General features: G+C 73.2%; 39 protein-coding genes. 23 read left to right on the top strand and 16 right to left on the bottom strand.

Annotated features, from left to right (window positions below; all coding sequences use genetic code 11):
- Positions 1 to 74 precede the first annotated feature (74 nt).
- Positions 75 to 497, bottom strand: coding sequence for a DUF1801 domain-containing protein (locus H9640_RS13035; RefSeq protein WP_191791149.1), 423 nt, complete (start codon positions 495 to 497; stop codon positions 75 to 77).
- Between the two features lie 145 nt (positions 498 to 642).
- Here H9640_RS13035 and H9640_RS13030 point away from each other — a divergent pair, with 145 nt between their 5' ends.
- The 15 genes from H9640_RS13030 to H9640_RS12960 all read left to right on the top strand — a co-directional run bounded on the left by H9640_RS13030 (position 643) and on the right by H9640_RS12960 (position 19168).
- On the top strand, positions 643 to 1293 hold the full coding sequence (locus H9640_RS13030; RefSeq protein WP_191791148.1) for a GntR family transcriptional regulator: 651 nt from the start codon (positions 643 to 645) through the stop codon (positions 1291 to 1293).
- Between the two features lie 120 nt (positions 1294 to 1413).
- Positions 1414 to 2610, top strand: coding sequence for an MFS transporter (locus H9640_RS13025; protein WP_191791147.1), 1197 nt, complete (start codon positions 1414 to 1416; stop codon positions 2608 to 2610).
- 157 nt (positions 2611 to 2767) lie between these two features.
- Complete coding sequence (locus tag H9640_RS13020) at positions 2768 to 4828, top strand: hypothetical protein (RefSeq protein WP_191791146.1); 2061 nt, start codon at positions 2768 to 2770, stop codon at positions 4826 to 4828.
- A gap of 107 nt (positions 4829 to 4935) precedes the next feature.
- The gene (locus H9640_RS13015) at positions 4936 to 6042 is read left to right on the top strand and encodes a sensor histidine kinase (protein WP_191791145.1); all 1107 of its coding nucleotides are present in this window, start codon (positions 4936 to 4938) and stop codon (positions 6040 to 6042) included.
- Positions 6039 to 6701 (top strand): response regulator, encoded by a 663-nt coding sequence (locus H9640_RS13010; protein WP_191791144.1) that lies wholly within the window; start codon positions 6039 to 6041, stop codon positions 6699 to 6701. The genes H9640_RS13015 and H9640_RS13010 overlap by 4 nt, the downstream gene beginning before the upstream one ends.
- Positions 6702 to 6821: 120 nt before the next feature.
- Positions 6822 to 7931 (top strand): LacI family DNA-binding transcriptional regulator, encoded by a 1110-nt coding sequence (locus tag H9640_RS13005; RefSeq protein WP_191791143.1) that lies wholly within the window; start codon positions 6822 to 6824, stop codon positions 7929 to 7931.
- Between the two features lie 192 nt (positions 7932 to 8123).
- Positions 8124 to 9779, top strand: coding sequence for an ABC transporter substrate-binding protein (locus H9640_RS13000; RefSeq protein ID WP_225227179.1), 1656 nt, complete (start codon positions 8124 to 8126; stop codon positions 9777 to 9779).
- Positions 9780 to 9913: 134 nt separating this feature from the next.
- Positions 9914 to 10894, top strand: a complete 981-nt coding sequence (locus H9640_RS12995; protein WP_191791141.1) for an ABC transporter permease — start codon at positions 9914 to 9916, stop codon at positions 10892 to 10894.
- Between the two features lie 5 nt (positions 10895 to 10899).
- Positions 10900 to 11868: an ABC transporter permease gene (locus H9640_RS12990; RefSeq protein ID WP_191791140.1), complete on the top strand. Its 969-nt coding sequence runs from the start codon at positions 10900 to 10902 to the stop codon at positions 11866 to 11868.
- Entirely contained in the window at positions 11865 to 13634 is a 1770-nt protein-coding gene (locus H9640_RS12985) for an ABC transporter ATP-binding protein (protein ID WP_191791139.1), read from the top strand. The genes H9640_RS12990 and H9640_RS12985 overlap by 4 nt, the downstream gene beginning before the upstream one ends.
- Positions 13631 to 14581 (top strand): alpha/beta fold hydrolase, encoded by a 951-nt coding sequence (locus H9640_RS12980; RefSeq protein ID WP_191791138.1) that lies wholly within the window; start codon positions 13631 to 13633, stop codon positions 14579 to 14581. The genes H9640_RS12985 and H9640_RS12980 overlap by 4 nt, the downstream gene beginning before the upstream one ends.
- A 63-nt stretch (positions 14582 to 14644) precedes the next feature.
- On the top strand, positions 14645 to 15820 hold the full coding sequence (locus H9640_RS12975) for a glycoside hydrolase family 1 protein (RefSeq protein WP_191791137.1): 1176 nt from the start codon (positions 14645 to 14647) through the stop codon (positions 15818 to 15820).
- A gap of 112 nt (positions 15821 to 15932) precedes the next feature.
- On the top strand, positions 15933 to 18257 hold the full coding sequence (locus H9640_RS12970) for a glycoside hydrolase family 3 N-terminal domain-containing protein (RefSeq protein ID WP_191791136.1): 2325 nt from the start codon (positions 15933 to 15935) through the stop codon (positions 18255 to 18257).
- Between the two features lie 153 nt (positions 18258 to 18410).
- Positions 18411 to 18662, top strand: coding sequence for a helix-turn-helix domain-containing protein (locus H9640_RS12965; RefSeq protein WP_191791135.1), 252 nt, complete (start codon positions 18411 to 18413; stop codon positions 18660 to 18662).
- 134 nt (positions 18663 to 18796) lie between these two features.
- On the top strand, positions 18797 to 19168 hold the full coding sequence (locus tag H9640_RS12960; protein ID WP_191791134.1) for a cupin domain-containing protein: 372 nt from the start codon (positions 18797 to 18799) through the stop codon (positions 19166 to 19168).
- Between the two features lie 18 nt (positions 19169 to 19186).
- Here H9640_RS12960 and H9640_RS12955 read toward each other — a convergent pair whose 3' ends face one another.
- The 4 genes from H9640_RS12955 to H9640_RS12940 form a co-directional block, all read right to left on the bottom strand.
- Complete coding sequence (locus H9640_RS12955; protein ID WP_168210015.1) at positions 19187 to 19342, bottom strand: hypothetical protein; 156 nt, start codon at positions 19340 to 19342, stop codon at positions 19187 to 19189.
- Positions 19343 to 19533: 191 nt separating this feature from the next.
- Complete coding sequence (locus tag H9640_RS12950; protein ID WP_191791133.1) at positions 19534 to 20703, bottom strand: NAD(P)/FAD-dependent oxidoreductase; 1170 nt, start codon at positions 20701 to 20703, stop codon at positions 19534 to 19536.
- Complete coding sequence (locus H9640_RS12945) at positions 20700 to 21248, bottom strand: isoprenylcysteine carboxyl methyltransferase family protein (protein ID WP_191791132.1); 549 nt, start codon at positions 21246 to 21248, stop codon at positions 20700 to 20702. The genes H9640_RS12950 and H9640_RS12945 overlap by 4 nt, the downstream gene beginning before the upstream one ends.
- Positions 21248 to 22390, bottom strand: a complete 1143-nt coding sequence (locus tag H9640_RS12940) for a type III polyketide synthase (protein WP_191791131.1) — start codon at positions 22388 to 22390, stop codon at positions 21248 to 21250. Before H9640_RS12940 ends, H9640_RS12945 begins: the two co-directional genes overlap by 1 nt.
- 97 nt (positions 22391 to 22487) lie before the next feature.
- Here H9640_RS12940 and H9640_RS12935 point away from each other — a divergent pair, with 97 nt between their 5' ends.
- Positions 22488 to 23348: a UbiA family prenyltransferase gene (locus H9640_RS12935; RefSeq protein ID WP_318243771.1), complete on the top strand. Its 861-nt coding sequence runs from the start codon at positions 22488 to 22490 to the stop codon at positions 23346 to 23348.
- Positions 23349 to 23377: 29 nt separating this feature from the next.
- Here the strand turns inward: H9640_RS12935 and H9640_RS12930 are convergent, their stop codons facing one another.
- The 3 genes from H9640_RS12930 to H9640_RS12920 form a co-directional block, all read right to left on the bottom strand.
- Positions 23378 to 24349: an FUSC family protein gene (locus H9640_RS12930; protein ID WP_191791129.1), complete on the bottom strand. Its 972-nt coding sequence runs from the start codon at positions 24347 to 24349 to the stop codon at positions 23378 to 23380.
- 47 nt (positions 24350 to 24396) lie between these two features.
- Positions 24397 to 25584, bottom strand: a complete 1188-nt coding sequence (locus H9640_RS12925; protein WP_191791128.1) for an RDD family protein — start codon at positions 25582 to 25584, stop codon at positions 24397 to 24399.
- 73 nt (positions 25585 to 25657) lie between these two features.
- Positions 25658 to 26140, bottom strand: coding sequence for a MarR family winged helix-turn-helix transcriptional regulator (locus H9640_RS12920; RefSeq protein ID WP_191791127.1), 483 nt, complete (start codon positions 26138 to 26140; stop codon positions 25658 to 25660).
- Between the two features lie 159 nt (positions 26141 to 26299).
- On the opposite strand from H9640_RS12920, the gene H9640_RS12915 reads away from it, so the two are divergent.
- Entirely contained in the window at positions 26300 to 27502 is a 1203-nt protein-coding gene (locus tag H9640_RS12915) for an MFS transporter (protein ID WP_191791126.1), read from the top strand.
- Positions 27503 to 27528: 26 nt separating this feature from the next.
- Entirely contained in the window at positions 27529 to 28368 is an 840-nt protein-coding gene (locus H9640_RS12910) for an aldo/keto reductase (protein ID WP_191791125.1), read from the top strand.
- A gap of 109 nt (positions 28369 to 28477) precedes the next feature.
- Here the strand turns inward: H9640_RS12910 and H9640_RS12905 are convergent, their stop codons facing one another.
- The gene (locus H9640_RS12905) at positions 28478 to 28873 is read right to left on the bottom strand and encodes a hypothetical protein (protein WP_191791124.1); all 396 of its coding nucleotides are present in this window, start codon (positions 28871 to 28873) and stop codon (positions 28478 to 28480) included.
- 132 nt (positions 28874 to 29005) lie between these two features.
- Entirely contained in the window at positions 29006 to 30346 is a 1341-nt protein-coding gene (locus H9640_RS12900; RefSeq protein WP_191791123.1) for an MFS transporter, read from the bottom strand.
- Between the two features lie 66 nt (positions 30347 to 30412).
- Here H9640_RS12900 and H9640_RS12895 point away from each other — a divergent pair, with 66 nt between their 5' ends.
- The gene (locus H9640_RS12895; RefSeq protein WP_191791122.1) at positions 30413 to 30802 is read left to right on the top strand and encodes a MerR family transcriptional regulator; all 390 of its coding nucleotides are present in this window, start codon (positions 30413 to 30415) and stop codon (positions 30800 to 30802) included.
- A gap of 55 nt (positions 30803 to 30857) precedes the next feature.
- Here H9640_RS12895 and H9640_RS12890 read toward each other — a convergent pair whose 3' ends face one another.
- A complete protein-coding gene (locus H9640_RS12890; protein ID WP_191791121.1) occupies positions 30858 to 32195 on the bottom strand; it encodes an NAD(P)/FAD-dependent oxidoreductase in 1338 nt (445 codons plus the stop codon).
- Between the two features lie 190 nt (positions 32196 to 32385).
- Between H9640_RS12890 and H9640_RS12885 the strand changes: the two genes are divergently transcribed.
- Entirely contained in the window at positions 32386 to 32868 is a 483-nt protein-coding gene (locus H9640_RS12885) for an Lrp/AsnC family transcriptional regulator (RefSeq protein WP_191791120.1), read from the top strand.
- Here H9640_RS12885 and H9640_RS12880 read toward each other — a convergent pair.
- From H9640_RS12880 to H9640_RS12865, 4 genes are all read right to left on the bottom strand, one after another.
- Positions 32853 to 33464, bottom strand: a complete 612-nt coding sequence (locus tag H9640_RS12880; RefSeq protein ID WP_191791119.1) for a TetR/AcrR family transcriptional regulator — start codon at positions 33462 to 33464, stop codon at positions 32853 to 32855. The two genes, H9640_RS12885 and H9640_RS12880, sit on opposite strands and share 16 nt — an antisense overlap.
- A 51-nt stretch (positions 33465 to 33515) precedes the next feature.
- Positions 33516 to 34226, bottom strand: coding sequence for an ABC transporter ATP-binding protein (locus tag H9640_RS12875; protein WP_191791118.1), 711 nt, complete (start codon positions 34224 to 34226; stop codon positions 33516 to 33518).
- A complete protein-coding gene (locus H9640_RS12870) occupies positions 34223 to 35362 on the bottom strand; it encodes an ABC transporter permease (RefSeq protein WP_191791117.1) in 1140 nt (379 codons plus the stop codon). Before H9640_RS12870 ends, H9640_RS12875 begins: the two co-directional genes overlap by 4 nt.
- A 117-nt stretch (positions 35363 to 35479) precedes the next feature.
- A complete protein-coding gene (locus tag H9640_RS12865; RefSeq protein ID WP_191791116.1) occupies positions 35480 to 36481 on the bottom strand; it encodes an NAD-dependent epimerase/dehydratase family protein in 1002 nt (333 codons plus the stop codon).
- 158 nt (positions 36482 to 36639) lie between these two features.
- Here H9640_RS12865 and H9640_RS12860 point away from each other — a divergent pair, with 158 nt between their 5' ends.
- Positions 36640 to 37827: an SLC13 family permease gene (locus H9640_RS12860; protein WP_191791115.1), complete on the top strand. Its 1188-nt coding sequence runs from the start codon at positions 36640 to 36642 to the stop codon at positions 37825 to 37827.
- Between the two features lie 15 nt (positions 37828 to 37842).
- Here H9640_RS12860 and H9640_RS12855 read toward each other — a convergent pair whose 3' ends face one another.
- The gene (locus tag H9640_RS12855; RefSeq protein WP_191791114.1) at positions 37843 to 38535 is read right to left on the bottom strand and encodes a hypothetical protein; all 693 of its coding nucleotides are present in this window, start codon (positions 38533 to 38535) and stop codon (positions 37843 to 37845) included.
- 124 nt (positions 38536 to 38659) lie between these two features.
- On the opposite strand from H9640_RS12855, the gene H9640_RS12850 reads away from it, so the two are divergent.
- Both H9640_RS12850 and H9640_RS12845 read left to right on the top strand, forming a co-directional pair.
- The gene (locus H9640_RS12850) at positions 38660 to 38995 is read left to right on the top strand and encodes a YnfA family protein (RefSeq protein ID WP_191791113.1); all 336 of its coding nucleotides are present in this window, start codon (positions 38660 to 38662) and stop codon (positions 38993 to 38995) included.
- 188 nt (positions 38996 to 39183) lie between these two features.
- The gene (locus H9640_RS12845) at positions 39184 to 40407 is read left to right on the top strand and encodes an LLM class flavin-dependent oxidoreductase (RefSeq protein WP_191791112.1); all 1224 of its coding nucleotides are present in this window, start codon (positions 39184 to 39186) and stop codon (positions 40405 to 40407) included.
- Positions 40408 to 40469: the final 62 nt, after the last annotated feature.

Below are 40469 nucleotides of genomic sequence, written 5' to 3'. Positions count from 1 at the left end.
GTGCCCCTGGATTCGGCGATCCAGGGGCACCAACTCACTTCTCGGCGGGGTGCGGCCGGAGTGCAGGGCGCGCGCTACGCCGTCTGGTCCCGGGCGATGCGCACGAGGTGCAGCAGCGCGTCCAGGTCGATGTCGGCGAGGGCCTTGAAGCTCACGCTCGAGCTGCCGATCTTGGCACGCCCGAGGGTGTGCGCGTACTTCTGGGCGACGTACTGGTCGTCCTCGACGGCGTTGACGTACACGCTCAGGTAGTTCTGCTGGACCGCGAGGCCGACCGCGAACCACTCGACGCTCCCGCCGCGGGGACGTGCCTGGAGCAGGTCGCCGTACCCGATGATCCGCTGGTCGGTGCCGCCCCAGGAGACGCCCTCCCACAGGACCCGGGAGCGGCCCGCCATCACCTCCGAGATCTCGGCGTCGAGGCGCAGGGCGTCGTCGCGGAATCGTTCGGGAAGGGTCGTCAGGTACTCGTCGGGGTCGGTCCCGGTCTTCTGCACGGAGAGCTCCATCCGGTCGGGGCGGCTGGTCGAACGAGGCTATGCGGGGTCCCGGGGACAGGCGACCGGGCGCGCCAGAACGTGACCAGACCGTAGCCGCGCGACCCTGGGTGCCCCCTTGCATCTAAGGTGCTATGGTCGAAAGATGTCGCCTCGCAAGAAGTCCGACGACCAGGCCCCCAGCGCCGTCGAACGCGCCTTCGCCGCGGTGTCCGCGTCGATCATCACGGGCGAGACGGCCCCCGGGGCGCTCCTCACCGAGGGCGAGGTCGCCGACGAGCTCGGCATCAGCCGCACCCCCGTCCGGGAGGCGTTCCTCCAGCTCCAGACGTGCCGCCTCCTCACGCTGTTCCCCAAGCGCGGAGCGATCGTCGCCACGGTCGCGGACAAGGAGGTCGCGGACCTCCTCGCGGTCAGGATCATGCTCGAGTCGTCCGCGATCCGCGCCCTGGACGGGAACCCCCTGCCCGACGGCGTCGCGCACGACCTGGACGACCTCGTCGCCCAGCAGGTGGTCGCCGAGCAGGACGGCGACCTGCTCGCCTTCTCGCAGGCGGACTTCGCGTTCCACTCCCGGGTCATCCGCGCCGGCGACAACGACGTGATCGAAGACCTCTTCGCACAGCTCGGCCCACGCCTCGAGCTCCTGACCCACCGCGCGGTCCGTCGCGACGCGACCTCGCCCACGCGACTCCTCGCCGACCACCGCGTGCTGGCCACGCTCGCCCGCGCCGGAGACGCGCAGGCCTACGAGGCCGCGCTGCGCGCGCACGTCCAGCGGGGCAACTACGGCTGACGGGCACGCCCGCCCGGCACCGCCGTCCCCTCGACCTCCCGCTCGGCCTCCTGTCGTGGCCGTGCCCTGCCCGTCGACGAGCCGCCACCGTCTCACCGTCGTCGTCCCCCGAGAAAGAACATGAACCGCCAACGCCCCTTCCCCGGCTGGCTGCGCGTCGCCCCGGCCCTCGTCGTCATGGCTTGGGGCGGGAACCACTTCACGCCGCTGCTGCACATGTACCAGGACCTCGGCGACTACTCGGTCGTCATGGTCGACCTGTTCCTCGGCATGTACGTCCTGGGGCTCGTGCCCGGCCTGCTCGTGGCCGGCCCGCTGTCCGACAGGTACGGGCGCAAGCCGCTCGCGGTCGTCGGCGTCCTGGGCGGGATCGGGGCCAGCGCGCTGCTGGCCCTGGGGTTCGGCAGCGAGGTCGTCATCTGCCTGGGGCGCCTGCTCGCCGGACTGAGCGTGGGCGTCGCGATGTCGGTCGGCACCAGCTGGGTCAAGGAGCTCTCGAGCCCGCCGTTCGACCTGGGGACCGACCCGACCGCGGGCGCCCGCCGCCCGTCGCTGTCCCTGACGCTCGGCTTCGGGATCGGCGCAGGGGTCTCCGGGGTGCTCGCCCAGTGGGGGCCATGGCCCACGATCACGCCCTACGCCGTCCACGTCGTCCTCAGCGTGGTCGCGCTCGTCCTGCTCGCGAGCGCGACCGAGACCATCGGAGGGCACCGGTCGACGACCTCGCTCCTCGCGGACCTGCGGGTCCCCGCCGCCTCGCACCGCCGGTTCGTGCGCGTCGTGGTGCCCGCGGCACCGTGGATCTTCGGGGCCGCCGGGATCGCCTACGCCGTCATGCCGCAGCTCGTGGTCGAGCAGACCGGCGACCTGTCCCTGGCCTACGCGACCCTGCTCACGGTCCTCACGCTGGGCACGGGAGCGGCGGTCCAGGCGTTCGTCCCGGCGATCGACCGCGTCACGCGCGGACGGGCGCTCGTCGTCGGGATGGGCCTGATGCTGGTCGGCATCGTCCTCGCCACGGCCAACGCGGCCGTGCTGTCGCCACCGCTCGGGGGGCTCGCCGCGGTGACGCTCGGTTCTGCCTACGGGATCTGCGTGGTCGCGGGACTGGTCGAGGTGCAGGCCGTCGCGACGCCCACCGACCTCGCGGGACTCACGGGCGTCTACTACAGCCTGTCCTACGTGGGCTTCCTGCTGCCCGTGGTCCTGGCCGGGGCGACCGCGCTCGCCGGGTACACCGTGCTGCTCGCCGTGGTCGCGGTGGCCTGCGCGGGCTGCCTCGTCGCGGTCGCCCGAGGGCTGCGCGCCACGACGTGAGGGCACGCTGTCGCTCGCACGCCATGGCGCAGGTCGAGACGTTCGGATGAGGTCGGTCGGTCCGAAGGGGTGAGTCGGCACCCCCCTGCCGGGCGAGAACGTAGAGGGGTCAGGGCGCGACCAGCGCACACACCCATCACGTAGGAGCTCGACGATCATGAAGGTTCTTCGCACCGTCACCACCACTGCTGTCTCCGCCGCGCTCGTGCTGGGTGGTGGGGCTGCGGCGTTCGCCGCCGAGGGGACGGGAGCCCCCGAAGCCGGCGCCCCCGCCACGACCGACCCCGAGGCGCTCGCCGAGGAAGCACCTGCCGCCGAGGCGCCCGCCCCGCAGAGCACGACGCCGGTCGACCCGGTCGTCGCCCCGGCCCCCGAGGTGCCTGCTGTGCCCGAGGTGCCCGAGGTGCCCGTGGTCCCCGAGGTGCCGACCGACGAGGCAGCGCCCGCCGACCCCGCGCCGGAAGCGCCCGTCGAGGAGGGCGAACCCGTCGCCGAGACGCCTGCGGCGGACCCCGGGGACCAGGCCGCGACCGGGGCGGACGCCGTCGGGCAGGAGACGGACTCCGCCGCGACCGAGACCACGGGCACCCCGCTGGCCGCTGCGTCGGCGTTCGGCGCGCTGCAGTCGACGCCCGTCTACCCCGACGCCGACTACCACCCCCACTGGGAGGACGGTGGCGAGGACGGGTTCGGGTGCGACTACTGGTACTTCATGGAGTTCGGTGACGTGACCTCGGGCCGTGACTGGCAGGGCTGGAGCGGGAACCCGCAGCTGCACATCCTGCACCACACCCTCAAGGACGAGGACGGCACGGTCCACATGGTCTACGACCGCGACATCGCGAACTACTGGTACCACGTGTGGTCTGGCGACGAGACCGTGACGCCCGACGCCGAGGGCATCCACTGGGAGAACACCTCGGCTCAGCAGACCGTGCTCGTCAACGGGTACAAGGGTGGCGCCGACGAGGCAGCCCGGGGGATCGACGCCCAGGCGCTCTTCGCGCGGGCGGGGGTCGTGCAGAGCTCCGTCACGATCGAGCAGTACCAGTCGTACATCGACAACGGCTGGTGGACGCAGGCCCAGGCCGAGGAGTACGTCGCGTCCGAGAACGCGCGCCGTGCCGACTACACCGCGTACGAGGCGACCCAGTTCGCGGTCTGGTACTTCTCGACCGGTCACGACGTCATGGGCCTGTTCTTCGACGTCGACGACGCCGGGCACGTGACCCTGAGCCAGAAGGCGCTCGACCAGTTCACCGCCCAGGAGATCCCCGAGAACCCCGACGAGACCTTCCAGCAGGACTGGACGCGCACCTGGGACCAGAACAGCCAGAGCGACCGCATGGCCACGCTGCAGACCGCGGCCTGGCTCATCGAGCAGGGGCTCACCGCGAACGTCGTCATGCCGCAGCCAGGGTTCGTCTCGCACGGCTACGTCAGGAACACCGACGGGTCGACCGACTACGGCTTCACGGCCTCGCTCGTCGGCGGGACGGGGGACGTCCACGTCGAGCTGCGCACCGCGGACGGCCAGGCCGTGCCGGCCGGCGTGACCCTGGTCGACGCGAACGGCAACCCGATCTCGTCCGTGACGCCGGGGCAGCGCGTGTTCGTCCGCGTCCCCGCGGGCCTCGACGTCGCGAGCCTCCCGCAGTTCCAGCTGTGGGGCTCGGCGCAGGGCACCGAGCAGGGCAGCCCGCACTTCTACACCGGCAGCGACCACAACAACCACGGGACGACCGACGAGAACGGCGAGTGGATGCCTGCGACGTTCCCGCACTGGCTCATCGGGCTGGGCGAGCTCGACCGTCCGTCGACCGCCTGGGACTGGGTCGGCATCAGCCTGGCCGACGAGCCCGAGGCGCCCGTCACCCCGGAGGAGCCCACGGATCCTGAGAACCCGGTCACGCCGGAGGACCCCACGACCCCGGTCGCGCCCGAGGACCCGACGACGCCCGTCGTCACCGACGCCGTGGACCCGGTCTTCGTCGGGACCGACGGGACCGTCTGGACCGCCGCCTCGACCGACCCGACGAACCTGGGCCTGACCGACACCGTCCCGGTGGCCGCCGCGGTCCAGCGGACCGACGCCGCGAACCTCGCCTCGACCGGCGTGAACGCCGGCGTGCTCGCGGTCGCCGGAGCCTTCATCGTCCTGACCGGCACGGGCCTCGTGCTCGCGGGCCGTCGCAAGACCCACGCCACCGAGAGCTGACCGTCGCTACCGGCACAGGCCGTCCCCTCCCAGCGCGGAGGGGGCGGCCTGCTCCGGTGCGCACTCTTCGACCGCCCTCGCGCGGTGTTCCTGGCTAGCCTGGCAGCATGCGGATGCCCGCCCTGGGGTCGATCTCGCGGCGCGACGTCGCGGTCGCGTCGTTCGCCGCGCTCGCGGGCGTCGCCGTGGCGATCTCCCGCTCGGTGGTGGGCGTCCAAGGCGCTCCCTTGTGGGCTGAGCTGGTCGCGCAGCTCCTGGGCGCAGCCTTGCTCCTGCGGCCCGTGCTCGTCGGGCCGGCTCTGGTGGGTTGCGCGCTCCTGTCCTGGATCTCGCCGATCCCCGCCCTGGTTCTCGCGGCGTTCGCCGTCGGAGAGCGGCTCACCCCGCGGGGGGGCGCGGCGTGGGCGGTAGCCGGTGCCCTCCTGGTGCTCCCTGCCGCGCCGCTCGCGTTCGGCAGGTCTGACGTCGCGATCGCGACAGTGCTGGTCCTGCTCGTGCTCGGGCCGTGGCTCGCGGGGCGGAGCCGACGCGCGGAGAGGGTCGCGGCGGCTGCGCTCCGTGACCGCAGAGCCCAGGCCGCCGAACACCTCGCTGCCCAGGTGCGCACGACCGAGCGCGAGCGGCTCGCCCGGGAGATGCACGACGTCGTCGCCCACCGGATCAGCTACGTCGTGCTCGAGGCCAACCTCCTGGAGACCAAGGTCGACGACCCGCAGGTCCGCGACGAGGTGGACCGAATCCGGGACACCGCGCGCGAGGCGCTCGAGGAGATGCGGGGGGTGCTGCACCTGCTCAGCCGGGACGGGAGCCCGGCGGGGCTCGAGCAGCCGTCGTTCCGGGACGTCGCCGTGCTGGTGGCGGAGGCGCGGGCCGTGGGACAACCGGTCGAGGTGGACGCCGACGTCGACCCGGGGGAGCCGCCGGGCGTCACCGAGCGCACGGCGGTGCGCATCGTGCGCGAGGCGCTGACGAACGCGGTGCGCCACGCCCCCGGCGCCGAGACGTCCGTGGCGGTCCACGAGGAGGCGGACTCGTTGCGGGTCGAGGTCCGCAACGGGCCGACGGCGATCCCCGAGGTCGAGCTGCCCACCGGCGGGCACGGGCTCCAGGGCATCCGCGAGAGGGTCCAGCTGGTCGGCGGGAGCTCCACGATCGGACCCACGTCCGACGGCGGCTTCCGCGTCGAGGCCGTGCTGCCGTGGGGGCCCGCATGATCCGGGTCGTGGTCGTCGACGACGAGAGCCTCTTCCGCGAGGGGATGGCCGCCCTCGTCGACGCGGCCGACGACCTCGACGTCGTCGGGACTGCCGAGAACGGCCGCCTGGGGGTCGAGGCCGTGATCGCGCGCCGCCCCGACGTCGTCCTCATGGACATGCAGATGCCCGTCATGAACGGCATCGAGGCCACGCAGGAGATCCGTCGGGTGGCGCCCGAGGTCGCCGTCGTCATCCTGACGAACTTCCAGTACGACGAGTACGTCGTGCCCGCGCTGCGCGCCGGTGCCGCGGGCTATCTCCTCAAGGACAGCACGGTGAGCGAGGTCCAGCGCGGGATCCGGGCCGCGGCCGAGGGCGACGCGATGCTCTCGCCGGCCGTGACGCGTCGGTTGCTGGACTCGCTCGGTCCCGCCATGACCACCCGGCAGGCGGAGGCGCGGGCCCGGGTGGGCGAGCTGAGCGAACGGGAGCGGGCCGTCGTCGGGCTCCTCGCCACGGGCCTGTCGAACGCCGAGATCGCGCGGGCGCTCTACATGGCCGAACCGACGGTCAAGACCCACCTCACCCACGCCATGGTCAAGCTCGGGGTCACGAACCGGACGCAGGCCGCGATCCTCGGTCACGACGCGGGCCTGCCCGACACGGACGCCGGCTGAGCGAGGCCTCCCCGCGGCATCGGCGGTCCGGGGGCGGACCGGCCTCAGCGAGACGCCCGCCGTGCGCCGTAAGGTGTCACCGAGTGCCGCTGACGATCCGCGGCGAGCGGAGGAGTGCTGGTGAAGACGCCCACGGTGTACGACGTCGCGCAACGGGCCGGGGTGTCGATCGCCACGGTCTCGCGCGTGCTGCGTCGTCCCGACGACGTGCGTGAGCAGACGCGACGCGTCGTCCACGAAGCGATCCTCGAGCTGGGCTACGTGCCCTCGGGGTCCGCGCGCGGGCTGGCTGCCCGGCAGACGGGCGTCCTCGGTCTGTGCTTCCCGGACGTGGACGGCATCGACGACGTGGACGACCTGCCCGAGCCCGTCCGGGTGGGCCAGCACGTCGAGGTCGTCCGTGACGTGGGGACCGCCCCGACGTCGCGCTGGAGCAACCTGTACATCGGCGAGGTCATGCGCGGCGCCGAGCTCGAGGCCTGGCGCACAGGACTCGCCGTGATGATCACGGTCGCCCGAGGACTGCGCGGGACCGAGGCGGTGTCGGACCTCGCGGGTCGCGTCGACGGCCTGGCGGTGCTGTCGGCGACCGTGCCGGACGACCTGCTCGCGCACATCGCGCGCCGCATCCCCGTGGTGGTCATGGCGGGTCCGCGACGCGGCGACGCGCACGACCACATCAGCGTCGACAACTCGGCCGGGGTGCGCGCGCTCGTCGAGCACCTGGTGCAGGACCACGGGATCCGGGACCTGGCGTTCGTCGGCGGACCGGTCGAGGCGCCCGACGACCAGGAGCGCTTCTCGGGCTTCCGGTCGGCGGTCGCGGACGCCGGACTGCCGGTACCCGTCGCACCGCTCGTCCGGGGCGACTTCACCCGGACCGTCGCGCGCGAGATCGCGAGGAGCCTGCTCGCCGAGCGGCGCGCGTCGGGGACCCCGCTGCCGCGAGCGCTCGTGTGCTCCAACGACCAGACCGCGCTCGGCATCCTCGACGTCTTCACCGAGGAGGGCATCGACGTCCCGGGCGACGTGGTGCTCACGGGGTTCGACGGGATCGACGCGACCCAGGTCTCCATCCCGCGGCTGACGACGGTCCGCCAGCCCATGGTCGAGCTGGGGCGGGCGGCGGTCGAGCGGCTCCGGGTGCGCATGGCCGACCCGGCAGAACCTCCGGCGACGATCAACCTGCCGGTGCGCGTGCTCCTCCGGGAGAGCTGCGGCTGCCACTGAACGTCGCCGGCCTGGTCGGCCACCGTCGGCGTCCTCGCCGGTCACCGTCGGCGGTGGGCACGGTCGCCGTCGGCGTCCGCCACGGTTTGCCTCCCCTGAATGTATGCGCATACACTCGCCGGATCACAGCGCGCTGACCCGGCGTGCACAGCCCCTCGCAGGAGAGGCCTCAATGAAGAGGAGTGGATGTCCATGACGCGCACGACGCGCTCAGTGCGACAGGTCGTCGCGATCGCGGCGACCGCCGCGGTGCTCGCCACCGCATGCTCGGCCCCCGTGCAGAACCAAGGGGCCTCGGGCGGGACGGGCAGCGAGTCCTCGATGCTCATCGCAGCGGACAACGGCTCGCCGACGTTCGACCGGAACTTCAACCCGTTCTCGTCGGGCAAGCGCAACACCGCGACGTACATGTACGAGCCCCTCGTGATCATCAACGAGATGACGGGCGTCGAGACCCCGTGGCTCGCCACGGGCTACGAGCAGCCCGACGCGCGCACCGTCGTCTTCGAGATCCGCAAGGACGTCACGTGGTCCGACGGCGAGCCGTTCACGCCCGCCGACGTCGTCTTCACGTTCGACCTCCTCAAGGCGCACCCCGAGCTCGACCTCAAGGGCATCTGGAGCCACATGGAGTCCGCGGAGGTCGACGGCGACAACGTGGTCGTCCACCTCTCCGCCGACGACGTCCCGGCTGCCAAGATCATCGCGGGGGCGCTCATCGTCCCTGAGCACCTGTGGAAGGACGTGCCGGACCCGGTCACGTTCACGAACGAGGACCCGGTCGGCACCGGCCCGTACACGCTGGGCGCGTTCACCCCCAACCAGTACACGCTCGTGAAGAACGAGAAGTACTGGCAGGCGGACAAGGTCGCGGTCACCGAGCTCGTGCAGCCCGCGGCCAACTCCGAGCTCGACATCGTCAACAAGGGCTACGACTGGGCGTACGCGTTCATGAGCGACGTCGAGGACACGTGGGTCGCTGCGAACCCCGACCACAACACGTACTGGTACCCCGCCGGCGCGACCATCGCGCTCATCCCCAACATGACCAAGGCGCCGTACAACGACGTGAACTTCCGTCACGGCATCGCCTACGCGCTCGACAAGCAGCAGATCGCCGACAAGGCCGAGCAGGGCTACGTCGACCGAGCGAGCCAGACCGGCCTGATGCTGCCCAACCAGGAGGCGATCCTCAACGAGGAGATCCCCAACGAGGGCTACATCGACAAGGACGACGCCACGGCGCTCGAGTACTTCGAGAAGGCCGGCTACACCAAGCAGGGCGACAAGCTCGTCGACGCGTCGGGCCAGCAGCTCACGATCAACATCACGACCCCGAACGGCTGGTCCGACTGGCTCCAGGGCGTCCAGCAGGTCAAGAACCAGCTCAACGCCTTCGGCATCGAGGTCAGCATCGTCCAGCCGCAGCCGGCCGCGTACCAGCAGGAGATGCGCTCGGGCGAGTTCGACATGGTCATGGGCACCGTGGGCGGCACCGGCCAGCCCTACCAGGACTACAACGGGATGATGGGCTCCGAGTTCATCGCGGACATCGGCACGACGGCGTCGGGCAACTTCGGCCGCTTCCAGTCCGACGAGGCCGACGCGCTGCTCGCCGAGTTCAAGGTCACGGTCGACGAGGCCCGTCAGCAGGAGATCGTCGACGAGCTCGAGCGGGTCACCTACGAGCAGATGCCCATGATCGCGCTGTTCTACGGCGGCTCGTGGGGCCTGTTCTCCGAGAAGAGCTTCACGGGCTGGCCCAGTGCCGAGGACCCGTACGCGTCCCCGAAGACCTGGGACTCGACGCCGCTGCTCATCCTGACGAGCCTCAAGCCCGCGAGCTGACGCCCGTCCCTCGTCCGTGAGCCGGCGCCCCCCGCGCCCCGGCACGTACCGGCCCCGGCCGTGGCGCCGGCTCACGAACCCCCGCACCACCGAACACCCCGAGAAACCCAACCGACCCGACCCCGGGAGGCTCCGTGCGCTACGCGCTACGCAAGCTCGGCCTGCTGGTCCTGACGCTCTGGGCGGCGGTGACGCTCAACTTCGTCATCCCCCGCCTGATGCCGGGATCACCGGCCGACGCGGCGATCGCCAAGCTCGCCCAGAACGGCCCCGTCACCCCCGCCGTGCAGAAGGCGATCGAGGCACAGCTCGGCGTCCCCGACGGCAGCTGGTGGGACCAGTACGTGCAGTACCTGAACAACATCGTCCATCTCGACTTCGGGGTGTCGTACACGTTCTTCCCCCAGCAGGTCTCGACGCTCGTGGCGGGCGCACTGCCCTGGACGCTCGTCATGGTCGGGCTCGTGACGATCGTCGCGTTCGTGCTCGGCACGCTCATCGGGATCGGGGCGGCCTGGAAGCGCGGGACGTGGATGGACTCCGTCCCCACGGTCACCGGCAGCTTCCTCTCGGCGTTCCCGTACTTCTGGACCGCGCTGCTCATCCTCTTCTTCCTGGGGTACGTCGCGGGCTGGTTCCCGACGTCGGGCGCCTACTCGGCCACGGCCGTCCCCAACTGGTCGTGGGAGTTCGTGGGTGACGCGCTCTACCACGCGGCCCTGCCCGCGATCACGATCTTGCTGACGTCTCTCGGCGGCTGGATCCTCGGGATGCGCAACACCATGATCAACACGCTCGGTGACGACTACGTGACGTTCGCCGAGGCGAACGGCCTGCGCGGTCGCACCGTCGCGGTGCGCTACGCGGCCCGCAACGCGATCCTGCCCAACCTGACCGGTTTCGGCATGGCGCTCGGCGGCGTGGTCGGCGGTTCCCTGCTCGTCGAGCAGGTCTTCCAGTACCCCGGCATGGGCTACCTGCTCTACAACGCCGTGACCAACCAGGACTTCCCGCTCATGCAGGCGCTGTTCCTCATGATCACCGTCAGCGTGCTCCTCGCGAACTTCCTGGTGGAGATCCTGTACGGCGTCCTCGACCCCCGGACGAGGCGGTGACCGACATGACTGATCCCATCTCCACCCTGACCACTCTCACCCCGGACCCGGAGGGCCCGGCCCCCGAGGCCGTGCGCCCCCCGAGCCGGCCGGCGAAGACCCGTCTGGGTCGCACGGCCCAGGTGATCGGCCGCGCGTTCGCGACGGTCTGGTCCAACCCGAAGGCCCGCGTGGGCCTCGTGCTCCTGGGCGTGTTCGTGCTCATGGCGGTCTTCGCGCCGCTGCTCGCTCCCTACAGCCCGCACGACGACTCGTTCGGCCGCAACGAACCGGGCAGCGCGGCGCACTGGCTCGGCACCACGGGTGCGGGGCAGGACGTCCTGTCGCAGGTCATCTACGGCGCACGCGTCTCGTTGCTCGTGGGCTTCGTGGCCGGTGGCCTGTCCACGGTCGTCGCGGTCGTGATCGGCCTGTCGTGGGGGTACCTGCGCGGCTGGGGCAACGACGTCGTGAACTTCCTCGTCAACCTGTTCCTCGTCATGCCCGGCCTGCCGCTCATGGTGATCATCGCCGCCTACCTCCAGAACGGCGGCCTGCCGATGATCATCCTCGTGGTGGTCATCACGGGCTGGGCGTGGGGCGCGCGCGTGCTGCGGTCCCAGACCCAGTCGCTGCGCTCGCGCGACTTCGTGACCGCGGCGATCTTCTCGGGCGAGAGCTCGGTGCGCGTGATCTTCCGCGAGATCCTGCCGAACATGACGTCGATGATCGCGGGGTCGTTCTTCGGTGCGGCGACCTCGGCGGTCCTCGCGGAGTCGGGCCTGTCGTTCCTGGGGCTCGGCGACATGTCGACCGTGAGCTGGGGCTCGATGATCTACTGGGCCCAGAACTCGATGGCGATCCTCACGGGCCAGTGGGTGCTCCTGTTCGCTCCTGGTCTGTGCATCGCGCTGCTCGCCACCTCGATGACCCTCGTGAACTTCGGCGTCGACGGGTTGTCCAACCCGCGGCTGCGGGAAGGAACCGGACGATGAGCCTCCTGGAGATCAAGGACCTGTCGGTCGTCTACGAGCCCCGTGGGGCCGAGCCGACGTACGCGGTCAAGGACGTGACCCTCTCGCTCGAGCAGGGCGAGTTCGTGGGCCTGGTCGGGGAGTCGGGGTCGGGCAAGTCGACCCTGGGCTTCGCGATCACGCGCCTGGCCAAGCCGCCCGCGCGCATCTCGTCGGGCCACATCGTGTTCGACGGCAAGGACATCGCGCACCTCGACGCCGAGGAGCTGCGCGTGCAGCGCCGCGGCGGGTTCGCGATGGTCCTGCAGTCGGGCATGAACGCGCTCAACCCGGTGCGCACGATCGCGCACCACTTCGGCGACGTCTTCGCGGCGCACGGTCACGTGCCGAAGACGGGCCGTCGTCAGCGCGCGGTCGAGCTGCTCGACAAGGTGCAGCTTCCCTCGACCGTGCTGGACCGCTACCCGGGGGAGCTCTCGGGCGGCATGCGCCAGCGCGTCTCGATCGCGCTCGCGCTCTCGCTCGAGCCCCGCCTCATGGTGTTCGACGAGCCGACGACGGCGCTCGACGTGCTGGTCCAGCACGCGGTCATGGACACGATCCGCGAGCTCCAGGCGGCCGAGGGCTTCACGGCGGTCCTCATCTCGCACGACCTGGGGGTCGTGCTGGAGTCCGCGCAGCGCGTCGTCGTGATGCACGAGGGCGAGATCGTCGAGGACGGTGCCTCGCGCCAGGTCTTCGAGGCGCCGCGTCACGAGTACACGCAGATGCTGCTGTCGCACTACGCGGACCCGCGTGCGGAGGTCGTCGAGCTGCCGGGCTTCGTCCCGCGAGCGGGCGGCCGCCCCGGGGCCGGCACAGCCGGCACGCCGGACGCGTCCGGCCGGTCCGTGGCGAGCACCGGCACGAGCGCGACCGCCGCGGCGGACCGGGGCGCCGAGACCGCCCGCAGGCAGGACGGCTCCGTGCGCCGCGCGGCGCAGGACGCGATCGTGGTCGAGGGCGTGTCCAAGGTGTACCCGGCCCCGCGCCGGGGCGAGCAGCCCGTGGTGGCCGTGGACGACGTGTCGTTCCGGCTCGAGCCGGGGGCGGCCATGGCTCTCGTGGGGCAGTCGGGCTCGGGCAAGTCGACCATCGCCAAGATGGTCACCGGGGTCGAGCGGCCCACGTCGGGGTCGGTCACGTTCGGCGACCTGCGTGTCGACCGGCTGCGCCGACGCCAGCTCAAGGTCCTCCACAGCGATGTACAGATGGTGTTCCAGGACCCGTACTCCGCCCTGAACCCGCTGCACACGGTCGAGTACACGCTCACGCGGCCGGTCGAGAACTTCACCGGGCTCAAGGGAGAGGCGGCCCGGGCTCGCGTGCTCGAGCTGCTCGACACCGTGGGCCTCACGCCCGTCGAGCAGTACGCGGCCAAGCTGCCGCACCAGCTCTCGGGCGGTCAGCGGCAGCGCGTCGTCATCGCGCGGGCGCTCGCCTCGAACCCGCAGGTCCTCATCGCCGACGAGCCCGTCTCGATGCTCGACGTGTCCCTGCGGGCCGGGGTGCTCGCCCTGCTGGAGGGGCTGCGCGCCGACACCGGCGTCTCGCTCCTGTACATCACGCACGACCTGCTCTCGGCGCGCGTGGTCACCGACCGGATCATGGTGCTGCACCACGGCAAGGTCGTCGAGCGCGGGGAGACCGCGCAGGTCCTGCGCTTCCCGGAGGACGAGTACACGACCACGCTGCTCGACGCGATCCCGCAGCCGGCCCGCCGGTTCTCGGGCGGGGGAGCGGCATGAGCGCGGGCACGGTCCGGGGGACGGGCCGCGTGCGGGCGGGCGCGCCGTTCTCGGTCCTGCCCGTGCCCGACGGCGTCACGCCCCTCGTCCTGGACCTGGCGGTCGGTCCCGTCTCGGCCTTCCGTGCCGACGTGCCCGGCGGTGTCCCGGCTCGTGGCGTCGCGCTGGTCGTGCCAGGGTTCACGGGTTCCAAGGAGGACCACCGGCTCCTGCTGCCGCTGCTCGCCGCGAACGGCTACGACGCGTGGTCGTACAGCCAGCGGGGCCAGGGGGACTCGGTGGCCCCCGAGGGGGTCGACGCGTACGGCCTCGACGACTTCACGGGCGACGCCCTGGAGGTCGCGGAGATCGTCCGTGACGTCACGGGGGCCCGCGACCTGCACCTCGTGGGTCACAGCTTCGGCGGTGTGGTCGCCGGGGCGGCGGCGATCCGCGACCCGCGCCCGTTCGCCGACCTCACGATGCTCTGCTCGGGGCCGCGCGGGTGGGCGGGCCGCAAGGACGCCGAGCGCGCCCGGCTCGTGGGGGCGGGGGGTGTCGTGGACCTGTGGACGCTCGACAACGCCGAGCTGTCCCGGCGCATCGAGGTGCGCCCCGCGGTGCTCGACGCGCTCGACGCCGAGACCCGCTTCCTGCGGGACCGGTCGATCGCGACGAGCGTCGACAACCTGCTCGGTGCGATCGACGTCCTCGAGGACCCGACAGACCTCACGCCCGGCCTGGCCGCGACGGGCCTGCCCGTACTCGTGGCGCACGGCGTCGACGACGCCGCGTGGCCTCAGGAGTGGCAGTACGACATGGCCGGCCGGCTCGGCGGACGCTACGCCGTGATCGACGGTGCGGGGCACCTGCCGAACATCGAGAACCCCGACGCGACGGCCGCCCTCCTCGCAGACTTCTGGGCCGGCCGCCCGCCCGGGCCCCCCGGACCGCAGGGCGGCTCCTGAGGCGCGCGGCGCCGTCGGGCACACAAACAGACCGACCGAACCATCGAACGAAGGAACACCACCGTGCTGCACTTCCCCGAGGGCTTCCGCTGGGGCGCCGCGACCGCCGCGCACCAGATCGAGGGCAACAACGTCAACAACGACTGGTGGCCGCGCGAGCACGCCGCCGGGACCACGATCGTCGAGCCCAGCGGCGACGCCATGGACAGCTACCACCGCTACCGCGAGGACATGGAGCTGCTCAAGAGCTTCGGCCTCGACACGTACCGCTTCTCGATCGAGTGGAGCCGCATCGAGCCCGAGGAGGGCTTCGTCTCCCGCGCCGAGATCGACCACTACCGCCGCATGGTCGACACCGCGCTCGAGCTGGGCATCGAGCCCATGGTCACGCTCATGCACTTCACGGTGCCGCGCTGGTTCGCGAACGACGGCATGTGGCGCAACCCGAAGGCCGCCGACCGCTTCGCGCGCTTCACCGAGCTCGCGCTCCCGATCCTGGGCGACGACGTCAAGTGGGTCTGCACGATCAACGAGCCCAACATCGCCGCGATGATCGCGGGCGGCGAGGACCCCGCGAACCTCGTCGCGTACGGGCTGCCGGACCCCGACCTGCAGGTCGCCGACACCCTGCTCGAGTGCCACCACCGCTCGCGCGAGGTCCTGTCCGGGGTCGACGGCGTGAAGTCCGGCTGGACCGTCGCGACCCAGGCGTTCCAGGCCGAGCCCGGCTGCGAGGACGTCGCCCGCGAGTACGGCTACCAGCGCGACGACTGGTACCTCGAGGCAGCCAAGGGCGACGACTGGGTGGGCGTCCAGGCCTACACGCGCACCATCATCGGCCCCGACGGGCCGCGCCAGGTCCCCGAGGGCGTCGAGACCACGCTCACGGGCTGGGAGTTCTACCCCAAGGCCCTCGAGGAGGGCGTGCGTTCCGCGTGGGAGCTCACCGGCGGCGTGCCGGTGTTCGTGACCGAGAACGGCATGGCCACGGCAGACGACGCGCGCCGCATCGACTACACCGAGGGCGCGCTCGCGGGCCTGCACGCCGCGATCGCCGACGGCGTCCAGGTCGAGGGCTACCTGCACTGGAGCCTGCTCGACAACTACGAGTGGGCCTCCGGGTTCCGCCCCACGTTCGGGCTGATCGCGGTCGACCGCGAGACGTTCGTGCGCACGCCCAAGCCGTCCGCGTACTGGCTGGGCGAGGTCGCGAAGGCCAACGGGCTGACCGTCCGCTGACCACCCGACGTCCGACGCGCGCCACCCGCGCGTGAGCCGGCCGACCCCGCGCCCCCGACCCGCCCGCACCCCGGCGGGCGGGGGCGCGCCCGTCACCCCCACGAGGAGAACCATGAGCACCGGCACCACCCCCACCGCAGCGCAGCCCGCCTACCTCGACCCCTCGTTGCCCGCGGCCGAGCGCGTCGAGGACCTGCTGGGGCGGATGACCCTCGCGGAGAAGGTCGGCCAGATGCTCCAGCTCAACGCCATGGACGACCTCGACGAGATCGTCCGGGTGCGCCTGGCCGGCTCGATCCTGCACGCCTCCCCGGCGCGCGTGACCGAGGCGATCGAGCTCGCGCGCGGCACGCGCCTGGGCATCCCGCTCCTCGTGGCCGACGACGCGATCCACGGCCACGCGTTCTTCCCGGGCGCGACGGTGTTCCCGACCCAGCTCGGCATGGCCGCGACCTGGGACGCCGACCTGGTCGAGCAGGTCGGCCGCGTGACCGCGGTCGAGGCCTCGGCGACCGGGCTGCACTGGACGTTCTCCCCGGTGCTGTGCGCGACGCGCGACCTGCGCTGGGGGCGCGTGGGCGAGACGTTCGGAGAGGACCCGTTCCTCATCGGCGAGCTGGGGGCCGCGATCGTGCGCGGATACCAGGGTTCGGGCCTGTCGGACCCGACGGCGGTGCTCGCCACCGCGAAGCACTTCGCGGGGTACTCCGAGACCCAGGGCGGGCGCGACGCGAGCGAGGCCGACCTCAGCCCGCGCAAGCTGCGGTCCTGGTTCCTGCCGCCGTTCGAGCGTGTCGTCCGCGAGGGCTGCGCGACCGTGATGATCGGCTACCAGGCGATCGACGGCGTGCCCATCACCGCGAGCCGCTGGCTGCTCGACGGGGTGCTCAAGCAGGAGTGGGGCTTCACCGGGACGCTCGTGACGGACTGGGACAACGTGGGCCGCATGGTCTGGGAGCAGCACGTCAGCCCCGACCACGCGGCGGCCTCGGCCGTCGCGGTCGACGCGGGCAACGACGTCGTCATGGCGACCCCCGGGTTCCTCGAGGGCGCGCTCGAGGCCCTGGGCGACGGGCGGCTGCGCGAGGAGCAGATCGACGACGCGGTGCGTCGCATCCTCACGCTCAAGGTCGGGCTCGGCCTGTTCGAGGACCCCCGCGGACCCGACGACGCGCGGCTCGTGAGCGACGTCGGTTCGTCCGCGCACGCCGCCGTGAACCTGGAGGTCGCGCGGCGCTCGCTCGTGCTGCTCGAGAACGACGGGACCCTGCCGCTCGCGGGCGGGCTCGCCGGCGGGCCGGGTGCCGCTGCCCGCGCCCTGCCGACCGACCGCCCGTGGACGGTCGCGGTCGTCGGTCCGAACGCGGACGACCCGCACTCGCAGCTCGGCGACTGGGCCGGGGCCTCGGGCCAGGTGAGCTGGATCCGCGACGGGCACCCGCGCGAGCTCGTCGAGACCGTGCTCGACGGGATGCGCGCGGTCGTGCCGGCGGACTGGACCGTGACGCACGCGCGCGGAGCGGACGTCGAGGTGCTGGCCCCGGACCCGGACGGCGCGACGTTCCCCGACGGGCAGCCGCGCCCGCCGGTCCTGGTCTCCGCGCCCACGCGCCCCGAGCTGCTCGACGCGGCCGTGCGCGACGCCCGCGCGGCCGACGTCGTGGTCGCCGTGGTCGGCGACACCATCGCCCTCACGGGCGAGGGCTGCTCGACCGCGACGCTCGAGCTCCAGGGCGGTCAGGTCGAGCTCCTGGAACGCCTCGTCGAGACGGGCACGCCGGTCGTGGTCGTGCTCGTGGCGTCCAAGCCGCACGTCCTGCCCCCGGTCGTGCGCCGCGCCGCCGCGCTGGTCCATGCCGCGAACCCGGGCATGCGCGGCGGGCGGGCCGTGGCCGAGCTCCTGCTGGGCCTCGTCGAACCGACCGGGAGGCTCCCGCTGTCTTACGCGGCGCACGCGGGCCAGCAGCCCGTGTTCTACCACCAGGTGCGCGGCCAGCACGGCACGCGCTACGCCGACATGAGCCAGACCCCGCCCTACGTCTTCGGCGAGGGGCTCTCCTACACGACGGTCGGGTACGCGGACCTGGAGGTCGAGCCGGGCACGGGCGAGGACGGGACGTTCGGGCCCGACGACGTCGTGCGCGCGAGCGTGCGCGTCACCAACACGGGGGAGCGGCCCACGGTCGAGACCGTGCAGGTCTACGTCCACGACCGGGTCACGTCGGTCACGTGGGCCGACCGCGAGCTCAAGACGTTCCGTCGCGTGCCGCTCGCGCCGGGGGAGTCCGCGGTGGTGCGGGTCGAGGTGCCCGTCGCCGACTGCACGCTCGTCGACGCGGCCGGGAACCGGGTCGTCGAGCCCGGCGACTTCGAGCTGCTCGTGGGGCCGAGCTCGCGCCGCTCCGACCTGCTCGGGGCGGAGTTCCGGGTGGGCTGACCGCAGGACCCTCCGCGGTGCCCGGCGACTCGGCCAGAGGCCACCCGGGAACTCGCGTCATGGATCCGTTTCCATCCGGTCTCATCTACAGGAGCCAAGAACAGACCGGATCACAAACGTGGGCGACGTGCGGCGGCCACTGACGGAGGAACCATGTCCATCACGGAGCGAACGTCCGCGGAGTCACCCCCACCCGACGAGGTGCAGGAGGAGGTCGTGCTCTCCCGCCGTGAGCTCGTGGTCCTCACGCACCTCACCGAGGACATGACCCTGGAGCAGCTCGCGGCGATCCTGTTCGTCACGCGGAACACGGTCAAGTCCCAGCTGCGCAGCATCTACCGCAAGGTCGGCGTCTCGAACCGGGCCGACATCCTGCGCTGGGCGCGGGACCGCGGCATCTCCTAGGCCGGACCCCGGGCCAGACGCCGGCGCGCCCTCGGGCGTGCGGACGCGCACCCGAGGTGCGCGCCGGACAGGTGGTGGGATGCTCGAGGGACGGGCCGGTCGACGACGACGGGCCACGAGGTTCCGAGGCGAGCATGGGACAGGAACAGCAGGAGCCGGACGACCCGACGGTCACGGATCCCGACCACTACCGCGTGGTCTTCGAGAACGAACGGGTCCGGGTGCTGGAGTACGAGGACCAGCCGGGCACACGCACGCACCCGCACCATCATCCCGACAGCGTGATGTACACGCTGAGCGGCTTCGAACGGCGCATCTCGTCGGGCGACCGGGTCATGGAGGTCGTGCTGGGGCCGGGGGAGACGCGCTGGCTGCCGGACCAGGTGCACGTCGGGGAGAACACCGGGACGACGCCCACGCACGCGATCTTCGTCGAGCTCAAGGAGACGGCCGCAGGCCCGCGGTCGGGCGAACGAGAAGAGGGTGGGCTCGGGGCCACTTCCTGACCCGTCGCCGCGGCGGTGTCAGTGGAACTCGTGACCCGCGTCGTCGGTGCCGACAGCCTCCATCGTGACGTCCTCGCCCGGGGCGGAGGGCAGTGCGACGAAGCGCATCTCGACCAGGACCACGTCCTGGCACTGCGGGCACAGGCGCTGTTCTTTCCATCGGCGGTGCGGCATCGCGATCCTCGGTTCTTGCGGGTAGAGCACGGCCGTCGCAAACGCCCCTGACCGGCCGCCGGCCGGTCAGGGGCGTTGTCTCGCTGGGGTGGCGACGCGGGCAGGGGCTCGCGTCGCCGTCGCTGATCGTAGCCCCTGGCGACGGTCCGCGGATACGGGTCCGAGAAGTTCTCACGGCGCCGTCCAGCGGGTCAGCGAGCGAGCCGTTCCACGACCCTCCCGTAGAGCCAGGGGGCGTGCGCCGCGAGCGGCACGATCGCCCGGCGCGCGGGCGAGGTCGCCCACGCGACGAGGCCGGAGGTCAGCACGCGGTAGTCGCGCGTGACGCGCGACCAGTCGCGCTCGTAGGCGTCCGCGTCGTCCAGGTGCCCGACGGCGGCGCTCGCCTGCGCGAGCCCGACCCGCAGCCCTTCGCCCGTCAGGGCGTCCACGTACCCCGACGCGTCCCCGACGAGGCGCACCCGGCCGGTGCTGCGCCGTCGGGAGCGTTGGCGCAGGGGCCCCGCGCCGCGCACCGGGCCCAGCGGTTCGGCGTCCCGCAGGTGCTCGCGCAGCTCGTCGAAGCCCGCGAGGGCGTCGTCGAAGTGCGTCCCGGTGGGCCCCAGCATCGCGATCCCGACGACGTCCGGCGCCACGGGCGTCACGTACGCCTCGACGTGGTCGCCCCAGTGGACCTCGACCAGGTCCGTCCACGCGGGCACGCGGAAGTGGCGGCGCAGGCCGAAGCGGCGCCGCGGGTCCGGGCCGGGGCGTACGGGCGGTGCGGTGCCGCCGAGCTCGGTGGGGATGCGTGCGGCGTGCGGCGCCAAGTCCACGCCCGGGTCCGCCGCGACGTCGGTGCCCTCGGCGCCGTGGCGGCTGCGCGCCAGGAGCGACTCGTGCGCTGGCGCGTCGGCCCCGATCTCGAGCCCGGCGAGGCGCCGCACGGTCGAGTGCAGCCCGTCGCAGCCGAGCAGCCAGCGGGCGCTGATCCCCGCGGCCGACACCTCGGCGTCGGTCTGGTCGATCCGCTCGACCCGGCCGGTCACGGTCGCGGCCCCGAGCGCGGCCGCGCGCTCGGCGAGCGCGGCGTGCAGCGTGGTCCGCCGCACGCCCCGGCCCTGCCCCGCCCTGAAGAGGTGGTCGGCGTGCCGGTGCGCGTCGCGGTAGCTGATGCCGCGCAGCACGTGGCCGTCAGGATCGACGTCGAGGGCCTGGAGCGCCCGCAGCGCGCCCGGCATGAGGCCCTCGCCGCACGCCTTGTCCACAGGACCTGTGCGCGGTTCGACCACGACGACGTCGTACCCCGCGAGCCGCGCCTCGATCGCGGCGGCCAGCCCGACCGGCCCGCCGCCCACGACCAGGACGTCGGTGTCGGTCACGTGCGGGGGAGCGCGTCGAGCGCGCGCTCCTCGGCCGGGAGCCGGAACCGCAGCAGCAGCACGGCGTTGAGGACCGTGAAGACGAGCGCGGTCGTCCAGCACGAGTGGACGAGCGGCAGGGCGAACCCCTCGACGACCACGGCGACGTAGTTGGGGTGCCGGAACCAGCGCTGACCGGGGTGCTGCGCGATCCAGCGGTAGGGTCCGCGGTCGACCCACGGCAGCCCGGGGACCACGATCACGCGCGTGTTCCACCGGGGCCCGAGCGAGCTGATGCACCACCAGCGCAGCGCCTGGCTCGCGACCACGAGCACGAACGCGGGCCACCCGACCCACGGGATGAACGGCCGGTCCGCGACGTTGACCTCCACGACGCACGCGACGAGCAGGCCCGTGTGCAGGGCGACCATCGCGGGGAAGTGGCCTCGCCCGGTCTCTATGCCGCCGCGCTCGAACGACCACCTCGCGTTGCGCGCCGAGACCACGAGCTCGGCGAGCCGTTCGAGCGCGGTCGCCCCGACCACGACGTAGAAGAAGACGAGCATCAACCCTCCAGCGGCGACGCGGGCAGGCGCAGCAGCACGAGCTCGGCGCTCACGCCCGGGCCGAACGCCATGAGGACCCCGTGCTGCGGGCCCGTCGCGCGCGGCGTCGGGGGGCGCCGCGCGGGCGGGTTCTGCCCGCGTCCTGCGAGCGTGGCGGCGAGCACGTGCAGCACCGACGACGAGGACAGGTTCCCGACGGCGGCGAGCGACTCCCGGCTGAGCCGCAGGTCGGCCTCGTCGAGGCTCAGGGAGTCGCGCACGACGTCGAGGATGCGCGGCCCGCCCGCGTGCACGACCCACGTCCCGACGTCCTCGGTCACGAGGTCGTGCTCGGCGAGCAGCGACTTCACGTCGCCCGCGAGGTGCGCCGCGATGACCTCGGGCAGGCCCGCGGACAGCACGATCCCGAACCCGCTGTCGCGGATCGTCCAGCCGAGGTGGTCGGCCGTCTCGGGGTACAGGCGGCTGCGCGTGTCGACGACCTCGACGCCGCGGGGGGCGCCGTCGGGCAGCCCTGGCGCGAGGCCCGCCGGGTGCGCGTCGCCGACCATCACGACCGCGGCCGCGCCGTCGCCGAACAGGCCCGTCGAGACGAGGTTCGCCATGGAGTCGTCGCCGTGCTGGAGCGTCAACGAGCACAGCTCGACCGAGACCAGCAGGGCCACGTCCTGCGGGTGCCCGGCCAGGTAGTCGTGCACGCGCGCGATGCCCGCGGCTCCCGCGACGCAGCCCAGCCCGAACGACGGCAGCCGCTTGACGTCGGTCCGCAGACCCAGGCGCGTCACGAGCTGTGCGTCGATCGAGGGCGCCGCGATCCCGGTCACCGAGGTGAAGAGCAGGAAGTCGACCTCCTCCGGCGCGACCCCCGCGGCATCGAGCGCGGTGCGGCACGCCTCGTCGGCGAGGTCCGTGCCGACGCGGATGAAGTGGTCGTTCGCGACCCCGAACGACGTGAGCCCGGCGTACTCGTCGAGGGCCAGGGCCGTGTGGCGGGTCCGCACCCCGCTCGCCTCGTGCAGCCGCCGGAGGACGGCGCGCTTGGCGGGCGACGGGGTCAGCAGGGGCCCGATCGTGTCCGTGATCTCGCTCTGGGGATGTGCGACGCCCGGCAGTGCCGGTCCGACCGCGAGCAACCGCGACATTCCCGCATCGTGTCACGGCGACGCGCAGGCCGCGCGTTGCTAGCGTCGGATGGTCGAGGACCTCCACGACGGCGGGGACGGCAGAGACGGCGGTGCGGTGACGAGGACAACGAGGGAGACGGCCCTGGCGACGGCGCGGGGGCTCGCTCTCGCGAGCCATGCGGGCCCCACGGTCGTGGTCACGGTTCTCGCGGGCTTCTTCGCGGCAGGCGTGGGCTCGGGCCCCGGCCCGACGGCGCTCGTCACGGCCGCGGTCCTCACCGGTCAGCTCTCGGTCGGGTGGTCCAACGACTGGCTCGACGCCCGGCGCGACGTCGCGGTGCAGCGCACCGACAAGCCCGTCGTCGCGGGCCTCGTCACGACCCGGCAGGTGCACGCCGCCGCGCTGGTCGCCGCAGGGCTGTGCGTGGTGCTGTCGCTCGCGACCGGGATCGTCGCAGGGCTGGTGCACCTCGTGGCCGTCGCGAGCGCGTGGTCCTACAACGCGTGGCTCAAGTCGACCGTGTGGTCCTGGGCGCCCTACGCGGTGTCGTTCGGTCTGCTCCCGTTGTTCGTCGTGCTCGCGGGCCCCGGCCGCGCCGCCGCCCCCTGGGCCATGACCGCGACCGCGCTGCTCGGCGTCGGGGCCCACGTCGCCAACACCCTGCCCGACCTCGAGGACGACCGTGCCACCGGCATCCGCGGGCTGCCGCACCGGCTCGGCCGGACGCGGGCGAGCGTGCTGGCCCCGACCGTGCTCGTCGCGGCCGTCGCGGTCGTGGTGCTGGGCCCGCCCGGGCCGCCGAGCGTCGCGGCCTGGGTGGGTGGGGCCGTCGCGGTGGCCCTCGCGGTGTCCGCGGGCGTGGTGGCCGTGCGGCGGACCGCGAGCCGGCTGCCCTTCGCGCTCAGCATGGCCGTCGCGGCGGTGTGCGCGGTGCTGCTGGTGCTGGCGGGACCGGACGTCGCGCTGCCGGGGTGAGCGGCGTCGTCGGGCCTCTGGGCGGCCGGTCAGGCCGGGGCGCGCGTGCGCGACACGAGGAGGCGGTGACCCACCGCGAGCACCGCGACCGCGACCACCGCCGCGGCGACGGTGAACAGGGCGCGTTCGAGGTCGGCCACGAGCACCACGTCCTCGCCGCCCGACGTCTGCAGGATCACCGCCGGGGTCAGGAAGAGCGTGAAGACCCAGTACGGCTGCTTGAGGTACGCCCACCCCGCGGCCCCCGTCAGGACGAGCGCCACGAGCGACAGCACGGCCGGGGACCCGCTCAAGAGGTGCGCCACGACTCCCGCGAGCACCGCGCCGGCGACCGTGCCGCCGACCCTGGCCGCGGTCCGTGAGAGCGTCGCCGCGAAGTACGGCTGGACGACCACGAACAGCGTGAGCAGCAGCCACCACGCGTTGGGCGAGTCGACCCAGCCCATCGCGACGTAGGTCGCGACGCCCGCCAGGACCGCGAGCGCCAGGCCGAAGTAGGTCGCGGTCCGCTCGGGCACGGGGTGGGGGCCGGGCAGACGCATGCCACGCGTGAGGACTCCACCGATCAGCGCCGTCCACAGGCCGCCGAACGCGACCCACCCGGCCATGGCCGCGAGGGCGCCGAGCGACGTCGAGGGGCTCACGGTGCCCGAGGGGAGCGCGACGAGCGGGCCGCCGATGAGCGCGAACGCCGTCTGGGGTCCCACGAAACCGCCGATCCCGTGCCAGCCCCTGACCGCGGAGAAGCCCACGCACGCGCCCAGGACCGTCATGTAGACGGCCCCTGCGAGCGGCCAGTCGCTCAGCGAGACGCCGACCGCCATGCACAGGGCCGTGAGCGGCCCCGCGACGAGCGCGGCGCCCCGCCCCACGAGCAGGCCCACGCCCGCCGGGAGCATGCCGAGGTAGACGAGCGTGCCGTCGTGCTTCCATGGCGAGAGCATGAGCGCGACCATGGGCGCGACGAGCAGCAGGACCAGACCGACCTTGCGGGGGCTCATGGATCACACGCTAGGTCGGCCCGGGGGATTCGGCTCGGCGGGACGGCTCAGTACGGGAGGTCGGCGCCGCAGCTCGGGGTCGCGACGCCGTCGACGCGCATCTGGGCGGCCCAGGTCCACCCGGGTCCGCCGTCTCCGAGGGCATCCGCGGGGAGCTCGATCACGCCGGGGCTCGTGGGATCGGCGCCGAGGCCGGTGTAGCCCGTGTCGAGCGGTGTCGCGTACAGCTGCTGGGCGCCGTCCGGGCCCGTGAGCACGGCCTCGAGCGAGACTGCCGCACCCGCCGGGAGGTCGCCGTACCAGGTGAGCGTGACCTCCGACCCTGGGGCGCCGGCCGGGTAGGGGTGCGTCACCCCCAGGCGGCTGATCGTGCCGGACGCCGTCGTGCTGCTGAACGACGCCTCGCCGAGCCGGGCCGGGTCGGGGCGGTCCTCGTGCTCCCACGTCGTGCAGGCCGCCGACACCGACCCCCCGCCGCTGGTCGTGGTGGGGCCGTAGCCGTACAGCAGCCCGGCCACGCACAGGACGGTCGCTGCCCCGGTGACGACTCTCGACCCCCTGCGGTCCTGTCGGACGAACGGCGCGAACGACGTGTGGGGCTCGGGCGCGACCGACCTCACGACGACCGTCGACAGCAGGCCGTCCGCGAACGTGCGGTGCTGCTCGTCCCACAGCGGGCGCAGGTATCCGACGAAGCACAGCGCGTCGAGGAGGTGCGCGAGCCAGCGCAGCACGGTGGTGAGGAAGCCGACCGGGCGGCCGGAGTCCCGGTCGACGACGACGATCCCCACGGCTCGCTTGCCGGGCGTCGCTCCCGTGTACGCCTGGAGCAAGGTCATCGCGAGCACCGCGCCGATCATCCACGCGCTCTCGGACCAGGTCATGCCCTCGAACGCGCTGCCCGTGCTGCCGTTGTTGTCCAGACCGGGGAGCGCGCTCGGCGCGACCCCCGGGCCGACGACCACGAACATGAGCCCGGCCAGGATCGAGTTGTCGAGCAGGAACGCCCCGACGCGACGCAACCAGCTCGCGTACGGGCCGAAGAGCGGGGCGTCGTCGAGGTCGGTGAGGTCCGGGAGGGAGGGGGCGCGGCCGGGAGGGAGGGCGGTCGCGGGGTGCGCGGCGGGCTCGGCGAAGCCGTAGGCGGGGGCGGCGGCCGAGGCCCCGACCGCTGCCGGGACAGGCTCGTGATGGTCACCGTCGTGCGGTGCAGGCGTCGTCGCGGGGTCCCCCATGGGACGAGGGTCCCAGATTCGGTGCGGGTTGTCAGCCGGCCCCCTCGTGGGGGCGGCCGAAGCGCAGCGGCTCTCAGGCCGTCGCGCCCACGGGGGCCGCGCTCGCAGACGCCTCGGCGGGCAGCTCGTGCAGCGCCGCGACGAGGGGCGCGAGCTCCTCGACCTGGCAGGCCTCGGTCAGCGCCTGCTCGAGGGCCGCGTCGTGCGTGGGCCGGGCCTGGCGCAGGAGCTGTTCGCCCTGCGGGGTGAGCTCGGTGTAGATGCCGCGGCGGTCGTCCTGGCACAGGATGCGTGTGAGGAGGCCGCGGTCCTCGAGGCGGTTGACGAGGCGCGTCGTGGCGCTGCTGCTCAGGGCCGCGGCGCGCGCGAGCTGCTGCATGCGCATGTGCCAGCCGTCCTGGCGCGAGAGCGCGTCGAGCACGGTGTACTCGACGACCGAGAGGCCGTGGTCGGCCTGGAGCGCGCGTTCGAGCGCGGCGTCGAGGATGCCGTGCAGCGCGGCGAGCGTGCGCCAGCCCTGCGAACGGATCTCGACTGCGTCGTCCCCGATGCCCATGCGTGCCTCCTGTGCTGTCGTGACGTCGCTCTCAACTATACCGCTTGTGTGAACTACCGGCGCGTGCAACTATTTAGGAGGCGCCTGCAACTACTGCACGCGCCGGTTGTTGCACACACGCTGTTGCGCGAGGTGCCAGACACAGACAAGGAGCAGCGCATGCCGCTGGGTCTTCTCGCCCTCGCCGCCGGGGGCTTCGGGATCGGGCTCACCGAGTTCGTCATCATGGGTCTCCTGCCGGAGATCGCCACCGAGCTCGGCGTGACCGAGGCCGTCGCCGGTTACCTCATCTCGGGCTACGCGCTCGCGGTCGCGGTCGGCGCGATCGGTCTCACGGCCGCCGTGATCCGCCTCGACCGCAAGACGGTCCTCGGCAGCCTCATGATCCTGTTCATCGCCGGGAACCTGCTCTCCGCCCTCGCCCCCACCTACGAGCTGCTGCTCGCCGGACGCATCCTCGCGGCGCTGTGCCACGGCGCGTTCTTCGGTATCGGCGCGGTCGTCGCCGCGGACATGGTCGCCCCGGCCAAGCGGGCGGGCGCCATCGCGACGATGTTCGCGGGCCTCACGACCGCCAACGTCCTGGGCGTACCGTTCGGCACGTTCCTGGGCCAGCAGTACGGCTGGCGCTCGACGTTCTGGGCCATCACGGCCATCGGCGTGGTCGCGCTCGTCGGGATCGTGCTGCTCGTGCCGTCCACGCGCCGGGCGTCCCTCACCTCGCTCACCCCGTCCCTGCGGACCGAGCTCGCGGCCTTCCGCACCCCGCAGGTCTGGTGGTCCATCCTCGTGACCGTGCTCGGGTTCGGCGGCATGTTCGGCGCGTTCACCTACATCGCGTTCACGGTCACCGAGGTAGGCGGGTTCGCGACCTCGAGCGTGCCGTGGCTGCTGGTCCTGTTCGGCGTGGGGCTGTTCGTCGGCAACTACCTGGGCGGCAAGGCCGCGGACCGCTTCCTGACCGCGAGCCTGCTCGCGATCCTCGGCGCGCTGACCGTGGTCCTCGCGGTCTTCGCTCTCACCGCGACGAGCCAGGTCATGACCCTGGTCTCGCTGTTCCTCATGGGGGCGTTCGGGTTCGCGACCGTGCCCGGCCTCCAGATGCGCATCATGGGCCACGCCCAGGCCGCCCCGACCATGGCGTCGGGCGCCAACATCGCTGCGTTCAACGTGGGCAACGCGCTGGGCGCGTGGATCGGCGGCCTGACCATCGCGGCCGGGCTCGGCTTCACCTCGCCCCTGTGGGCGGGCGCCGCGCTGACGCTGCTCGCGGTCGTGGCGCTCGGCGTCGCGACGCTCCAGGAGCGGCGCGCGGTGCCTGCCGTGCCGCCCGTGCCGCACGTCCCCGTCGCGGCGCGCTGACTCACCTACCACCTTCAGGAGGAACCATGACCAGCACCACCACCGTCCCCGCGGTCGCCCTGCGCGGCGGGGCGAGCATCCCGCAGCTCGGCTTCGGCGTCTTCCAGGTGCCCGACGGCGAGACCGCCCAGGCCGTCTCGCTCGCCCTGGACGCGGGGTACCGCAGCATCGACACGGCTGCCGCCTACGGCAACGAGAAGGGGGTCGGCGCGGGCATCGCCGCGTCGGGCCTGCCGCGCGACGAGGTGTTCGTGACGAGCAAGCTGTGGATCGACGCGATGGCGCGCGAGGCCGTGCGCCCCGCTTTCGAGCAGAGCCTCGAGCGGCTCGGGCTCGAGCGCCTCGACCTGTACCTGATCCACTGGCCCGTGCCCGGGGCGGGCCGCTTCGTCGAGGCATGGGAGGAGCTCGTCGCGCTGCGCGACGCCGGGCTCGTCCGGGAGATCGGCGTCTCGAACTTCACGGCCGCGCACCTCGACGCGGTCGTCGCGGCCACGGGTGTGACGCCGGCCGTGAACCAGGTCGAGCTGCACCCGGCGTTCGCCCAGCGTGCCCTGCGCGAGCACCACCGCGAGCTCGGGATCGTGACCGAGGCGTGGAGCCCGCTGGGCCAGGGGACCGTGCTGGGCGACCCGGTCCTGGGTGCGATCGCCGGCGCGTACGACGTGACGCCCGCGCAGGTCGTGCTCCGCTGGCACCTGCAGGCCGGGACCGTCGCGATCCCCAAGTCGGTGACCCCCGAGCGCATCGCGTCGAACCTCGACGTGCTGGGCTTCGAGCTGTCGGCCGAGCAGGTCGCGGCGATCGACGGGCTCGACCGGGCCGACGGCCGGATCGGACCGGACCCGGACGCGTTCAACGGCTGAGCTGCAGCTCCTGCGCTGCGGCACCCGCCGCCGAGAAGTGAGCAGATGCCCCTGATCTCCCCGGATCAGGGGCATCTGCTCACTTCTCGGCGCGCCCGAGCTCACCGGGTCAGGCGCAGGCGTTGATCGGTGCGGTCGCGCCCTCGCGTACCTCGAAGACCACCTCGTTCCCCTCGTCGTCGGTGAACGTGGCACGGTCTCCCTCGACGAGCAGCCAGCCCTTGTGGAACGGGCTGTCCCAGTCGCGGGGAGGGTCGCCGCCGCCGGTGTCGAGCGGACCGTCGACCCGCTGGTACCAGAGGCCCTCGTAGGTGAGCTCGTCGATGCCGCAGTGGGTGTAGAGGCTGTACGGGATGCCTCGCTGCGGGGGCGTCTCCGGGGACGAAGCGACCGGGGTCGGGCTCTCGACGGGAGTCGTCGGCCCTGAGCAACCGGTTGCCAGCAGGGGTGCGAGGGCGAGCCCGAGGACGGTGGCGGGCAGCGCGTGCCGGGTCGGTCGGTGCATCGGTCCCCCTCAGTGTGTCTGACGCTCTCACCCTGACTGTGTCGTGACGCCCCCGGTGCTTGCACCGCGAGATCGGGCCCGTTGTCGTGCGACCGGGTGATCCGGCGACGACGAGCCCGATCTCGAGCGGGGTCAACCGCGGGCCGACTCGCGTGTCACGCCCCGCCGTGCGCCTCGCACCCCCGGGAACGCATGCTGCCGCGCCCCGAGCACGATCCCCACGACGGGTACCGCGAGCGCGACCGTCGCCCACGGCAGCGCGCCGGACCCGCCCGCACCCAGCACCACGCCGCCCACGATCCCGCCGAGCGCGAGCGCCCCGTTCCACGAGGTGACGAACGCGGACTGCGCGATGTCGGCCGCAGGACCCGCTGCTCGCGCGAGCGCCGTCTGGAACAGGGTCCCGCTGCCGCCGAACGCGAAGCCCAGCGCGGCGACCGCGGCGTAGACCGCGACGGGGGAGCCTGCCGCGACCGCGAGCGTCAGGCCCGCGACCCCCAGGAGCGTCGCGGCGAGGACCGTCATGACGCGCAGGTGCGTGTCGATCAGGGCACCGATCACGACGAGGCTCGCGAACGACGTCGCGCCGAGCACCGCGAGCAGCACACCGGTCTGCGCACCGAGCCCGACGTCCTCGAGGAACACCGCGACGTACGTCGAGAACACGTTGTAGGCGAGGACCGTCATGCCCGTCACGAGCACGATCGGCGCGACGCCGGGCAGCCGCAGCGCCCGCCCGATCGGCACCTGCGTCCCGCGCGGCTCGCCCGGGAAGTCCCGCACGCCCCAGCGCACCCATGCCGCCAGCCCGAGGCTGAGGATCGTCATGGCGCCGAACGCCCAGCGCCACCCGACGGTCGCGCCCAGGGCGGTCCCCGCCGGGACGCCGAGGGCCAGCGCGAGCGGCGCGCCGCCCATCGCGATCGCGAGGGCTCGCCCGGCCTGCTCCGGCGCGGCGAGGCGCCGTGCGTACCCGGCGAGGAGCGCCCAGGTCAGCCCGGCGACGAGCCCGGCCGCGAAGCGCGCGCCGAGCGTGAGGGCGTAGCTCGACGACACGGCGGTCACGGTGTTGGCCACCGCGAACCCCGCGATCGTCGTGAGCAGGAGGCGGCGCCGGGGCCAGCGGGCAGTGGCGCGGCTGAGGGGGATCGCGGCCACGATCGCGCCGATCGCGAAGACCGTGACGGTCTGCCCGGCGGCGCTCGCGGCGACCCCGAGGTCGGCGCTGAGCGCGGGCAGCACGCCCGCGGGCAGCACCTCGGTGAGGAGCGTGACGAACCCGGTCGCGGCCAGGGCGAGCAGTGGCAGCAGGGGAAAGCGCGGGCCCGACGGCGGAGCGTCCGTGGGTGCGCCCGTCCGGTCGGGGTGCGTGGTCGCCTGGTGGGGCGCCGGGGGCGGTACGGGTGCGGCGGGTGCCGCGAGCGTCGGGGGAGCGTCGGTCGACGACTCGGTCGGAGCGGTGCAGGTGGTCATAGGGTTAGCATGAATGTCTGACATGGATGTGAAGGTCAAGCCCGACCCGCGAGAGAGGCGTAGCGCATGCGCATCGGCGAGCTGTCCCGCCGCACCGGCACGGCCACCCGGCTGCTCCGGTACTACGAGGAGCAGGGCCTCCTGACCCCGCAGCGCGAGGAGAACGGCTACCGCGAGTACGGCGAGCACCTCGTCGACCGGGTGCTCCAGATCCGGGGCCTGCTCGAGGTCGGCTTCCCGACCCGGATCATCGCCGAGCTGCTGCCGTGCCTCAACCAGCCCCGCGAGATCCACCTGCACAACGCCTACCCGGACAAGATCGCGCTGCTCGAGACCGAGCTGGGGCGGATGACCGAGCGCATCGACACCCTCACGAGGAACCGGGACGCGATCGCCGACTACCTCGAGCGCATCCGCGCGGACGCGGCACCGGCGGCCGCTCTCGCCGAGAAGTGAGCAGATGCCCCTGATCCGAGCGATTCAGGGGCATCTGCTCACTTCTCGGCGGCTATCACCGCAGCGGGTCGAACGGCCTGATCTCCGGCGGCGCGGTCCCGGTCATGATCTGCTCGGCGAGCAGCCTGCCCGTGGCGGGGCCGAGGACGATGCCCCACATCCCGTGCCCTCCCGCGACGTACACGCCGGGCGCCCGCGTGGCCCCGACGAGCGGCAGCCCGTCGGGGGTCACGGGCCGGGAGCCGACCCACTCGTCGTGCCGGTCGTCGAGGTCGACGCCCTGGAACAGGTCGCGCACGGACGCGAGGATCGCGTCGATGCGGCGCGGCTGGAACGGCTCGTCGGGGCCGCGGAACTCCATGGTCCCCGCGATGCGGAACCGCCCCTGGTAGGGAGTGCACGCGACGCGGCGCGCCGGCAGGTAGATGGGCTGCTCGACGGGCACGTCGGTCTTCACGGTGAACGAGTAGCCTCGCCCGGCCTGCACGAGCGTGCGGACGCCGAGCGGCTTCGCGAGCCCCGGGAGCCACGCGCCGGTCGCGAGGACCGCGATGTCGGCGACCACGGGGTCCTGCCCGTCCACGAGCACCTGCACACCGCGCCCTTCCTGGGCGCGCAGCCCGGTGACGGTCGCGTCGGTCACGATGCGCCCGCCGCGCGCGCGGACCGCGTCGCCCAGCGCGCCGACGAACGGCCCGGGCTCGACGAACCGCTGGCCTTCCAGGGCGTAGACCGCGCGCACGCGGTCGGTGAGCTGCGCAGGCCGCCCGACGGCGTCGGTCCCCTCGGGCGCTCGGCCCTCGCCCGGGTGCGGCGTACCGGAGGGGCCAGCGGCGCCGTCGGGCCGGTCGATGCGGCGCAGCGGGACCACCTGGCCCGCGGCCTCGACCTGGGCGATCTCGTGGAGGAACGGCGCGGCCTGCCTCTCGTGCTCGAAGCCGATCACGAACGGTCCGGGCGTCGAGCGGGCCGCGACGCCGTGCGCGGCGAGCTCGTCGAACGCGTCGAGCGCGAGCCGGTCGATCGGGGTGAGCGCGGCCATCGCGCGGTCCCACGCGCGCTGGGTCGCGTGCGTCGCGAACCGGGCCAGGAAGGACCACAGGCGCGGGTCGAGCCGCGCCGGGACGTGCAGGGGCGCGGCCGGGTCGAGCAGCGCCTTGGGGGCGTAGGTCCAGAGCGTGGGGTCGGCCAGCGGCATGGCCATGCCGGGCGTGAGCCAGCCGGCGTTGCCCCACGACGAACCTGCGGCGACGCCCTCGCGGTCGAGGACCGTGACCTCGACGCCGAGCCGCTGCAGGTGCCAGGCGGTCGCGAGACCCACCATGCCTGCGCCGACGACGACCGCCGTGCGGGGGGCGGGGGAACCAGGGGTGGTGCGTGACGGGGTGGTCATCGGGGGCTCCTTTGCCCTGAGACGTTGTCGACCCGGCCTCGAGGATGCTGAGGCCGGGTCGTGGGAGACGGGTTGCGCCTCACCCCCATGGTGGAGGGATCTTCGGTAGGGTTCAAGCAGGCCGACAGGTTGTTCGCGAGAGGGGCGTCTGGCCGAACGATCTTCATCCGGGTGACGAGAGTGGGGGACCATGCCGAACGATCTTCGGGCCGGGTCGACGCAGGTCCAGGCGGCCGTGCTCGACGAGACCGACCGCCGCATCCTCGCGGTCCTCGACGCCGACGCGCGCGCCACCAACAAGGCCGTCGCGGACGCCGTCGGGATCGCGCCGTCGACGTGCCACGCGCGCATCCGCTCGCTCCAGGAGCGCGGCGTCATCCAGGGCTTCCGCACCGAGATCGACCCGGCGGCCATGGGCCGCAGCCTCCAGGCGCTCATCGCGGTGCGCCTGCACTCGCACGCCCGGTCGGGCCTCACAGCGTTCCGCGACTACCTCGCGGGGCTGCCCAACGTCGAGGGCATCTACTTCGTGACGGGGGACCGGGACTTCATGGTCCACGTCGCGGTGCGCGACTCGACCGTGCTGCGGGACCTCGTCGCGAGCACGCTCAGCGTCCGCCCGGAGGTCGCGGGCACGAGCACGACGTTGATCTTCGACTACCTGCGGCCGTGAACGTCGCCGTGCCGTCCCTCGACCAGGCGGTCCAGGAACGGGGAGACGAGCTCCTCGACGCTGCCCCACACGTCGTCGAGGGGGGCGCCCGACTCGATCATGCGTGAGGCGGAGTTCACGATCGCGTTGATCAGCTCCGCCGAACGCTCGACGTCGCGGCTCCCGAGCGCTCGCAACGCATCACCGAGGGGTCGCACGAGCTCGTCGTGCATGGCCCGGGAGCCGTCCATCACGGCGCTCGGCGGCCCGACGGTCGCCAAGGCCGTCGCGAGGGCGTGCTCGCCCTGGGCGACGAGCTCGAGGTTCGCGCGGAGGTAGGCGACCACTCGGGCACGATCGTCAGGAGCCGCGTCCATGGCCCGCGCGACCGTGGCGGACCACCGTGGGAAGACGTCCTCGACCATGGCGAGCAGCAGGTCGTCCGCAGAGCGGAAGTACTGGTAGACGCTCGGTCGGGCGAGGCCCGCACGCTCGGCGAGCGCTGCGAACGTGGGCGGGCGCCCCGTCTCGGCCAGGATCGACCGTGCGGCATCGAGGAGCACTCGCATCTGCGCCGCGCGGTGCTCGGCGACGGTCGGGGCGCTGATGCGGGGCACGGTTCTCCTCAGGACGGTCTCCCTGCCCCGCCCGGGGCAGGGAGACGTGGATCAAGCGCTCAGTCTCCCATCCTCCATCTGCACGACACGGTCGCAGTGCTCGAGCACGTCGTGGTCGTGGGTCACCATGACCGTCGCGACGCCGTGCTCGTGCGTCTCCGCCGCGAGCAGCCGGACGACCTCGTGGCTGCGCGCGCGGTCGAGGGCCGCCGTGGGCTCGTCGACGAGGAGCAGCGCGGGAGCGGTGACGAGAGCTCGGGCGATACCGACGCGCTGGCGCTCGCCGCCCGAGAGCTCGTGCGGTCGCCGGTCGGCCTTGTGGCCCATGCTGACCTGCTCGAGCAGCGTCAGGGGGTCCCGGCCCCTGCCCTTCGCACCGACGACGTGCAGCGCGAACCGCAGCTGGTCGAGGGCCGTCAGTGCGGGCAGGAGGTTGCCGGACTGGAACACGAAGCCGATCCGCTCGCGCCGCAGCGCGGCCTGGTGTGCCCCGGTGAGCGACGAGACGTCGGCGCCGTCGATGCGGACCGTGCCCGACGAGGGGCGGGTCAGCGCCCCGGCGACCGCCAGGAGGCTGGACTTCCCTGCTCCGGACGGACCCACGACCGCGAGCAGCTCGCCCGGCGCGACCGTGAGGTGCACGTGGTCGAGCGCGGTCACTGTCGAGTCGCCGTCGCCGAGGGTCAGGAAGACGTCGTCGAGCTCGAGCCCGGCGCGGGTGGGCGTCGGGGTGGTCGCGAGCTGGGGGGCTGGGCGGGTCATCGTTGTCCTCCGAGAGCGGTGAGGGGGTCGACGCGGGCGATGCGGCCCACCGACGCGGCGGCGCCCGCGAGGCCGAGCCCGACGAGCAGGACCGCAGCGAGCGCGAGCGGTCCGGCTTCGAGGGCGAACGGCATGGGGGTCGACGTGAGCAGCGCCCCGAAGCCGATCCCGGCGCCCATGCCGACCGCGGTGGACACCACGAGCAGGACGGCCGCCTGGCCGAGGGCGTCGCGCACGAGGTACGACGTCGAGGCACCCATGGCACGTGCGACCGCGATCTCGTGCTTGCGCTGGATGGTCCAGACCGTGAAGAACGCACCGACGACGAGCGCCGAGATCGCGTAGAGGAAGACCTGGATGAGGTTGAGAGTGAGCGTCTCGGCCGCGTAGCCCGGCGACCCGTCGAAGGACTCGGTGAGGGACACGGCCGTGGTGCCGGCGGCCGCGTCGCCGGCCGCGAGGTCGAGGTCGGCTCCGTCGACGGCGGCGAGCGCGACAGCGGTCGCCTCGTCGTACGCCTCGGGCCGGATCTCGGACCCGTCGGCCGCGCCCGCGTGGATCTCCTGCCACGTCGTGAGCGGCACGTAGGCGACGTCGACGTGCCCGAACGTGTGCTGACCGTCGAGCACGCCGACGATCGTGAGCTCGGTGCCCAGCCGTTCGACCGTCACGGTGTCCCCGACGCCGAGACCGAGCTCGGTCACCGTCTCGCTGACGACGATCCCGTGCGGGTCCCCGAGGATCTCGCCGCCGGACAGGTCGGTCGCGGACGGAGCGACGAACGACCCCGGCTCGACGCCGAAGAGTGCCAGGTCGACGGCCTCGCCGCCGGGGCCCTCGGCGTTGACGAGCTGGTTGCCGAACAGCGCTGCGTCGGCGACGTCGTCGCGGGCGGCCCAGCGTTCGGCCTGCTCGCGGTCGACCGTGCTGCGGGAGAACGCCGAGTCGACGGACGTGTCCGCGCCGAACGCGAAGGCCGTCACGGGCAGCTTCTTGAGGCCCGACACACCGTCGTTGACGAGTCCCGAGGACAGGCCCGACAGGAGGACGACGAGCACGGACACGAGCGCGACGACCCCTCCCATCAGGGCGAATCGTGAGCGCGCGAACGACAGCTCGCGCCACGCGAGAAACATGGTGCTCCTTCCCGGCGGGCACGAGTTGCCGACGCCGTGTCGGCAAGGATACCAACACGGCGACGGGAACCTGCTTCGCCGGAGTCCCCCGGGATCCGAAGGCTCGCGTGAGCGCTGTCAGCCCGCGAGCGCCCGCGCCTCCTTGTCCGGGTCGAGCCCCACCCGGGGGCGGTCGGCGCGCTGGGGAGCGGCGCCGTCGGGCAGGGTTCCCAGCCAGGCCCAGGTGTCGGCGACCGTCTCCTCGACGGGCCGGTTGCGCAGGCCCGCCTCGATCGCGCGCGACACGTCGCCGCGGTGCAGGGTGTCGTGCAGCTCGCCCGGGGGGAGCCAGACGGGCAGCTCGGTCCAGGGCTCGATGCCCGCGGCCGCGATCACGTCGGGCGCGGTCCAGCGCAGCTCGGCGTCCGAGCCGGTCGCGGTCACGCACGCGTCGAGCAGCTCGCCCATGGTCGCGTGGCCGCTGGGGCTCACGACGTTGAACGGCCCGCTCAGGCCCTGCTCGGTCGCGTCGAGCACGAACGCCGCGAGGTCGCGCGCGTCGACGTACTGCAGGGGCAGTGCGCTGGGCCCGGGGGCGAGCACGGGGCCGCCGCGCGCGATCCGCTGCAACCACCACGGCAGGCGTCCGACGTTCTCCCGCGGCCCCAGGATCAGCCCCGCCCGCGCGAGGATCGCTCGGTGCCCGAACGACTCCTCGACCGCCAGCTCGCCGCCGCGCTTGGCGCGCGCGTAGTCGACGTCGGCGCCGTCGTCGGGCGAGGCCTCCACGAGGGGAGCGTCCTCGCCCGCGCCGGCCTCGGTCGGGTAGGTGTACACCGACCGGCTCGACACGTACACGTACCGGCCCACCCGGTCGTCGAGCAGGCGGGTGACGTCGCGCACGGCACTCGGGGCCCCGGACCACGTGTCGACCGCGACGTCCCACTCGCCCTCCGCGAGGGCGTCCAGGCCCCCGACGACCGTGCGGTCGCCGTGGCGGACCCGCACCCCGTGCGGGGCCTCGCGCGTGCCCCGGTGGAACGTGGTGACGTCCCAGCCGCGGGCCAGGGCGTCGTCGCCGACCGCCCGCCCCACGAACTCCGTCCCGCCCAGCACCAGCAACCGCGTCCCGTCCGTCATACCCACGACTGTGCCCGCTGCGGGCGCGGTGCGAAAGCGCGCGACGCCCAGGGCAGACGCCTCGGCGCGTGCGATAGTGACCCGGCCGCTCGTCGCGCAGCGGGCGCTCGCGGTCGCGGGCGGGACGAGGAGGCTGTGAGCCGGGGAGGGAGGACGCCGTGGCGGGTCGACGGGTGCGGGTGCCGCTGTGGGCGGTGGCCGTCGTGGTGGCGGCGTCCGTGGTCGCGGTCGGATGGCTCCCGCTCGACGCCGCGGGAGAGCTCGCGGCACGCGTCGGGCCGATCCTGCTGTTCCTCGTCGCGATCACCGTGGTCGCGGAGATGTGTGCGGCCGCAGGCCTGTTCGACGCCGCGGCCTCCTGGGCGCTGCGTCTCGCCCGGGGCAGCCGCCTGCGCCTGTGGGGGCTCGTGGTGCTCCTCGCGAGCACGTGCACGGTCGTCCTGTCGCTCGACACCACGGCCGTCCTGGTCACGCCCGTGGTCCTGACGATCGCGCGGCGCACCGGGTCCCGGCCGCTGCCGTTCGCGCTCACCGTGCTCGCGCTCGCGAACACGGCCTCGCTGCTGCTGCCCGTCTCCAACCTGACGAACCTGCTCGCCGCCCACCGGCTCGCAGGGCTCCAGCCGGGCGTCCCGTACGCCGCGACCATGTGGCTTCCGGCGCTCGCGGTGGTCGCGGTGACGGTCGCCTACCTATTCGTGGCGCACCGCCGCGACCTGCTCGGGACGTTCGACGCGCTCCCGCTGGCCGCCGAGCGTGACCGCGTGCTCCTGCCGCTCGCCGCGCTCGTGACGGTCGCGCTCGGGGCGTGCTTCGCCGTCGGGCTGCCCGTGGCCGCCGTCGCGGTGGCCGGCGCCGCCGTGCTGCTGGGCGTGACGCTCGTGCGGCGCCGCGACCTCGTGGCGCCCGTGGGCGAGCTCGTGCCCTGGCGGACCGTCCTGGTCCTCGCCTCGCTCTTCGTCGCCGTCGAGGCGTGGCAGGTGCACGGCCTCGGCGACCTGCTCGCCCGGTTCGCGGGCACCGGGACCGGGACGGGAGACCTGCTCCAGGTCGCGGGGGCGGGCGCCGTCGCGGCCAACGTCGTCAACAACCTGCCCGCCTACCTCGCGCTCGAGCCCGCCGTCGCGGGCGACCCCGCACGGCTCGCGGCGCTGCTCGTCGGCGTGAACGCGGGCCCGCTGGTCACGCCGTGGGCGTCGGTCGCGACCGTGCTGTGGTGGGTCCAGTGCTCACGGCACTGGATGGGGTTCCGCGAGGTCGGCTGGTGGCCGCTCGTCCGGCAGGGGCTCGTGCTCGCGCCGCTCGCCGTGGTCGCCGGGGCGCTCGCGGTCGCGGCGGTCGTGTAGCCGGGACGGAACCCCTCAGCCCCGCACACCGATCCACAGCCTCCCGTGCGGCACCAGGTCCACGCTCCGGTGCTCCACGAACCCGATGCGCTCCATCCCCTCGACCCGGGCCGGGTCGACGACGGCGGTGAGCAGCGGGCCGTCCACGGGGGCGCCGTCGGGAGTGCGGTCGGTACGCGCGGGCGCGTCCACGAGCAGGCGCAGGGTGGCGGTGCGGGCTAGGCCCTGGACGTCGGGCGCGACGGCCGCGGCGACGAGGATGAGGCGCGGGCGGACGGCGTCGAGCGCGTCGGCGATCACGGACTGGGCGACGTCGAGGGCCTGACGGGTCGCGACGCGGACCGGCTCGTCGTCGGCGGGCTCGTCGAGCGGGTCGACGCCCACCTCGCGCACCAAGACCCCGCGCAGCTCGTCCTCGAAGGCGGGGACCTCGGGCGGGAGCCACACGGTCGTGGCCCGCAGCCCGTCGGCGTCCTCAGCGACCCAGATCTCGCCCTGCTCCATGATCCCGTGGCTCAGCACGAGGCGGGTCGCGGACGAGAGCTGCTCGGGGTCGACCGGGGCGTCGGGGGTGCCGTCGCCGTCGAGGTCGACCACGGGGTGGTCCGCGGTGAGCAGCCGGGCGACACCGGGCACGTCGACGAAGCGCGCGCGGCGGACGGCCACCTGCGGCGTGGCGCCGAGGCGCTCGGTGTCTGGGGTGGGCATCGGGACTCCGATCCGTCGGGGGCTGCGACCTCCCGCCAGTCTCGCCCGTCCGCCTGGGAGGGGGCTGTGCGCGAGAGGATGGGTGCGCCCTGCCCGCACGCCCGTCGTCGCCCGAGGAGACCCCGTGACCGTCCTGCGCTCGATCCTGCTCTTCGGGGCCGCGGCCCTCTTCGAGATCGGTGGTGCGTGGCTGGTCTGGCAGGGGGTCCGCGAGCACAAGGGGTGGGTCTGGATCGGGGCGGGGGTCGTGGCGCTCGGGCTGTACGGCTTCTTCGCGACGCTCCAGCCCGACGCGAGCTTCGGGCGGATCCTGGCGGCGTACGGGGGAGTGTTCGTCGCGGGCTCGCTCGTGTGGGGCATGGCCGTCGACGGCTTCCGGCCGGACCGGTGGGACGTGCTCGGGGCGCTGCTGTGCCTCGTGGGCGTCGCGGTGATCATGTACGCGCCGCGTCCGGCGTAGGAGGCCTTCTCCAGGGTGCCCGACGGCGGAGCGCACCTTCTCCGCGAGGGTGCGCTCCGCCGTCGGGCGGGCGGGATTCCCGCGTGACCCACGCCACCTCCGGGTCCGGGGAATAACCCCGGGACCCTCCCGGTTCTCCTCCAAGTACATGCAAATGCATCAACTTGTAGGACGAGGGAGCAACCCCCATGCAGTTCGGCATCTTCACCGTCGGCGACGTCACCACCGACCCCGTCACCGGTCGCACGCCCAACGACACCGAGCGCGTGCGGTCCATGCTCACCATCGCGAAGCACGCGGACGAGGCAGGCCTCGACGTCTTCGCCACGGGTGAGCACCACAACCCCCCGTTCGTCCCGTCGTCCCCGACGACGATGCTCGGCTACCTCGCCGGGCAGACGAAGAACATCATCCTGTCGACCTCCACGACGCTCATCACCACGAACGACCCGGTGAAGATCGCCGAGGACTACGCGATGCTCCAGGTCATCTCGGACGGTCGCATGGACCTCATGATGGGCCGCGGCAACACCGGCCCCGTCTACCCGTGGTTCGGCAAGGACATCCGCGAGGGCGTCAACCTCGCGATCGAGAACTACGCGCTGCTGCGCCGCCTCTGGGAGGAGGAGGTCGTGGACTGGCAGGGCAAGTACCGCACGCCGCTCCAGGGCTTCACGGCCACGCCGCGCCCGCTCGACGGCGTCGCGCCCTTCGTCTGGCACGGCTCGATCCGCACCCCGGAGATCGCCGAGCAGGCCGCCTACTACGGTGACGGCTTCTTCCACAACAACATCTTCTGGCCCATGAGCCACACCAAGCAGATGGTCCAGTACTACCGCCAGCGCTTCGAGCACTACGGCCACGGCAAGGCCGACCAGGCGATCGTCGGGCTCGGTGGCCAGGTCTTCATGCGCAAGAACTCCCAGGACGCCGTGCGCGAGTTCCGGCCCTACTTCGACAACGCGCCCGTCTACGGGCACGGCCCGTCGCTCGAGGACTTCAGCGCGCAGACCCCCCTGACCGTGGGCAGCCCGCAGGAGGTCATCGACCGCTACGGCGCCATGCGCGAGCACGTCGGCGACTACCAGCGCCAGCTGTTCCTCATGGACCACGCGGGCCTGCCGCTCAAGACGGTCCTCGAGCAGATCGACCTGCTGGCCGGCGAGGTCGTCCCCGTGCTCCGCAAGGAGATGGAGGCCAAGCGTCCCGCCCACGTCCCGAGCGACCCGCCGAGCCACGCCCAGCGCGTCGCGAAGGCCCGTGCCGAGGGCAAGATCGCGGAGCAGGTCGTCGCGGCCGCCGACCACTGGACGGGCCGGACCGCCGAGGACGACATCCAGGCGGCAGAGGCTGCCGAGGGGGCCACGGGCACCGGCGGCACCGCCCGCCAGGGCTCCGCGTTCGGTCTCTGACCCGACCGTCCGCCCGGGAGCGGTCCCGGGCGGGGGGGGGGGGGGGGGGGGGGGGGGGGGGG

Origin of the sequence: Oerskovia gallyi (assembly GCF_014836745.1) — a bacterium.
GTDB lineage: Bacteria > Actinomycetota > Actinomycetes > Actinomycetales > Cellulomonadaceae > Oerskovia > Oerskovia paurometabola.
This window is presented reverse-complemented; position numbering and strand designations above follow the sequence as displayed.

Bases quoted from the DNA above. Each gene is read 5' to 3' on its own strand.
- H9640_RS13030 (WP_191791148.1), top strand. From the start codon at position 643: ATGTCGCCTCGCAAGAAGTCCGACGACCAGGCCCCCAGCGCCGTCGAA.
- H9640_RS13025 (WP_191791147.1), top strand. From the start codon at position 1,414: ATGAACCGCCAACGCCCCTTCCCCGGCTGGCTGCGCGTCGCCCCGGCC.
- H9640_RS13020 (WP_191791146.1), top strand. From the start codon at position 2,768: ATGAAGGTTCTTCGCACCGTCACCACCACTGCTGTCTCCGCCGCGCTC.
- H9640_RS13015 (WP_191791145.1), top strand. From the start codon at position 4,936: ATGCGGATGCCCGCCCTGGGGTCGATCTCGCGGCGCGACGTCGCGGTC.
- H9640_RS13010 (WP_191791144.1), top strand. From the start codon at position 6,039: ATGATCCGGGTCGTGGTCGTCGACGACGAGAGCCTCTTCCGCGAGGGG.
- H9640_RS13000 (WP_225227179.1), top strand. From the start codon at position 8,124: ATGACGCGCACGACGCGCTCAGTGCGACAGGTCGTCGCGATCGCGGCG.
- H9640_RS12990 (WP_191791140.1), top strand. From the start codon at position 10,900: ATGACTGATCCCATCTCCACCCTGACCACTCTCACCCCGGACCCGGAG.
- H9640_RS12985 (WP_191791139.1), top strand. From the start codon at position 11,865: ATGAGCCTCCTGGAGATCAAGGACCTGTCGGTCGTCTACGAGCCCCGT.
- H9640_RS12980 (WP_191791138.1), top strand. From the start codon at position 13,631: ATGAGCGCGGGCACGGTCCGGGGGACGGGCCGCGTGCGGGCGGGCGCG.
- H9640_RS12970 (WP_191791136.1), top strand. From the start codon at position 15,933: ATGAGCACCGGCACCACCCCCACCGCAGCGCAGCCCGCCTACCTCGAC.
- H9640_RS12965 (WP_191791135.1), top strand. From the start codon at position 18,411: ATGTCCATCACGGAGCGAACGTCCGCGGAGTCACCCCCACCCGACGAG.
- H9640_RS12960 (WP_191791134.1), top strand. From the start codon at position 18,797: ATGGGACAGGAACAGCAGGAGCCGGACGACCCGACGGTCACGGATCCC.
- H9640_RS12955 (WP_168210015.1), bottom strand. From the start codon at position 19,342: ATGCCGCACCGCCGATGGAAAGAACAGCGCCTGTGCCCGCAGTGCCAG.
- H9640_RS12945 (WP_191791132.1), bottom strand. From the start codon at position 21,248: ATGCTCGTCTTCTTCTACGTCGTGGTCGGGGCGACCGCGCTCGAACGG.
- H9640_RS12940 (WP_191791131.1), bottom strand. From the start codon at position 22,390: ATGTCGCGGTTGCTCGCGGTCGGACCGGCACTGCCGGGCGTCGCACAT.
- H9640_RS12930 (WP_191791129.1), bottom strand. From the start codon at position 24,349: ATGAGCCCCCGCAAGGTCGGTCTGGTCCTGCTGCTCGTCGCGCCCATG.
- H9640_RS12925 (WP_191791128.1), bottom strand. From the start codon at position 25,584: ATGGGGGACCCCGCGACGACGCCTGCACCGCACGACGGTGACCATCAC.
- H9640_RS12920 (WP_191791127.1), bottom strand. From the start codon at position 26,140: ATGGGCATCGGGGACGACGCAGTCGAGATCCGTTCGCAGGGCTGGCGC.
- H9640_RS12915 (WP_191791126.1), top strand. From the start codon at position 26,300: ATGCCGCTGGGTCTTCTCGCCCTCGCCGCCGGGGGCTTCGGGATCGGG.
- H9640_RS12910 (WP_191791125.1), top strand. From the start codon at position 27,529: ATGACCAGCACCACCACCGTCCCCGCGGTCGCCCTGCGCGGCGGGGCG.
- H9640_RS12905 (WP_191791124.1), bottom strand. From the start codon at position 28,873: ATGCACCGACCGACCCGGCACGCGCTGCCCGCCACCGTCCTCGGGCTC.
- H9640_RS12900 (WP_191791123.1), bottom strand. From the start codon at position 30,346: ATGACCACCTGCACCGCTCCGACCGAGTCGTCGACCGACGCTCCCCCG.
- H9640_RS12895 (WP_191791122.1), top strand. From the start codon at position 30,413: ATGCGCATCGGCGAGCTGTCCCGCCGCACCGGCACGGCCACCCGGCTG.
- H9640_RS12890 (WP_191791121.1), bottom strand. From the start codon at position 32,195: ATGACCACCCCGTCACGCACCACCCCTGGTTCCCCCGCCCCCCGCACG.
- H9640_RS12885 (WP_191791120.1), top strand. From the start codon at position 32,386: ATGCCGAACGATCTTCGGGCCGGGTCGACGCAGGTCCAGGCGGCCGTG.
- H9640_RS12875 (WP_191791118.1), bottom strand. From the start codon at position 34,226: ATGACCCGCCCAGCCCCCCAGCTCGCGACCACCCCGACGCCCACCCGC.
- H9640_RS12870 (WP_191791117.1), bottom strand. From the start codon at position 35,362: ATGTTTCTCGCGTGGCGCGAGCTGTCGTTCGCGCGCTCACGATTCGCC.
- H9640_RS12865 (WP_191791116.1), bottom strand. From the start codon at position 36,481: ATGACGGACGGGACGCGGTTGCTGGTGCTGGGCGGGACGGAGTTCGTG.
- H9640_RS12855 (WP_191791114.1), bottom strand. From the start codon at position 38,535: ATGCCCACCCCAGACACCGAGCGCCTCGGCGCCACGCCGCAGGTGGCC.
- H9640_RS12845 (WP_191791112.1), top strand. From the start codon at position 39,184: ATGCAGTTCGGCATCTTCACCGTCGGCGACGTCACCACCGACCCCGTC.